Raw genomic sequence first — 56,637 nt, forward strand, 5'->3', positions numbered from 1 at the left:
TCGTGGTTGTCGGCGTCGCCGAGGACACCGCGGACGATGTGCGCGCCTATCTCGCCCAACGTCCGGTCGACTATCCGATCGTGCTGGCGGCCAGCGATGCACCCGGCGCGTCGCTTTCGATGGGCAATACCCGGCGGCTGCTGCCGTACAGCGTGCTGATCGGGACGGACGGACGCATTCTGAAGAGCAAGCTCGGGGCGCTCGGCGAAGACGAGCTGGACGATTGGCTGGGATCCGGCCCATAGCCCGCTTGCTTGCGTGTAGGAGCCCGCTTGCGGGCGAAAGCCAACGGAGCGGCGATGCCATGCGTGACATCCGCAGCCCGTAGATCGGGCTCGCGGAGGTGAGCATCCGTCTTCCTCGCCCTGTTGGCTTTCGCCCGCAAGCGGGCTCCTACAATAAGCTGCCACCTTCCACGCTTCCGGATATCCCATGACCAACGACACCGTCATCGCCGCCACCCGCCAATGGCTGGAACGTGCCGTGATCGGCCTGAACCTGTGCCCGTTCGCCAAGGCCGTGCACCAGAAGGGACAGGTCCGCTATGTCGTCAGCCAGGCGACCACACCCGAAGCACTGCTCGAAGATCTGCAGGCCGAACTGGAATATCTGCGCGATGCCGAGCCGAACGAGACCGACACGACCCTGCTCATCCACCCGCACGTACTTACGGACTTCCTCGATTACAACGAATTCCTTGAGGTCGCGGACGCTGCCGTGACGGATCTCGATCTGGAAGGCGAAATCCAGGTCGCCAGCTTCCACCCCGATTACCAGTTCGCCGATACCCTGCCCGACGACATCACCAACTTCAGCAATCGCTCGCCCTATCCGACCCTGCACCTGCTCCGCGAAGACAGCATCGACCGGGCGGTAGCCGCCTTCCCCGATGCGGCGTCGATCTTCGAGAAAAACATGGACACGCTGATAAAGCTGGGGAAGCCGGGCTGGGACGAGCTGATGTCGCGCTAAGGCGCCTCCGCGCCGCTTTGCGTGCAGGAGGTCGAGGGGTCTACTTACCATACGCCGCCGTCTGGAATTCGCCCATCTCCAGCGAACTGCGGCGAACTGCGCCGAACTGGACAACGGGATGGGCGAGGCGCACACTGCGCCGCGTTCCGGGTAACCCGGACCCTGGCCTGAGGTAACCGTGGCAAAGATCCTCGTCCTTCATGGACCGAACCTCAATCTTCTGGGCGTCCGCGAGCCGGACGTCTACGGTCGCGAGACCCTGTCCGACATCAACGCGTCGCTGTCCGCGCGCGCCCAGGCAGCCGGCCATGACCTGAGCTGGTTCCAGTCCAACGCCGAACACGAACTGATCGCCCGCATCCACCAGGCGCGGGACGAAGGGACGGCGATCGTCCTGATCAACCCGGCTGCCTTCACCCACACCAGCGTCGCCATCCGCGACGCGCTGGCCGGTGTGGCGATCCCGTTCATCGAGATCCACCTGTCCAACCCGCATGCACGCGAACCCTTCCGTCATAAGTCCTACCTGTCGGACCTCGCGATCGGCGTGATCTCCGGCTTCGGTGGCGACAGCTACCGGCTGGCGCTCGAAGCCGCACTGTCGCGCCTGGCCACACCGGCGACCGCCTGACTCCGCTTCATCAAGACACCCCTACCCACGGCGCGCCACGGCGTGCCTGACCACAGCCATAGAAGGTTTGTCCCATGGACCTGCGCAAGATCAAGAAGCTGATCGACCTGCTCGAGGAATCGAATCTCGCCGAGCTCGAAATCAAGGAAGGCGAGGAAGTCGTTCGCCTGTCCCGTGTACCCAAGGGCAACGTCGCCGTCGCGGCACCGCAGATGATCGCGGCACCCGTGGCCGCGCCCGTCGCCGCCCCGGTGGCTGTCGCGCCGGTCGCCGAAGTCGCCGCCAATGCACTGCCGGCCGGTCATGTCGTGAAAGCACCGATGGTCGGCACGTTCTACGCGTCGTCCACGCCGGGCGCGCCGGCATTCGCCGTCGTTGGCAAGCAGGTTCAGGCCGGCGAAACGATCGGCATCATCGAAGCGATGAAAATGTTCAACCAGATCGAAGCCGATGTCTCCGGCACCGTCGTTGCCGTCCTCGTCGAGAACGGTCAGCCGGTGGAATTCGACGAACCCATGTTCGTAATCGCCTAAGGCCGTGCCCATGCTCGAGAAGGTCGTCATCGCCAACCGCGGCGAAATCGCGCTGCGGGTCCTGCGCGCCTGCGCCGCGCTGGGCATCAAGACGGTCGCGGTGCACTCCACGGTAGACCGCAACCTCAAACACGTCGGCCTCGCCGACGAATCGGTATGCATCGGCCCGGGCCCCTCGGCCGAGAGCTACCTCAACATTCCCGCGATCATCGCGGCGGCGGAGATCACCGACGCCGGCGCCATCCATCCGGGATACGGTTTCCTGTCCGAGAACGCCAACTTCGCCGAACAGGTGGAGCAGTCCGGCTTCATCTTCATCGGCCCGACCGCCGACGTCATTCGCCTGATGGGCGATAAGGTCGAGGCGATCAAGGCGATGAAGGCGGCGGGCGTACCCTGCGTCCCCGGCTCCGGCGGCCCGCTGGGCGACAATACGGATGAAAACATCCGTATTGCCCGGGAAATCGGCTATCCCGTCATCATCAAGGCCGCGGGCGGCGGCGGCGGTCGCGGTATGCGCGTCGTGCGCACCGAGGCCCACCTCGCCAATGCCATCACCATGACCAAGCAGGAAGCCAAAGCGGCTTTCAGCAACGATCAGGTGTACATGGAGAAGTTCCTGGAAAATCCGCGTCACGTGGAAATCCAGGTACTGGCCGACGGTCAGGGCAACGCGATCCATCTGGGCGAACGCGACTGCTCCATGCAGCGCCGCCACCAGAAGGTCGTCGAAGAAGCGCCGGCACCGGGCATCACGCCCGAGCAGCGTGCCCAGATCGGCAAGGTCTGCGTCGACGCATGCCTGCGCATCGGCTATCGCGGCGCCGGTACGTTCGAGTTCCTGTACGAAAACGGGCATTTCTACTTCATCGAAATGAACACGCGTATCCAGGTCGAACATCCCGTGACCGAACTGGTCACCGGTATCGATCTCGTTCGCGAGCAGTTGCTGATCGCCGGTGGCGAGAAGCTCTCGATCCGCCAGGAGGACATCGTCCTCAACGGTCATGCGATCGAGTGCCGCATCAACGCCGAAGACCCCGATACGTTCATGCCGAGCCCCGGCACGGTGAAGCGTTTCGAGGCACCAGGCGGTCCGGGCGTGCGCGTCGACACGCATCTGTACGACGGCTATCGCATCCCGCCGAACTACGATTCGATGATCGGCAAGCTGATCGTGCACGGCCCCGACCGCGCCACCGCCATCGCGCGCATGCGCATGGCGCTGACCGAGACGGTAATCGAAGGCGTGAAGTGCAATATCCCGCTACAGCAGCGGATCATGGCCGACGTCGGCTTCCAGTTGGGTGGACAGAACATCCACTATCTGGAGAAGCGCATGGCCGAACAGAAGGAACAGGCTGCGCTGGGCGGTAGCTAAGACAAACCCCTGGCTTTCTGTGGGAGCGCGCCTGCGCGCGATTCCTGCGAAGCGCAACCTTCGTGAAACGAATAACGCCGCTGGCCCGAAAGGACCAGCGGCGTTATTCGTATTAGGTCAGGGAGCGGTGTCGTGCCTTCTTCGCTTCGCAGGAATCGCGCGCAAGCGCGCTCCTACAGAGAACGCCAGAATCGTTACAGACGCACGCCGCTGATTCTCACCCAGTCTTCCAGCGTCGCGACGTCCAGGTCGCCGAACCATTCGGCATAACGCGTCAGCAATTCCTCGTGCTGGCCCACCAGAATGCCCGACAGCGCGAACGGCGCGCCCGGCTTCACCGCCGCGGCGAAGGTCGGCGCCAGCTCGCCCAGCGGACCGGCAAGAATATTGGCGACCAGCACGTCGGCCAGATCCTTCGGCGCCTCGCCCGGCATATAGACATCCAGATGTCCCTCGACGCCATTGCGCTCGGCATTGTCGCGCGAGGCGATCACCGCCTGCGGATCGTTGTCGATGCCGATAGCGTGCGTGGCACCCAGCTTCAGTGCCGCGATGGCGAGAATGCCCGAGCCGCAGCCGAAGTCGAGTACCGTCTTGCCCACCAGATCCTGACCATCCAGCCATTGCAGGCACATATCCGTCGTCGGATGCGTCCCCGTGCCGAATGCAAGGCCGGGATCCAGACGCACCACGACGGCTTCGGCGTCGTCCGCCGGCGGATCGATGTTCGACGGGTAGACCCAGAGCCGGCGACCGAACGACATCGGCTTGAAGCGATCCATCCAGACTCGCTCCCAGTCCTGGTCCTCGACATCGCGGTATTCCAGTTGTGCGGGTTCGATCCAGGGCAACAGGTCGGCCAGCGCTTCGGTAAGGCCGCGGCGATCCGTCTCCGCCTCGAACAGGGCGTTCAGCACGATCGTGTTCCACAGCGGGAGCTCGCCGACGCCGGGCTCGAAAATCGCCTCTTCGTCCGGCGTCTCCGCATTGGCATCCTGCAATGTGACGGACAGCGCGCCGAGATCTTCGAGTGCGGATTCGACGCGCGGCTGCTCCGCGAGGCGGACGGTTAGGGAAAGTTCGAGCCAGGGCATGACGTGTCCGTTGCGTGGGGGCCGGTCGCGGGAGCGGGCCGGCCGATCGGGGGATTCTACCGGCCCTGTCCGCAAGGCGCAGCCGGACATCCCGCCACCTCGGGCTACAATCGGGGGATGTACACCCAGTGTCCCGAGTGTCTCACCGTATATAAGCTGGACGCGGCGCTTCTCGTGCCCGCGTGCGGCTGCGTCCGCTGCAGCCATTGCGATGGCGTTTTCAACGCGCTCGGCACGCTGGCGGAACAGCTCCCGCCCGAACCGTTCACCCATCTCCCGGTGCACGATCTCGACAAGGACCCGCCGCCACTGGACATCGCCGTCTTCCGGCCAAAGGCTGCGCCCGCCCCCGAGGAGCAGCCCGCTGCGGAAGACGGAATCGGTGCAAAGGAAGATGAAACACCCAGCGAGGACTTCTCGCACCTGGTATTCACTCCGCGTTTCGCAAAACGCCGCCGACGCTCATGGCATGCTTTCGCCTGGACCATGGTATGCGTCGTCCTGCTCGTCGGACTCGGTGGCCAGCTTGCCTGGGCCAAGCGCGACACACTCATTGCCGACCCCACATTCGGGCCATGGCTGCAATGGAGCTGCGACATGCTGGGCTGCGAGCTGCCGCTGGTCAGCGACACGCACCGCCTGCGATTGTTGGCGCGCGACGTGGAAGCGCATCCTTCGGTGCCCGACGGGCTGCTGATCACTGCCAGCGTGCGAAACGATGCCGCTTTCGCGCAACCCTATCCCACCGTAACGATCACACTCGCCGACGTCGACGGTAAACGGTTGGCGATGCGTCGCTTCCAGCCTGGAGACTACGTGGGCGATCCAGCGGCGCGTGCGCGCGGGCTGGCAGCCGGCGTGACCTCGGCGATGGTGTTCGAAGTGCAAGACCCGGGCCAGAAGGCGGTCGCTTTCGAGTTCGCTTTTGAATGAAGCTGCAATTTTTTTATTTCGCAAGCCTTAAATTCGACGACGGGGACGGGTACACTCGATCCCTTCGCGAGCCGAAAGACCGACGCGCCAGCGTCCGTGCCGCATCGCCGCGACCATACCGATAACCAGCCCCGGAGCGCCTCGTCGCTTCGTCGTGACGAAGGGGATTGCCTTGAACGCTGTCAGACTGCCTGCCAACGAGGCCGCGAACGAGACCTCGATGCAAAGTGCACTCAGCGAATGTGTCAGCCGTACGGTCCGTCGTTACCTGGCCGACATTGGCGATACCGAATGCTCCGAAGGTCTGCATGCCCTGGTCATCCGCGAAGTGGAAGGTCCGCTGCTGCGTGAAGTACTCGCGTTCCACGAAGGCAACCAGAGCCGCGCCGCCGCGGCACTGGGCATCAATCGCGCCACGCTGCGCAAGAAGCTCGCGGCCCACGGCCTGGTCTGAGCATCGTCCGGCGCCCGGCTCAGCCGTCCGGGCGGCTATAATGGCAAGCTTTCCTCCCCGGAAGCCGCCATGCCCTCGCCCGATCTCGTCCCCGTCCGCCGTGCGCTCGTCAGCGTTTCCGATAAGCAAGGCCTGATCGAACTGGGTCGTCGCCTTGCCGCCCATGGCATCGAAATCCTCTCGACCGGCGGCTCCGCGCGCGCCCTGCGCGATGCTGGCGTGAACGTTCGCGACGTCGGCGACCTTACCGGCTTCCCCGAGATCATGGACGGCCGCGTCAAGACGCTGCATCCGCTGGTACACGGCGGTCTTCTCGGACGTCGCGGCATCGACGACGCCGTCATGGCCGAGCACGGCATCCAGCCCATCGACCTGCTGGTCCTGAATCTCTATCCGTTCGAGCGCACCGTCGCCGACGGCAAAGCCTCGCTCGACGACGCCATCGAGAACATCGACATCGGCGGTCCGGCGATGCTGCGCGCCGCCGCCAAGAACTGGAACGACGTCGGCGTACTGACCGACCCCACCCAGTACGATGCCGCGCTTGGCGAAATCGAAACGAAGGGTGGGCTGTCGCGCGCCACGCGCTTCCGGCTTTCCGTCGCCGCGTTCAACCGCGTATCGAACTACGATGCGGCGATCAGCGACTATCTGTCGGGCCTCACGCTCAATGAGACACATACGGAAGTCGCCAGCCACGCGACCTTCCCCGGGCAGAGCAACGGCCGCTTCGTGAAGATGATGGATCTGCGCTACGGCGAAAACCCGCATCAGGCCGGCGCGTTCTACCGCGACCTGTATCCGGCGCCCGGTACGCTGGCCACATTCCGCCAGCTGCAGGGCAAAGAGCTGTCGTACAACAACATCGCCGATGCCGACGCGGCATGGGAATGCGTGCGCCAGTTCGATGTGCCCGCTTGCGTCATCGTCAAACACGCCAATCCCTGCGGTGTCGCCATCGCCGCCGATCCGCTGGCGGCTTACGAGCTCGCGTACGCGACGGACCCCACGTCCGCATTCGGCGGCATCATCGCGTTCAATCGTCCGCTCGACGCCGCCACCGCCAAAGTCATCCTGAAGCGCCAGTTCGTCGAAGTACTGATCGCGCCCAGCGTCGAGGCAGGCGCGGTCGAAGCCGCCGCCGCGAAAGCGAATGTCCGCGTCCTCGAAATTCCGCCGGGCGACGGTCGCAACTCGCACGACGTGAAGCGTGTCGGCTCGGGCCTGCTGATCCAGACCGCCGACGATCGCGAAGTCACGCGCGACGAACTGAAAGTCGTCAGCAAGCGCCAGCCCACGGCAACCGAACTCGACGACCTGCTGTTTGCCTGGCGCGTCGCGAAAATGGTCAAGTCCAACGCCATCGTCTATGCAAAGGACGGCCGCACTGTCGGCATCGGCGCCGGGCAGATGAGCCGCGTGGTAAGCGCGAAAATCGCCGGCCTCAAGGCCGAGGAAGCCGGGCTGGTCGTCCCGGGCAGCGCCATGGCCTCGGATGCATTCTTCCCGTTCCGCGACGGCATCGACGCCGCTGCGGCCGCGGGCATCCGCGCGGTCATCCAGCCGGGCGGTTCGATGCGCGACAACGAAGTCATCGCCGCCGCCGACGAAAACGACATGACCATGGTGTTCACAGGCATCCGCCACTTCCGCCACTGATGTTGCAGCGGCGCTGGTGTAGGAGCCCGCTTGCGGGCTCCTACACCTCGTGCTGGAGCACCGGCTCTACATGCGTCTCATGGCGCATCGCATAACGCCGCGCCAACACCGCGCAGGTCATCAGCTGGATCTGGTGGAACAGCATGATCGGAAGCACGATCGTGCCTAGCGGATGCCCCGCGAACAGCACATTCGCCATCGGCACGCCGGCGGCAAGACTCTTTTTCGAACCGCAGAAGACGATCGTGATCTCGTCCTCCTTCGCGAAACCCAGCGCGCGCGCGCCGTACCGGGTGATCGCCAGCGCGACCGCGAGCAGGACGATATTCACCGCCGCCAGCCCGGCCAGCACGGGCAACGGCATCTGGTGCCAGAGGCCCTGCAGAACCGCGGCACTAAAAGCGGTGTAGACGACCAGCAGGATCGATCCGCGATCGACGGTATTCACCAGATCGCGATGACGCGCCACCCACGCACCGATCCAGCGCTGCGCCACCTGTCCGGCGACGAATGGCAGCAGCAGCTGCATGACGATCTTCCCGACGGATTCCCATGACATCGGCGCACCGGCGCCATGACTGCTGATGACCAGCCCGACGAGCAACGGCGTGATGAAGATACCGAGCAGACTCGACGCCGACGCCGAGCAGATCGCCGCGGGCACGTTACCGCGCGCAATGGACGTGAACGCGATCGACGACTGCACGGTGGACGGCAGCGTGCACAGGAACAGCACGCCGAGGTAAAGCTCCGGCGTCACCAGCGGCGAGAGAATCGGTTTCAGCGCCAGCCCCAGCAGCGGAAACAGGGCAAAGGTGCTGGCCAGCACCGTGACATGCAGCCGCCAGTTCGTCATGCCGGCGACCACCGCCTCACGGGACAGCTTCGCGCCATGCAGGAAGAACAGCAGCCCGATAGCGACGTCGGTCGCGACGCCGAAAACCTGCGCCACGACACCCCGGCAGGGGAGGATACTGGCCAGCAACACCGTCGCGACCAGCGCGCAGGTGAAGCCATCGGGCAGGAGGCGGCGAAGAGACATGGCGGCGTGGCCAGAAGGGAAGGCGCCTATTGCAACGCGGAACCGTTGATAAGACAAATCGCTTTATCTGATCCGGTGATACATTTACCGAATGAACGTGACTCTCCGCCAGCTTCGTGCGTTCCTCGCGGTGGCGCGATACCGGCATTTCCGGCGTGCGGCCGAGGCCGTTCATCTCACCCAGCCCGCCATCAGCCGGCATATCGCGGACCTGGAAGCGGAACTCGAGGTCCGGCTGTTCGATCGCACCACACGCGAGGTGGTCCCCACCGAAACGGGGCGCTATCTCGAACACGCGCTTAGCCGCACGCTGGACGACCTGGATGCCGTGCTTGCCCATGCCCGGCAGCAGGGCGATCCGCTGCGGGGTCGCGTACGTATCGCTGCCGTGCCCACGCTGTCGGCCAGCATCATGCCGCGCTGCATTGCCCGTTGCGCGGCGGAACACGCCGAGATCGACATCCTGTTACGCGACCAGAGCCAGACCCAGGTCCTCGACGCGATCCGCGGCGGTGAAGTCGACTTCGGGCTGGCGATCGAGCCGTCGACAAACGAGGAATTCGATACGCAGACCATCCTGCGCGATCCGTTCTGGCTGGTATGTCCCGCCAGCCACGCATTCGCCGCACGCGCCAGCGTGTCCTGGAAGATGCTGCGGGGGCAGCCGCTGGTGTTGCTCGATCATGCGTCCGGCAGCCGGCGACTGATCGACCACGCACTCGCCGAAAAAGAGATCGACGCGAACGTCGCCATTGAAGTCGGCCACGCGCAGACCGCCTTTCGCATGGTGGCCGCCGGCCTCGGCATCACCGTCACGCCGGGCCTCTCACTGGATGCTCTGACCGACGACCTGGTCGCAAGGCGCATCACGCCCGTCGTTTCGCGCGAGGTCACCCTGGTCCGTCGTCGACATCGCTCGCTGAGCCCGTCCGCCGATACGGTGTGGCGCATGCTCGCGGATGTCGCACAGAACATCGTCACGCGAGATTGAAAGGCCGTCCTCCAGGATCGGCGAATCATCCGCCCGGAGTACCCCATGAGTTACGAGCTCTACTACTGGACCGGCCTGCAGGGTCGCGGGGAATTCGTCAGGCTGTGCCTGGAAGACGCGGGCGCGCCGTATATCGACGTCGCTCGCGAGAAAGGCGACGACGCGATGATGTCCTGGCTCAACGGCGACCATGAAGGCGCCCTCCCCTTTGCGCCGCCGTTCCTGAAGTCGGGACGGCTCGTCATCGCCCAGGTGGCGAATATCCTGCAGTACCTGGGACCGCGTCACGACCTGGTGCCCGCCAGCGAATCGAAGCGGCTCTACGCGCACCAGCTCGAACTGACAATCACCGATCTGGTCGCCGAAGTGCACGACACGCACCATCCCGTCGCGACCGGTCTGTATTACGAGGATCAGAAAGCCGAGGCAAAACGGCGCGCGAAGGATTTTCGCGAGAACCGCATCCCGAAATTCCTCGGATACTTCGAAACGGTCGTCGAACGCGGCGGCGGAAACTATCCGCTGCGCGAGCATTCGTATGTCGACCTGTCGCTGTTCCAGATACTCGCCGGGCTGGACTATGCGTTCCCGAAGGCGATGAAGAAACTCAGCCCGGAAATCCCGCTACTGCGGGGATTGGCGAAGCGCGTGGCAGCGAGGCCGAACGTGGCGGCATACCTGGCGTCGGAACGCCGCGTGCCGTTCAACGAAACAGGTATCTTCCGGCACTACCCCGAGCTGGACGGCTAACGACGCTGTCGGTGTGCCCGCTCCGGCTCTCTGTGGGAGCCGGAGCAGTAGAGCGAAATTACTGCCCCGCCGGCTTCGGCGCCGCGCCCCACTCGTAAACCTTGTAATAAACAGGGCTCACCGGGCCGTCTTTCGGGTCGTGGTACAGCTTGCCGTTCTGGTCGGCCATATAGGTCTGCGGCACGCCGTTCTTCGGCGTGACGACCACCATGAACAGCTTGCCGCCCGTACGATATTCCTCAACGCGATCTTCGCCCTGCTGGCGAACGGTGACCTGCGGCGGCGGCTGGCCGCGACGATCGTTGCTGCCACCGTTGTCGCGCATTTCGGGCAGCGCGGTCGACGACCGGGGGGCCGGCTGCGCGTCGGTAGTGGCCGGCGTCGTCTGGCCCGCTTCGGCGCTGTCATAGGGCACGGGACGCGGGATTTCCGCAGCGCCGGACCGGTCCTTCTCGCCGGCTTTCACGCCGGGGTCGTTCAGTGTCGGCGGCGGCAGACCGGGCTTGTACTCGGGCTTCTTCGTGGAATCCTGCGCCGCGGCGGGCAAGGTGGCGGCGAGAGCGAGCGCGGCGGCGAGAACGGGGGCGATGCGTTTCATAGGGATCTCCGTGCAGGCGTCGAGCATACCAGCGGCCCCACCTGTTGAGACGTGAACGAAGCCATCCTCCCGCCAACCCGTGCGAGAATCCGGCCATGCCCATGCTTACCCTGATCGACGGATCCTCGTATCTGTATCGCGCGTTCCACGCGCTGCCGCCGTTGACGAACCCGGAAGGCGAGCCGACCGGCGCGCTGTTCGGCATCGTCAACATGTTGCGCACCACGATGAAGGCCGGTTCGGACTACGTCGCGTTCGTCTGCGACGCGCCGGGACGGACGTTCCGCGACGATCTTTACCCCGAATACAAAGCCAACCGGCCGTCGATGCCCGACGATCTGCGCGCGCAGATCGAACCGATGATGAAGATCGTCGGCGCGCTCGGTTTTCCGATCCTGTGCGTTCCCGGGGTTGAAGCGGACGACGTCATCGGCACGCTGGCCGTACAGGCCGCCGCGAAGGGCATCGACGTGATCATTTCAACGGGCGATAAGGATTTCGCGCAGTTGGTCAACCAGCACATCGTGCTGATCAACACGATGACCAACACCACGATGGACATCGATGGCGTGGTCTCGAAATTCGGCGTGCGCCCGGAGCAGATCGTCGATTTCCTGAGCCTGATGGGCGACAGCGTCGACAACGTTCCCGGTGTCGAGAAATGCGGCCCGAAGACAGCGGCGAAATGGCTTGCCGAATACCCGGACCTGGACCAGCTGATCGCGCATGCCGACAAGATCGGCGGCAAGATCGGCGAAAACCTGCGTGCGGCCATTCCACGCCTGCCGCTATCGCGCGAGCTGGTCACGATTCGTACCGATGTCCCGCTCGATCAGGGACCGACCGATCTGACGATGCGCGATCGCGATGTCGACACACTGCGCGAGCTTTACGCGCGCTACGGTTTCAAGGCCGCCCTGAACGACCTGGACAGCGCCGCCACGCCCACGGCGGCATCACAGGCACCATCGCCCTCCGCTGCGGCGGCAGCGGCAAGACCGGCCGCGCCAGCCGAGGGATCGCTCGCCGGTGAGGGCGAGTATGAGCTGGTCATGACGATGGACCGCTTCACCGCATGGCTCGAAAAGCTGGAAACCGCGGACCTGATCGCGTTCGACACCGAAACGACCAGCATCGATGCGATGCAGGCGGAAATCGTCGGGCTTTCGCTCAGCGTCGAAGTAGGCAAAGCGGCTTACGTGCCGCTCCGGCACGACTATCCGGGCGCGCCGAAGCAGCTCGATCGCGACGAAGTACTCGCGATGCTGAAGCCCATCTTCGAAGATCCGAATCGTCCGAAAGTCGGCCAGCACGGCAAGTACGACATCAATATCCTGTCGCACTACGACATCGCGGTGCGCGGGCTGCGCCACGACTCCATGCTCGAATCCTACGTATACAACGCGACCGCGACGCGCCACGACATGGATTCGCTGGCGGCCCGTTACCTCGGCTACACCACGATCAAGTACGAACAGGTCGCCGGCAAGGGCGCAAAGCAGATTCCGTTTTCGCAGGTCGACTGCGACACCGCATGCCGCTACGCCGCCGAAGATGCCGACATCACCCTGCGCCTGCACCATGCGCTATGGCCGAAGCTGCAGGCCGAGCCGAAACTTCGCTCGGTATACGAAGACATCGAGATTCCGCTCGTTCCGGTACTCGCCGCCATGGAACGTCGCGGCGTACTCATCGATGCGGACGAACTGCGCAAGCAGAGCCAGCATCTCGGCAAGCGCATGGTCGAACTCCAGCAGAAGGCATATGCCAGCGCCGGGCATCCGTTCAACCTCGACTCGCCCAAGCAATTGCAGGCCGTGCTGTTCGACGAACTGAAACTGCCTGTAAAGGTGAAAACGCCGACCGGCCAGCCATCGACCAACGAGGAAGCGATGGAAGCCATCGCGGATGCGCACGAACTGCCGCGCATCCTGCTCGAGTATCGCGGCCTGGCGAAGCTACGTTCGACATATACCGACAAGCTCGCCGGCATCGTGAATCCGCGTACGGGTCGCGTGCATACCAGCTACCACCAGGGCGCGGTAGCGACCGGCCGCATCAGTTCCTCCGACCCGAACCTGCAGAACATTCCGGTACGTACCGAAGAAGGCCGCCGCATCCGTCAGGCGTTCGTCGCACCCGAGGGCTGGGTGGTGATGGCCGCCGACTATTCGCAGATCGAACTACGCATCATGGCGCACCTCTCCGGCGACGAAGGGCTGATGCGCGCCTTCCGCGAGGGTGGCGACGTGCATCGCGCCACGGCAGCGGAAGTGTTTGGCGTCGCGCCCGAAGAAGTCACCACCGACCAGCGGCGCGCGGCCAAAGCGATCAACTTCGGCCTGATGTACGGCATGAGCGCCTTCGGTCTCGCACGTCAGCTGGGCGTCGACCGCGGCGAAGCCTCCGATTACATGGGCCGCTACTTTTCCCGTTATCCGGGCGTACGCGCCTTCATGGACGCCACGCGCGACCAGGCCCATCGCGACGGCTACGTGGAAACCCTGTTCGGTCGGCGGCTCTATCTCGAGAACCTGACGTCGCGAAACCAGGCACACCGGGCCGGTGCCGAGCGCGCCGCCGTCAATGCGCCCATGCAGGGCACCGCTGCCGACATCATCAAGCGGGCGATGATCGCCGTCGCTTCGTGGATCGAACCCCGCGACGACGTCCGCATGCTGATGCAGGTGCACGATGAACTCGTCTTCGAGGTGCGTGCCGACGCCGTAGAGGAAGTACGTGCAGGCGTCCGGGAACGCATGTCGGGCGCCGCGGAGCTTCACGTTCCGCTGGTGGTGGACATCGGTGTGGGCAAGAACTGGGACGAAGCTCACTGACGGCTCGGGTCCAGACGTAAAGATTTCGTTGCGCCCGGAGGCCGCCGCTACGCGGTTTCGGCATCCGGGCCGCCTATCTGCTTGATTGTTCAGCCCATGAATGCCGGCTGATTTTTTTTGTGGGCGACTGTGCAACTTTTGACCACCATCGCTCTCTAATCCTTCGGATGTCGCAACGACGTCCCATCGGTTGGCTTCACCTCCCTGAAGCCGCCTCAGGACGACGAACCTCACCCCTGGGTTTCGTCGCCCGCAGCCCCGAAGGCTCCCCTGGCTTTCGGGGCTTTTTTTTGTTCTTCGCGCACTACGGGGGCGACCTCGTGCACCTGGGCGCTCTTTGGGCAAGGACAGCCGCCTCACGCTCGTGCGTTGCGGGGACCGCGACCGGCATGCGGTCATCACTGGCCATGCATCGACGCGCTGCTTTCCCCCACGTGACCGCAGCGTTCGGCAGAGCCGTCGGCCACCACCCTCGACGCGACTTGCGCAACCGAGCGCGGCGGGCGGATAAGGCCCGCAGGGGGCGGACCTGGACGGTCCGCCGTTTTTGCTGAGGCAGGGATGCCGAATCAAAAACCCCCGCCCGCAGCGCGGGCGCGACGGGGCGCAGTCATCAGACACAAGCCGCGCAGCGGCTCTCCCTTCCCGAGCGACGGTGAAGCCGGAGCGTCGAGGGTGGTGGCCGACGGCTCTCCCCGAAACGTCCGAGCGCGAAAGCGATGGCAAAGCCGAGCCCCCCTCCCAAAAGCGAGAAGAACTTCTTGCCCGGCGCCGCATTCCCACAAAGGCTTCACATATGTGACGCCATGCTCTCCGGCGGCAAATCATCAAGGAGCCCTCATGCGCATCGGACTCATCGTCATCGGTCTCATCATTCTCGCCGCCGGCATCTGGGTTGTTGTCGGCAACGGCAGCTACAGCGCCACGGATACCCTTGCCCAGATCGGCTCGGCGAAGATCACCGCCACGCATGACAAGGCCATACCGCAATGGGTCGGGATCGCGGGCATCGTGATCGGGGGTCTCGTGGCCGTCGGCGGCTTCGTCCGCAAGCGCTGAACCTTCCGACGCCGGCTTCGGCACGAAGCCGGCGTCGATGCCTCCGGTACAATCCCGGAGATGGATGTTTCCTATCTGCTCGACTCTCTCAACGATGCCCAGCGCGAAGCCGTCAGCGCGCCGCCGGGGCATTACCTCGTGCTCGCGGGTGCCGGCTCAGGCAAGACACGCGTCCTCACCAATCGCATCGGCTGGCTGACCCAGGTCGAACGCGCGCCGCCGTGGTCCATCCTTGCGGTGACCTTCACCAACAAGGCAGCCGGCGAAATGCGCGCGCGCGTGGACGGCCTGATTCCCGGCGGCACGCAGGGCCTGACCGTGGGCACCTTCCACGGCATCGCCCACCGCCTGTTACGCAGGCACTGGCGCGAGGCCGGTCTGGTCGAAGGTTTCCAGATCCTCGACTCCGACGACCAGCAACGGCTTATCAAGCGCGTGATCGCCGGCATGGGTCTGGACGAAGCCCGCTTTCCGCCGCGTCAGGCCAGTTGGCAGATCAACAACTGGAAAGACGAAGGCAGGCGCCCGGACGCGATCGAACATCGCGACCACCCGGTCACGCGTACCTTCGTCGAAATCTACAAAGCCTACGAAGAAGCCTGCCGTCGCGCCGGCCTGGTCGATTTCGCGGAGCTGTTGCTGCGCGCGCACGAGCTCTGGCTGAAAGATCCCCAGGTACTCGCCCACTATCGCGAACGCTGGCGCTACCTGCTGATCGACGAATTCCAGGACACCAACACGCTTCAGTACGCATGGATTCGCGTGCTCGCCGGCAGCACCGGCCAGGTCTTCGTGGTCGGCGACGACGATCAGGCGATCTACGGCTGGCGCGGCGCGAAGGTCGAGAACGTGCAGCAGTTCCTGCTCGATTTCCCCGGCGCGAAAACCATCCGTCTGGAGCAGAACTACCGTTCGACATCCACGATCCTGAAAGCCGCCAACCACGTCATCGCCCGCAACGGCGGCCGCCTGGGCAAGCAGCTGTGGACCGACGGCGAAGAAGGCGATCGAATCGCCCTGTACGCCGCGTACAACGAACAGGACGAAGCACGCTTCGTCATCGAGCGCATCCGCGAACACATCGCGGAGCACGGGCACGCGCGCGACTGCGCCATCCTGTATCGCTCGAATGCGCAATCGCGCAACTTTGAAGAACAGCTGATCCAGCGCGACCTGCCCTATCGCGTCTACGGTGGGCAACGCTTCTTCGACCGCGCCGAAATCAAGGACGCGCTGGCCTACCTGCGGCTGGCCGCCAACCGTCACGACGACGCGGCGTACGAACGCGCGGTCAATACGCCGCCGCGCGGCATCGGCGATCGCACGCTCGACGAATTGCGTCGCCGTGCGCGCACCGACAATACGTCGATGTGGGAAGCGTCGTTGGCGGAAATCGGGTTCGGCTCGCTGGCCGGCCGTGCAAAGAATGCGATCAAGGCATTCGTGGCGCTGATCGACGATCTGGCGCGTACGTTTGCCGGCCGCGCCAGGGGCGACGAGGAAGCGCCGACGGCGCTCAATCTGGCCGAGCAGATCGAGCACGCCATCGTGCACACGGGCCTGCGCGATTTCTACGAGAACGACCGCCGCGGCAACGGCGAGGCCCGCGCCGAAAACCTGGACGAACTGGTCAACGTTGCCAGCCGCTTCGAGATGACCCCTGACGACATCGACGCCGGCCTGACCGAACTGCCCGCTTTCCTCTCGCACGCCGCGCTGGAATCCGGCGAGGGACAGGGCGAGGCATGGGACGACTGCGTGCAGCTGATGACGCTGCATTCGGCCAAAGGCCTGGAATTCCCCATCGTCTTCCTCGTCGGCATGGAAGAGGGCCTGTTCCCGAGCCAGCGTTCGACGGAAGAAGACAACCGGCTGGAAGAAGAACGCCGGCTCGCCTACGTAGGCATCACGCGTGCGCGCCAGCGCCTGTTCCTGACCCATGCCGAATCCCGCCGCATGCACGGCACCGAAATGCTGGCCCGTCCGTCGCGCTTCCTCGGCGAAATTCCGCCGGAGCTGATCGACGAACTGCGTCCGCGCGTACAGGTCAGCCGCCCCGCTTATGGCGGTCGATTCGCGGAAGTCGCACCGATCGACGAAGCGTTGCCGGTAAAGCTCGGCCAGCGCGTCAGCCATCCGAAGTTCGGGGAAGGCACGGTCGTCAGCGCGGAAGGCAGCGGCACGCACATGCGCATCCAGGTGAACTTCGAAGACGCGGGCAGCAAGTGGCTCGTCTACGCTTACGCGAATCTCACGGTGATTTAAAGAGAGAGAAACCTCATGACCCAGAGCATTCGCAAGGACGAGCGCAGCACCAACGAACGCAGAAACCTCGACGAAGATCTATGCGTGCATATCTTCACGGCCTCCGCCGGCATGGTCGGCGTATGCCTGACGGTGATCGGCATCATCCGGGTCGTGATCAGCCTGCGGGGCACCGACACCATCGCCGATGACCTCCTCGCGGCGGACGCCATGTTCTACCTGACGTCCTGCTTCCTTTCCTACTGGTCGCTGCGGACCAAGCGGATTGCGCGCTCGCATCGGATCGAGCGCGCTGCGGATGCTATTTTTCTCGTCGCTCTGCTGGTGACCGTCGTGGCCGCCGCTGTCATTACCTGGGCCGTCTCCGTCGGGTAAACTCCGCCGGCGCAAGGCCCATGGGGTCGGGGGAACGCGACGGACAACGCAACTCGTGCCTCCGTTCCGCCGAAGAGTGTCCCGGTCAGACGCTACGGCACCGGTCAGTTCAGGCCGGTGGCCAGGAAAGAACACATACAAGGAGCGATGTACATGAAGTACCTGAAAGTTTCCGTCACCGCCTTTCTGCTTTCGATCGCCCTACTGCTCGCGGCATGCGGCGCCGGTACGCCGGAGCGCGCCGCGAAGGATTTCTACGGTTATATCGCCGATGGAAAGACCGACAAGGCCATCGACATGTTTTCCTATAGCGACGTGAAGGACACCGAGATGAGTGCCGCACGCGGCAAGGTCACGATGATCGTGGGCGAAATGCAGGCACGTATCGCCGGCGCGAAGGGACTGAAATCCGTCGACGTCGACAACGTCGAGAACCCGACTGACACCACCGCGAACGTCGCGGTGACGCTCAAGCTCGGCGACGGCACCCAGAAGAAAGACACGCTGCACCTCGTTCGCGAAGACGGCAGCTGGAAGGTCAAGCTGCGCTGATGCGTACGCGCCACGTCGTCTGCGCCGCGGCCATCATCGCCGTGGCGGCATCGATGGCGTGGCGGTATCTCATGCCGGTCCATGCGACCGGCATGATTGCCCTGCCCGACGACGTTGCGAGTCATCTCGAAGTGGGCGACCTCGTCTTCCGCCAGGGCAGCGAACCCGTCAGCGACGCTGTGCGCGCTATCGATACGGGTGAATACAGCCACGTGGGCATGCTGGTCGGTTCGGCCGGGCACTGGCGAGTCGTTCATGCCGTGCCCGCCGAGCGAACAGACCGCAATGACGGAGTCGTTGAGGATTCCCTGGACGAATTCCGGTCGCGCGAGCACGCGCGTCGCATCGTCATTTTGAGGATCGCGGCCACGCCGATGCAGCGCGAGGCGGCGGCGGAATGGACCGAGACCCGTCTGGGCACACCCTTCCGCATAGCGGGTGGAGGCACGTACTGCACGCAGCTGGTCTGGCAGGCATATCGCGAGAACGGCGTGGATCTGGATGTGCGGTTCCAGCACCTGAATCTTCCACTGCTCGAACCCGGCGACTATCTGTTGCCGTCGGCACTGTTGGCGTCGCCGCGTGTCAGTCGCGTTTACGAATCGCCTGAAGGTTAGAAGCGCCACAACACGGGGACGTTACGAAAGAGGTCCACGTCCATGTGGGGGGCTTCATTGCGGCGCGAGCGCTGCTCCTTGAAGGACTCCATTGTTGTCGGATCGCACCGTGCGGAGAAGACGAAAATTCTCAAAAATCGGCGTGAATTAATTTGAGCTGGATTGAGCAGGGAGCCGCGTCTTCGTTTCGTTGGTTTTCGCGCGGGCGCGCTTCCCCGGAGGGCACCTGCGCAGCCTGCTTGAATTTAACTTGGACTGGATTCATCGCTCCGTAGGTTTCGCGCGCAGGCGCGCTCCCACAGAGAGCCAACGCGCACCTGATCTCTGTGGGAGCGCGCCTGCGCGCGAAACCTACGGAGCGGAGCAGCGGCATCCCCCATCAGGGCGAAAGCCGCGGCACCCCATGCTGATCCCGCTCTTCGACCGCCGTCACCCGCGTATCGATACGCGCGGCGCGGTTTTCCGGCAGCGCCTCGGTCGCGTCGCCACGGGCCAGCGCCAGCGCATTGCGATAGCAACGCTGGGCGATTTCCGGATTGCCTTCGCCCACGTAGACATCGCCCAGCGCTTCCCACGCGGCGGCGCCGGGCTCGATCGCCAGGGCACGTTCCAGATACGGCTTGGCCTTGCCCCAAAGACGCACGCGCACGCACATGCGACCAAGCGCCGTGAGCAACGCGGGATCGTTCGGGTGCGTGTCGACCCAGGCCTCGGCACGGCGCAGGCGCGTCTCGATATCTTCCGCGCCAAGGCTGCCGTAAGTAGCGATCAGCACGGGAGACCACTCGCGACGAAGCGACGATTCCAGTTCGTCCATCGCCGCCATGGTCTGACCGAACCGTGCCGCCTGACGGGCATAAGCATCGATCGCGACGGGCAGGCGACGCTGCCCCTTCGGCAATTGCGCCCACAGACTGGCCAGAGTGGCACCGTCGGGTGCCGCGGCGATCTGGGCGACGATGACGCGACCTTCAAGTTCGGCGAAGGCACGGTTGCCAAGTTCACCGCTTTTTTGCAGGGGATCCAGCGCGCGGCTCGCACCGCGGGCGTCGCCCGTGGCCAGGGATGCTTCGACGAACTCGATCCATCCCGCCGGTGTCAGCGTGCCGTTGTCCGCTTCGGGCGCCAGCAGCGGCAGGGCTTCGGCCGCACGGCCGCTGCGACGAAGCAGGCGCGCGCGAAGAATGCGCGCGGCGCGAGGCGTTTCCTGCGCGGCCTGATCCAGTGTTTCCAGTGCACGCGCCGTTTCGCCATGCCTTTCGGCCGCCTCGGCGGCGGCGAGCAGCGCCGGCCCACGGATCGACGGATAACGCGCCGCACGATGCAGATCGCGTTCGGCCTCGCCATGACGGCCTTCGATCAGCAGCACGAGTCCGTCCGCCAGCCGGCGACGGCTGAGGCGGCGATGGCGACGGTTCATGGCGCCGAACGGCCAGCGAACCAGCCGTACGACGGCACCCACGACCGCCCATGCGAGCAGCAGGATAACCAGCGCCGCGACGACGGTGGTTTCGACCGTCCAACCGCGCAGGCGCAGGAGAACGTAACCGGGGTCCGCCGCGACCCAGTGCCAGCCGAACGCGGCGAGCGCCGCGATCAGGATCAGTCCCAGAATCCAGCGCCAGGGCTTCATGGCGTGACCTTCGCAGGTTCACCCGCGGTAGCCGCATGGGCGGGGGAAGACGGGGCGGCGGGCTTGACCGGCTTCAACGCATGGACGGCGCGCAGATTGCGCAGTTCCGCGAGCGCGCCACCCAGCTGCGGTGCCGGCCCAGTGGCCTGCGCCGTCACCAGCGCCGAGACACGGGCACGGGCGTCGCGGACGGCGGGCGACGCCGGATCGAACTGACTGGCCAGCGTGTCGTCGACACGCTTCAGCGCCGACGTACGCGCGACATCGTCGTACGCCAGAATCGCGGCTTCGGCATGGGCGATGTCGAGCATCGCCAGTTCGCGCGCGATCCGGCCATCGGCCGCCGCGAGCGGCGCAGCGTCATCGCGACGCACGCTGACCACCGACCCGAGGGCCTGGCCGGCGCGCTGCCAGAAACTCACCGGCGCGCCGGTCGGCCGCGCACTGTCCAGCGGCTTCAGCGCCAGCTCGGGCAACTGCGCGCGCAGTGCCGCCAGCGTTTCCAGATCGTGCTCCCGCGTGGCCGGGCGAATGGCCGCGAGCGCTTCGCGTTCGGCGCCCAGGCTCTGCCGCACGCCGGAGAAAGCCCCATCGTTCACACCCGCCAGCGTCTTGTCGGCCAGCTCATAGGCGGATAGCGCACCGGATGCATCGCCGAACAGCGCGAAACGCTCCTTGGCCATACGCAACAGGGATTCGGCTTCGTCGAGCAGCATGGCGTCGTGCCCGGACAGGCTCTGCTCGGACAGGTTGGCAACGGCGTCTTCGAGATTGCGCGTGCGCTCCGAAACACCAAGCACTTCCTCGCGCAGCGAACGGTTTACCGAGTCCGCATCGCCCATGCGCTGACGCAGGACGGCGCGTTCCTCACCCAGCGCGGTGACCGAAGACGACAAACTGCCGACCTGCGCTTTCAGCGCTTCGACGGTGCCGGTCTTTTCGACATCCCGCTGTTCCAGTTGCCAGACCCGGTAACCGGCATAACCCGCCGCGCCGAGGGCGACCAGGGCAAACAGGATGGCAACAGCCAGCGTGCCGCCGCCGCGACGGGGAGCGGGGGCCACGGATCGTTGCGGCGCGGGCGCCGGACGAGGTGCCGCGTCGGAGGCCGGCGTTGCCGGAACGGTGTCGGTCGAAGAGGAGTCGGTCGTCATCGGCTCATGCTATCAGGCAAGGTGGAAAGTCCATTCACACACGTTCAGGATGGGTGAAATCGAATCGGGCCGCGGCTTCGACCAGGTCGGCCGGCCGGGCGGAACGTGCCACGGCGATGCGTTCGAAGCCCGCCGCGGACGCGGCCTCGCGCATCCGTTCGCTGCTGACCACCGCAACGGCGGCCACGAGTTTGCGCCATGCGGAAGGCACCAGCGCGCGCTGCAGGTGGCCAAGCGCTTCGGCGCTGGAAAGCAGCACCATGGAGCGGCGCGTGAGTTTCAGCAGCGGGTCGATGTGCCGACCGTCCAGGCGCGGCGCGCCGCGATGGTAGACGTGCACTTCGTCGAGGTCCGCGCCACGTGCGGCCAGTTGCGCGCGAAGCAGCCCGCGGCCGCCTGGCGCACCGATCAGCGCCACCCGCCGGCCGGTCACATTGGCCAGCTCGGGCAAGGCGAGCACGCCTTCGCTGTCCTGCGACCGGTCCGAGCAGATGGCGTCCGGCAGACCGGCCAGCCGCAGCGCGTTGGCCGTGCCGAAGCCCACGGCGATCACCGTCGCCGTGGTCGTCAGGGGCGCGATGGCGGCGGCGAAACGCACGGCGGCGGGGCTGGTGAACACCACGATGTCACCGGTAAGGGCCCGGCCGAGCGCCGCCGCCACGGGAATCGAGTCCTCGATGGCCCGCAACGTGAGCCCCGGGACCGTCACCGGCACCCCGCCCAGGTGGCGGATGCGCCGCGCGAGCGGGCTTGCCGTGCCTGCGGGCCGGGTGACCACGACGGTGATGTTTTGCAGTGGGCGACCGGGTTTCACGGGGCTCTCCATGCGTCGGTGGAACGGGCATAAGTCTACCCCGGCTTGCCTGAGTCGCTGTCGCTCGGTCAGACTCGGCGGCTTATGAATGTACGCACAGCCGCAATCGCCGATCTTGAGAGCTTCATCCTTGACGGTATTCCCCTTGCCCGCGCCATGAATCTCTCCATCGAGTCCTTCGACGGCGATCGCCTGATCATGACGGCGCCGCTGGGGCCCAATATCAACGACAAGGGCTGCGCATTCGGCGGCAGCCTCGCCAGCGTGATGACGCTTGCCTGCTGGGCGCTCGTGGAAATGGCGCTGCGCAGGCGCGGCGACGACTGCGACGTGTTCGTCGGCGAATCGACCGTCCGCTACCTGGCGCCCGTCTGGGAAGACCTGCGTGCCGAGGCCTCGCTCGCCGTCGGCGCCAGTTGGGACGCGTTCTTCGCCATGCTGGACGCCCGCGGCAAGGCCCGGGCGGCTTTCCGCTGCTTCATACCTGGCGAGGCCAAACCCCGGGCCAGCCTGGACGCCGTCTTCGTCGCGAAGCGCCGTAAGGCATAACAGCGCGCAATCGGGCAGAATCCGCGCGACCACCGAGAGGATTCTCCATGTTCCGCTTTTCGCTTCTGCTCCTTGCCGCTGCGCTCGTTCTTCTGGCCGGTTGTACCTCCGCCAAGCGCAGCGACGGCCTCACGGCGACGCTGAACCGCTACGGGTCCACGGTCCGTTGGGGCGATTTCCAGACCGCCGAGCAGTTCGTCGACCCGAAGTACCGCGAAGAGCACCCCATGACCTCGCTGGAGGCATCCCGTTATGCGCAGCTTCGCGTCACGGCCTACGACGATGGCTCCGGCCCGACGCCCAGCGGCGAGAACGAAGCCACCCAGGTCGTACAGATCGGCCTGACCAATATCAACACCCAGGCCGAGCGCATGATCGTCGACAAGCAGATCTGGCATTACGACGCCGAAAAGAACCGCTGGTGGCTGATGTCGGGGCTACCGAACGTCAACCCGCAATAAGCCGTTATAATCGCGCGTTTACCTCTCAGGGCGCGTGCGTCCACGGACCGAAGCAATGAACGACGTACTGCACAAGCTGCCCGAATTCGTGGGCAACCACATGATGCTCGCCCTGCTCTTCGCGATCATTCTCGTGGCGCTCATCGCCGGCGAAGTGGGCCGCCTGTTCCGCAAGTGGAAGACGATCACGCCCGCGGGCCTCACGCAGTTGATCAACCGCGAGAACGCGCTGGTCATCGACCTGTCGAGCTATGCGGACTACGAGAAAGCCCATATTCCGAACTCGCGTCACGTAGCGCCCAGCCAGTTCGATCCGGAAACCAACAAGGATCTCTCGAAGGCGAAGGATCTTCCGGTCGTCGTCGTCGACAAGGACGGCCGCGGCGTGGCCAAGGCCGCCAATCGCCTGATCAAGGCCGGTTTCCAGAAGGTCTACGTACTCGACGGCGGTGTCTACGCGTGGCAAACCGCCCAGTTCCCAGTAGCCAAGGGCAAGAAATAACACCGCTTACCAGCCGTGAATCCCCGCCCGGCCCTGCAGGATGCAGTCCAGCACGTCGGGCGCGTAATCGAACGAGTCGAAGTACAGCCGCTCCTCGGGCAGGTTCGCGTCGAGGAATAGCCCCTTGCCCGCGGCGATCATCGCTGGCGGGCCGCTCATATAGACGTCGTACGATCCCAGGTCGGGATGGTCTTCGAGCAGCGCTTCGTGCACCAGGCCCTCGCGGATGCCGCTGCGTGCCGCCTCCGCCGCATCGGAAACCACGGGGATGAAACGCAGCGTCGCCGTCTCGGCGGCCCAGCGCTCCGCCAGTCCGCGCAGATAGATATCGGCCGCTGTACGCGCGCCCCAATAAATTTCGATCGGACGGCGGGTACCGAGCGCGATGAAGTGCTCGACGATGGCCTTGACCGGTGCGAAACCGGTCCCGCCCGCCATGAAAATCATCGGGCGCTCGGAATCCTCGCGCGGCACGAACGTCCCGAGCGGCGCCTCGATGGACAGGCGGTCGCCCACGCGCAGCGATTCGTAAACCCATGACGTGAAACCGCCACCCGCGACATGCCGGACGTGCAGTTCTATGGCGCCATCGGCGCGCGGGCATCCGGCGATGGAGAACGGACGGTGTTTGCCGTCTTCCAGCACGACGTCCAGATACTGCCCCGGAAGCCAGTTGAGACGCCCTCCGTCGGTCGGACGCAACCATACGCCCACGACATCGGGCGCCAGCGTGCTGCGCTCGATGACCTCGACCTCGACGCGGCGGCGGGGAATATCCTCGACCGAGGCGATTTCACGCGCCTCGATGACCAGGTCCCCACAGGGCACCGCCTGGCAGAGCAGCACCGCATGATGGCTTCGCGCCACGGCATTCAGGGCCACCGGCGGGTTGCGCGGATAGGCGCATTCGCCCTCGACCAGCGTGGCCTTGCAACTGCCGCAAACCCCGCCACGGCACGAGTACGGCAACGCGATACCGGCGCGTTGGGCGGCTTCGAGCACGGTTTCGTCGACGGCGGCGTCGAACCGGCGTCCGGACGATTTCAGGGTAACTGTGGGCACGTGCGCATTGTGGAGGCTGGGACAGTCCAACGACAATGATGGCGCTTCGTCCCCGGAACAAGGTCGTAGACTTGTCCGGATACATCTCCTGGAGTCCCGCATGTCGATCTGGAAACAGCCCGTGGAGCTTTCGCGCATCAATGCGTGGAGCGCCAACACGATGATGCAGACGCTCGACATCCGCTTTACCGAAGTGGGCGACGACTGGCTGCGCGGCACGATGCCCGTGGACAACCGCACGCGGCAGCCATTCGGCCTGCTGCATGGCGGCGCGTCGGTGGTGCTGGCGGAAACGCTCGGCAGCAGCGCGGCACTGCTGACACTGGACATCGAAAAAGAGCTGGCCGTCGGCCTGGATATCAATGCCAATCACATTCGCGGCGTGACGGCGGGCATCGTCACCGGCACCGCGCGTGCCGTGCACCTGGGTCGCAGCACGCAAGTGTGGGAAATCCGGATCGAGAACGAGGAAGGCGCACTAGTCTGTCTGTCCCGCCTAACGATGGCCGTGATCGCGGCGCGCGGCGGCGCACCGGCGAGCCTGCGCGCGTGACCCTCGAGGCACCCTACGCAACGCTCTCGCCCGATGTCGTACTTTCCGCTGTCGAAGCCGCGGGCCCGTGGACCGACGGCAGGCTGCTGACGCTCAACAGTTATGAGAACCGCGTCTTCCAGATCGGACTGGAAGACGGCGGTTTCATGGTGGCCAAGTTCTATCGCCCGGGTCGCTGGTCCGACGAGGCCATCGAGGAAGAACACACCTTCGCACGCGAACTGGCCGACGCCGAACTCCCCATGGTCGCGCCGCTGGCATTCGACGGACGCACGCTGCTGCGTCATGCGGGATTTCGATACGCCCTGTATCCGCGACGCGGCGGGCGGGCACCGTCGCTGGAATCGCCCGATCAGCTGACCTGGCTCGGCCGCCTGCTGGCGCGCATGCACGCCGTCGGCGCGCGCGGACGTTTCGCAGCGCGCGGCGTGCTGGACCGGAGCACGATGGTGACGACACCGGTCCGTGCGGCGCTGGCTTCGACGCTGTTGCCTGTGCATCTGCACGATGCTTACCGCCGGGCGGCCGAACGGGTGAGCCATGCGATCGACGCGCGCGTGGACGCCATTGGTCCGGTCGCACGTATCCGTCTGCACGGCGATTGCCATCCGGGCAACGTCCTCTGGACGGACGATGGCCCGCATTTCGTCGATCTGGACGATGCGCGCACCGGCCCGGCCGTGCAGGACCTGTGGATGCTGGCCGGCGACGAGCGCGCCATGGATGCCCTGCTCGAAGGCTATGGGCAGTTCCGCGATTTCGATCCGGCCGAACTCGCGCTGATTCCCGCGCTAAGGGCCATGCGTCAGGTTCACTATGCGGGCTGGATTGCCGAACGCTGGCATGATCCGGCTTTCCCCGCCGCGTTCCCGTTCGCCGCCGAAGGGCGCTGGTGGGAACAGCACATCGCCGACCTTCACGACCTGGCCGACGAACTCGGCTGATTCCCTTTTTCGCTTTCCGGAGTGTTCATGCGTTCGTTGCTCTTTCGCATCATCGGTGTCTTCGAAATCGCCGGCGGCCTGTTCGGACTGGTGGCCCTGCTTCATCGCGTCCTCGGCGCCGGCGGCCTCAATGCCATCGTGGCCGTCCTTGGCCTGCTCGCTTTCGCGTTCGTACTGGTCGCGGGCGTGCTGCTTATCGCCGGCGACGCGCTCGGCGAGCGGCTGTCGATATGGGCGCAGTTCCTGCAGACGCCCCTGCTCGCCACGCCGCTCGTCAGCTACGCCTTCAGCAGCGGCGCCTTCGCCAATCTCTTCCTGACCCTGCAGTCATCGCCGCGACTGGGTTTCGACTGGTCCATCGCCACGCACGGCTGGCTGCTGGCCTTCGGCGGCCCGTCGGTATCGCACATCGGCGTGAATCTGCTGGCGCTGGTGTCTTGGTTGATTTTGCGGTTTAGCCGTTAAAGCGGCGCGGTTCCTGCCGCCCTCACCGTCATTCCGGCGTGCGCCGGAATGACGGTGAGGGAAGGGGTGTGTTTCCGGCATCCGGGGCGCAAGTACGCCCCACCCGCTACAATTCCCCCCATGAACACCCCCGCCCCCCGCCCCACCATTCGCCTTAAAACCGACCGCGCCCCCGGCCATCCCTGGGTCTGGTCCGCGCAGATCGTAAAGCCCGACGACAAACTGCCGCCCGGCAGCGTCGTCGATATCGTGCATGCGAAGGGCGGTTTCGTCGGTCGTGGCTTCTGGAACGGCCATGCGCGCGTCGCGCTTCGCGTGCTGACCACGAATGTCGACGAGGCGGTCGACGAGGCATGGATCGCGGCGCGAATCGCACGTGCGGTCGACCTGCGCCGCACGGCGCTGCGCCTGGACGAACAAAGCGACGCCTGGCGTGTGGTGCACAGCGAAGGCGACGGCCTGTCGGGCCTGGTCGTCGACCGCTACGCCAATCACCTCGTCGTCGAGTATTTCGCCGCCGGCATGTGGCGCTTCCGCGACACCATCCACGCCGAACTGCTGCGCCACTTCCCGGGCAGCTCGCTCTACTGGTTCGCCGAACAGCACGTTCAGCGGCAGGAATCGTTCGACGTGCGCTCGGGCGAAGCGCCCGATGTCGTCGAAGTCCACGAACACGGTCTGCGCTTCCTCGCGGCACCCGGCCTCGGGCACAAAACCGGTTTCTTCGCCGACCAGCGCGATAACCGCCGCCGCTTCGCCGAACTGGCGCGCGGCCGGCGCGTGCTCGACCTGTGCTGCAATGCCGGCGGATTCGCCGTGCACGCCATGGCGGCCGGCGCTCGCGAAGCCATCGGTGTCGATGCCGATGCCGCCATCCTGGAAGTCGCGCGTGCCAACGCCACACTCAACGGCGTGGAAGCGACGTTCGAACAGGGCGATGTCTTCGAATGGCTGCGCGCGGCCATCGCGCGCGGCGAAACATACGATGCCATCGTGCTCGACCCGCCGAAGCTCACGCGCGACCGCAACCAGGTCGTCGCGGCGCTGAAGAAATATTTCGCCATGAACCGTACGGCGCTGGACGTCGTCGCCCCCGGCGGCATCCTGCTGACCTGCTCATGCACCGGCCTGGTCAGCGAAGGCGATTTCGTCGAAATGATCCGCCGCGTCTCGCTCAACGCCGGGCGCGAGATCCAGATCCTGCAAAGCGCCGGCGCGGGTGCCGATCATCCGGTCGCCAGCACGGTGCCGGAAGGTCGTTACCTCAAAGCAATCTTCTGCCGGGTCGACTGACGAACCGTTCACCGGGTCTTGATCGCCCGCTGGCACACACTGCGGGCATGACGAAGAAATCATCCGCCGACACTCTCGTCGACAGGCGGATGAACGTGCAGGGGCTGGAGTGATATGCGGCGATCGATGTGGCGGCTCGTGGTAGTCGGGATGCTCTGCGCGGCGGGCGCGGACGCCTATGCCGGACAGGTACCGGTCACGCCACCCTTTGCCCTTCCCGATGCGACGGCGCACAAGGGCGTGGTCGACGACAGCTGGGTCATAGCGCCGCGGCACCTGACGCACGCCACGCTGGCCGCGATAAAAAACTATGCCGACGAAGGCGACATCGCCGCCGGCGTCTCCCTGCGCTATCACATCGAAGGTGCCGACTGGATCGTCGCCGATGTCTTCGTTTATCCGGCGGGCCAGGGCGATACCGCACGGATGTTGAAGCAGGCGTCGGAAGACTTCCGCGAATCGATCGCATACGCCGAACGGCAATCGATCTACAAGAACATCTGGTGGGGCGAGGAAACGCCCTACACCGTCGTCCTGCACGATGGCGCAAAGCTGGCCGGCCTCTTCCTGCCGCTGGTGTTCGATGCCCAGGAAGACATGCTCACCTCGCGAACCTATCTGTTCTACCGGAAGCTTTATTTCCTGAAGGTGCGTCTCAGCACCACGGTGGAAGCGGTCGATTCGCTCGCGGAGATCGCGGATGGCTTCGTGCACGACATCGCCGACGGCCTGGATATCGTCAGCGCGGGCACCTGCGGTCGCCAGTTCGACCTGCAACTGTTGCCGGCAGGCCAGACCTTGCCCGCCGACATGCCCGACGGCGTGAGCCAGGATGGCTTCCGCGCCATGCTACGCACCCAGCCGGGCAAGACCGCCTACGGCACGCAGATGGCGAAGGCGCTGGCTCTTGCGGCGAAACGCCAGCGGGCATTGGGCTGCACGAACCTGGAATACCGCCCGCCGACCGACGACACCGAGCGCGCCGTACTGCACCTGGGTTTCGGCCCGGACGACTGGGGCGCCTCTGCCAGGCCCTGATCGCAGCGCCTGAGACCTCACCGGGTAAACTGTGCGCCAGCCACCCGGACTACCCCATGCCCCTTACCTCCATCCTGCTCGCCGCCATCCTCGTCATTGGCCTTGGTTGTCTCGGCCTGCTGATCGCGCTGCTATCGCGCGGCAGTGCCGACGCCGGCCTGGGCGAGCGGCTGGACGCCATGCGCGACGACAACCGGCGACTGGAAGCCGCGCTGCGCGACGAACAACGCGCCGGACGCGGCGAACTCGGCCAGACCTTCGGCCAGTTCCGCGGACATATGCAGGAACAACTGGGCGCCATGTCGCAGCAGCAACAGGAACGCATCGAAGGCTTCGGACGCCGGCTGGACCAGCTGACCGAACGGACGGACACCGGACTGCAATCCCTCCGCCAGGGACTGGCCGACGATTCGCGCAAGACCCGCGAGGAATCCGCGCTGACGCTGAAGCATTTCGGCGAGTCGCTGGACAACCGCTTCGCGGTGCTCGGCGCCGAGAACGAAAAGCGCCTTGGCGACATGCGCACCACGCTGGAAACCCGTCTGGCGGCCATCCAGCAGGACAACTCGGCCAAGCTGGAACAGATGCGTGCCACCGTCGACGAAAAGCTGCAGACGACACTGGAAACCCGCCTGGGCCAGTCTTTCCAGCTGGTATCCGAACGCCTGGAAGCCGTGCAGCGCGGCCTCGGCGAAATGCAGACGCTGGCGGCCGGCGTTGGCGACCTGAAGCGCGTCCTGACCAACGTCAAGACACGCGGCACCTTCGGCGAAGTACAGCTGGGCGCCTTGCTGGAACAGATCCTGGTCGCCGAGCAGTACGCCGCCAACGTGGCTACCGTCCCCGGCTCGTCCGAGCGCGTGGAATACGCCATCCGCCTGCCCGGCGCGGAAGAAGGCGAGCCGGTCTGGCTGCCTATCGACGCGAAGTATCCGATCGAGGACTACCAGCGCCTGCTCGACGCCCAGGATGCCGCGGACGCCGAAGGTGCGCTGATCGCGGGCAAGGCGCTGGAACTGCGCCTGCGCGAGGAAGCCAAGCGCATCCGGACCAAGTACGTCGCGCCGCCGCACACCACCGATTTCGCGATCCTGTTCCTGCCGACCGAAGGCCTGTACGCCGAGGCGATCCGCAGGCCGGGCCTGTCCGACCTGCTGCAACGCGAATATCGCGTCACCATTGCCGGTCCCACGACGCTGACGGCGCTGCTCAACAGCCTGCAGATGGGTTTCCAGACCCTGGCTATCCAGAAGCGCTCAAGCGAGGTCTGGAAGGTCCTGGCCGCGGTGAAGATGGAGTTCGGCAAGTTCGGTACGGTCCTGGAAAGGACCGGCAAACAACTGGACTCGGTGCGCAACAGCATTACCAGCGCGGGTGTCCGTACGCGCAAGATCGAAAAACACCTGCGCGGCGTGGAATCGCTGGCCACGGACGAGACCCAGGCCGCGCTGGAACTGCTGCCCGGCCTGGACGACGACACGGCGGTCGATAGCGATACCACCACCCCCGACAAGAGCCCCAGCGACGCTGGCTAGGCCAAAACTCCCGGTTCGCCGGGTACAATCGATGTTTATTTGCCTTGAGGAATGCCTCGATGAGCGACGACGCCAAGCCGGGCAGCGTGACCCGCGAGCAGGCCGAAGAAGCGGTTCGCACCCTGCTGGTATGGGCCGGCGAAGACCCCTCCCGCGAAGGTTTGCTGGATACCCCGAAGCGGGTCGTGAAGGCCTATAGCGACTGGTTCAACGGTTACGCCGTCGACCCGGCCGAATACCTGCGCCGCACCTTCGAGGAAGTGGCCGGTTACGACGAGATGGTCGTGCTGCGCGACATCGAATTCGAAAGCCATTGCGAACACCACATGGCACCGATCGTCGGTCGCGCGCACGTCGGCTATATCCCGACCGACCGCGTCGTGGGTATCAGCAAGCTCGCACGCGTGGTCGACGGATTCGCACGCCGTTTCCAGGTGCAGGAAAAACTGACGGCGCAGATCGCCCACTGCATCGACGAAACGCTGCGTCCCCGCGGTGTCGGCGTGGTCATCGACGCCAGCCACGAATGCATGACCACGCGTGGCGTGCACAAGCGTGGCGTGTCGATGGTCACCAGCCAGATGCTCGGCAGTTTCCGCGAAGATCCCCGGACGCGCGGTGAGTTCCTCCGCTTCGTCGGCGTCGACCGTCGCTGACCTTGGCCGAGACGACCGACTTACCGACCAACGACGAACGTCTGCAGGATCTCTTCCGCGACGGCATCGTCGCCGAGGACCTGCCCAGCGTCTTCCCGCTGCTGCGCGGCCGTTCGCTGCTGCGCGCATTCAGCGCGCTGTTCCACGGCGGCGAAGCGCAGGTGCTGTTGCGCCTGCTGGTGCTGCGCACCCTGGGTGGCCGCTCGCACGCACCGGAATGGACGCCGCAGGAAATCCGCGACAACCTCGCGTTCGTCGATCCCGTAAAACTCGACACCGTGGTCCAGCGCCTGAAGGACCACGAACTCCTCGTCTGGGACAGTGAAACGCTGCGCTATCGCATCGGGCCGCTTGGTCGCAAAGCGCTTGCGTCGCTGGCCACCATGCTGGAATTCGAACGCGATGACGACGATGGCCTCGGCTATCTCACCGCGCAGCTGGCCGCCGGTCAGGCGGTCGGACGTATTTCGGTCGACGAACTCGGGCATCTGCTATCGCGCCTGTCCGAACTGAAGGACGACTTCGATCGCGCCGTCCTGTCGGGTTCCGAGCATCGCATCCGCCGTGCGGCGGACCGTCTCGACTCGGTGTGGACGTGGGTCGAGAAAGGCACGGAAATCGTGGCGCGTATCGGCGAACTCGACGACATCGATCCCGCCGCGCACCGGCTTGCGCAGGCAGTCGGCCGCGCGCAGAGCGCACTGCTGCGGCAAGCCGGCACGTTCCAGCGCGAACTCAACAAGATCGACCAGCATCGCGTGCATCTGGGACGCACGGGCCTGTCGTCGTCGGATCTGGTCGGCTGGCTGCGCTCCCTCGATGTCGACGGATTGATCGCGCACGCGGACGAGCAGGTGTTGATGCCGCTGCCCGCGCCCTTCGTGCACGACCAGATCGCGCTCGACGTTGCCGAATTCGAACTGCTGGAACGCGAGCGCGTCGCGGCCGAAATCACCGCATTGCCCGACGCCGAAACCACACCGGACACCGCCGACCTGCCGATGGACGAGGACGATCTTCGCCATCTGGAATCCTGGCATACCCAGTTGGCCGCCATCGGCGAACCTACCACTCTCGAATCGACGTTGATCGGTGACGACTACGCGCTGAGCGCGTATCGCCTTTCGCTGCTCGGCCTGCTGGGCGATCCCGAATCGGCCGCACTGGAAGGCGGTACCGCGGATCTTGCACGCCTGCCGCTCGCGCTCGAAATCGAACCCACCTTCATCGATGTCGATCTTCCCCGGATCGCACTGGTCAGCGTCGGACGCCTCGTTCCGCGCGCGCCTAACGGAAACAAGACCGATGCATGACGAAACCGCCACCCTGGTCACGCGCCTTCTGGCGCAGCGCTGGCTGCCGCGAGAAGACGTACAGGCGCGCCGCGCCCTGCTCGACGACGGCTTCCGCGAAGAACTCGACCGGCGCCTCGCGTCGGTCGGACTGGAACTGCGCGAGCATCCTTACGCGGCCTATATCGGTCTCGCCGTCGCGCGCGGCAGCGAACGCGCCGTGTTCGGGGGCAGCGACAGCTGGATATCGAATACCCTGCAGCTGGACCGCGATGCGATCGCCCTGCTCGTCGTGATCTGGGCATTGATCGTGCTGCCCAAGCGGCAACGGCAGATCGAGCGGCAGAAGGCGGAAGCCGACGCCTCGCAGACGCAGATGTTCGCGGAAGGCAAACCGATTCCGCGCGAACCGGCCATGGCGCCGGTCATCGCCGAACGCACGCTGCTTGCCGACTTCGGCGAGAAACTCGGCGGCAAGATGCGCATCAACGTGAACCTCGGCATGCTCGCGCGCCTCGGCTTCGTCGTTCGCCGCAAGGGCGAAGTATCGGAAGGCCCGCTGCTCGACCTCGCCTTCGACTACGACCGCACCGCGCGGCGCATTCTCGACGGCGCGCTGGGCGACCTGCTGGCGAACACGACGCCGCGCGAGGCGGCGAACGACGATGCGGCTGACGAACTGGATGACCTGGACGATATGAACGAGCCCTCCGACGCGGAGACCAGCGATGTTTGATATCCGCAGTCTGGAAGTCGTCCACTGGGATTACTGGCAGCGCTTCAGTCTTCCGCTCGACACCAATATCGTGACCGTCGTCGGTCCCAATGGCTCCGGCAAGACGACCCTGCTCGATGCCCTGCGCACGCTGCTCACCATCGACTGTGCGGGCAACCGCGACTACAAGAGCTATCTGCGCCACAACGGCAAGCCGTTCGCCTGGCTGCGCGCACGCGTGGGCAATACGCCGGGTCCCAGCGGCGAGCGGCCTTTCTTCCCGCTGATGGATCGCGAGGTCACCCTCGCCTGCCGCATCCAGAAAAAGGGCGGCGAATGGCAACGGCAGTACGCCGTGCTGGGCGGCGACGTGAGCATCGACGAGATCGAAGCGCGCGGCGACTGGCTGGGCCTTCGCGAATACCGCGTGCGCCTGGAAGGCGCGGGACTGTCCCAGGCCATCCGTCGCGTGCTCACGCTCGAACAGGGCGCCACGGATAAGCTCTGCCAGATGCCACCGAAGGCGCTGCTCGACCTGGTCTTCGATGTCTTCGGCGATAAAGCCGTCCTCGAAGACTATCAGCGCGCGCGCAACGAGCAGTTCGAAGCCGACCGCGAACAGCACGACCTCGAACACCAGCTCTCGCTGATTGGCGTCAGCCTGCAGGAAGTCGACGGCCGCACGCGTTCGTTCCAGGAATGGAATGCGCTCAAACGCGAACGTGTGGATCTGGTGTCGGACGTTCTTCCACGCACCGAGTTCGCGGAACTGCATGCCGGCATCCGTGGCGCGCGCCCGCAACTGATCGGCCTGAAGCGCAAACGCGACGAACTGGAACGGCGCGATCGCGACATCGGGGCGAAACTCGGCGAGCTCGATCTCGCCGAACAGACACTGCGCGCGGAACAGAACACTGCCGATCAGGCACGCCAGGCAGCGAGGAAAAGTCTCGACGAGGCTCGCGCCGCGCTTACCGAAAACGATCTTCTGCTCCGGCAGGAAACACGCCTGCGCGAACAGGTCGCCGCCCAGGGTGGCGCCGATCACGAACACCTCGCCGACGTGCTCGTGGAAGCCCGCGCGAAACTGGCCATGTTGCAGACGGACGAGAATCGTCTGCGCACCGAACTGGCGACGCTGACGTCGCAGCTCGCGGCGTGGCGCAGCGGGCGTCGTTATACACCCGAATTCGAGCAATCGTTCCGCCGTGCGTTGGACGACGCCGGTATCCGGCACAGCATGCTCAGCGAGATCGTCGAAATCGTCGAGCCGCGCTGGCAGGCCGCCGTGGAGGCCGTACTCGCGGGCTACCGGCATGTCGTCCTGCTGGACGACCCCAGCGATCGCGAGAAAGCCTGGGCGCTTGGCGAAAGCCATCGTTACAAGCACTTCGTCGTTGCCGATCGCGCACCCGCCGCCAGCAACGTCACGCGCGGATCGCTGCTCGAAGTCGTCGACTTCTCCGCCGCCGCGCCCGAATGGCTGCTGCGCCAGCTCGATCGCATCCGTCGCGTGGACGATGTCGCGGATGGCGCGAAGGTCGCGCGCGATCAGGACTGGATTACGCCGCAAGGCTATTTCCGCGAGCGACGCGGCGGTCGCCATCTCGGCGTCGACGACGTGTATTTCGGCGCCGCGGCGCGCGAGCGTCAGCTCGACGATGGCGAAGCACGCCTGCAACACATCGAGAAACAACTGCGCGACTTCGCGGAGGCGCGCAAGGAATGGCAGCGCAAGGCGGGCGACGCCGAGGGCGTGCTTCGCGGCGCGAACGCCAGCGGCCAGCTTGCCGATCGCGCGGACGAATTCGCCGAGGCGCATGCGCAGCAGTCCGGTCTTCGCGAAGACATGCAGCGCTGCGCGGACAGCTATGCGGCCACCGAGGCGCATTACGAAGCCGTACGCGAACGGCGCGTCGACAACTCGCGCTCGCGCGACAACGAGTCGCGCGAGCATCGTCAGGTCCAGAACCAGCTAGCGGACAGCGTGCGCATGTACGCACATGGCCGAACCGAACAGATAGAACGTCTGAAAGCCATGCGCACCCGTCGCGGCCACGTGCGCATCGAACATCGCACGCGCGCCGCCATGGGCGCCCTGCGCGAACGCTACGAATCTCCCGCCGCCGTGCGCCGCGAAATCGAGCGCATCGAACGCCGTCTCGCCGAAGGGCACTGGGAAACCGATGCAAGCTGCGTCCCATTGCGCGACAAACTCGGCGCCGACCACGATGGTCTGAAACACGATCTGGAACGCCGTCGCGTCCATCTGGAACGCGCCTCGCGCATCACGACCGAAGCGCGCGGCGCCTATATCCAGGTGCTGCGCAATACCGTGCGTCGTTACGCGAAGAACCTCAAGGTACTGGCGGAGCTTGCCGGTATCGGCGTCGAGGTCGACCTGCCCGAGCTCAGCAACGATGATCTCGCGCTCGCCTCCGCCGCGCTCAACGTGCGTTTCGAGTTCGACAAAAAGGGCTGGATCGGCATGGACGACGGCGAGGCATCCGGTGGCCAGCAGGTCATGAAATCCCTGCTTCTGCTCGTTGCACTGATGCGCGACGAAGATCGTCCCGGCGGTTTCGTTTTCATCGACGAACCGTTCGCGCATCTGGACATCTTCAACATCGACAAGGTCGGCGCGTTCCTCAAATCGACCAGCGCGCAGTACATCCTGACCACGCCGGCCACGCATAACGTCAACGTGTTCCAGCCGTCCGACATCACGCTGGTCACCAGCAAACGTCGTCCGGGAGCGACCTGGGCGCAGCCCCTGGCGGTACTGCGCCGCCGGCCCGAACCGGCCGGAGAGCCGGCGTGAAGCGCCGGATCGTCACCTTCCTCGTGCTGGCCGCCACCGGATCGGCGGTCCTCGCGCAGGCCCTGCCCGGGACACCCGCTGAGTATCTCAAGCGCATGGACGCCAACGGCGACGGCAAGGTCAGCGAAGCGGAGTACGTCGATTACATGAGTGCCGGCTTCCGTCGTATGGATATCAACGACGATGGAGTGCTCGACGCGAACGACGGCCCCATGCGCCCCGGCGCCCGCCCGGTTCGCCTGGACGAGTTCCAGCGCAATCTGATCCATCAGTTCCACAAGCTGGATCGCAATCACGATGGATTCCTGAACGCGCGGGAGTTGACCCAGCCGCCGCAGGAGTGAGGGGCGTCGCTTTCTGGGGCTCTCTGGCTCTCTATGCCTGTGGCCCCCACAGAGAGCCGCAAAGCGCCGGATCCCCGGTCGCGCGCCTATTCCACCCATCGCTTGCCGCTCCAGCTTCTCGTAAGATGTGACCTATTTCGCAGAACAACGCGACGGTCGGGGACGTGCGTTTGGACAACCAGCTTTGGGAAGGCAAGTACCACGCGGCGCTCGAGCGCATGGACCGCGAGGTATCGCAGTGGCGGTCGGTCGAATCCTTGTTGCGCCAGCTGGTCGGCTGTCTCGGACAGGCTGCGCGAGGCGCGCACGACGAACTCGACCGGCATCTGGATGGCGTTCGCGATGCGATACACGGCCCCGCCGATCCCGCCATCCTCGAACCCCTCGTCTCCGGACTGACGGATGCCGTTGCCGGCCTGCAACGCCCCCGCGTCGCACACCACGAAACAGCCGATGCGCCTCCCCGCGTTGCCCGGACGGAAAACGGTTCGTCCGTTCAATCGGCGCTGAGCCGCCTGGTCGACCGTATTCTCGTCGTACCCCGGCTGACGGAACGCGCCGCCAACCTGCGTCGCGACGTAGCCAATGCGGACACCCTGGTGTCGCTCGCGTCCTGCGGCGAAAAGCTGGCCGACCTGATCAACGAACAGCGGCTCGCACTGCAGCGCGAAATCGATACTCTTCAATCCATCCTGCGCCATGTGACCGGACGTCTCGATGAGATGACGCGGCACATGTCGCGCGAACTGGCCGACCAGTCGACTGGCGAAGCGAACGGTCAGGCACTCGATGCTTCGGTCGCGAACGAAATGCGCCTGCTGGGCGATGCCGCGCTGGAAGTGGACGACATCACCGAGCTGCGCTTCCAGATCGGTACCCGGCTGGACGCCATCAACGATTGCTTCCGCGAGTTCCGCGAGCGCGAAGGTGCGCGGTTATCGGCCTATCGCGAACGTGCCGAAAGCATGCGCTTGCGCGTCGAGCAACTGGAAACCGAGCGCGCCGCGCTGCAGCGTTCGCTCGAACGCGAACACGAACTGGCGCAGACCGACACGATGATCGGCATGCCCAATCGCCTCGCCTACGAAAAACGCATCGAGGCCGCGCACGAAAGCTGGCTGGTCACGGGGCACCCGCTTTCCATCGCCGCGATCGATATCGATCATTTCAAGAGCATCAACGATACGTACGGCCATACGGCGGGCGATGCGGTGCTGCGGATCATCGGCCAGGCGCTGGTGAAACATGTGCGGCCCTGCGATTTCGTGGCGCGTTACGGCGGTGAAGAGTTCATTGTCGTTTTCGATGGCGCCGACGAAGCCGAAGCCCTGCAGGTAAGCGATCGCCTGCGCAGCAAGATCCAGCTTTTGTCCTTCCATGCCAGCCGGCAACACGTCCGTGTCACCGCGTCGATCGGCGTCGCCCGTTTCATGCCCGGCGATACTCCCCGGTCGGTGTTCGAGCGAGCCGATCTTGCGCTTTACACCGCCAAGAATGGCGGACGCAATCGTTGCGTGGTCGGCTGAAGCGGAAATGCCCTAGCACGCCCTGGCGCGTGGCCGTAGCAGATCGCGGTCGTGCGCCGGCGCTTCCTCGCGATGCGATGTCTTCTGGTGCCCCGGATACGACGTGCAGTCATCCACGAGGTCGCCCCTGTCGTGGACCGCATTCAGCGTCGTCGTCGGCATGACGGCCGATGTGCCCTGTACCTTGCGGTCGTCGATGTGGGCAATCGCCAGGGCCAGCCCGCAGAACCAGGCCATAAACAGAAGCACGAAGTAGCGCTGATTCATGGATCATTCCTCAACATGACAGGTCCACCCACGTGGTGTCGGTGGCTGTCCCATTTTCTTGAGCGCGACCATCGGCGCACCATGCGCCCATCGCCCGGTGCGGACGCTACGGATTCTGAAGGACATGTGGGCGCTCGCCGACACGGCCCCTGTTCTCAGGCAATGCCGAATAATGCACCCACGGCCGATGTGGCCGCCATCGCGGCGGCACCCCAGAAGCCGATGCGAGTGGCCCCGCGCAGCATGCTCGCACCGCCGAGCCGCGCGGACAGCGCGCCCAGCCCCAACAACGCCAGCAGCGAAACACCGACCACCCCGACCGCCAGATAGCCATCGGGCGCCAGCCAGGCGGCCAGCAGAGGCAGCAGCGCACCGGTCGCGAAACTGGTCGCCGAAGCGGCGGCCGCCTGCAACGGTCGCGCCGCGGTGGTATCGGACAGTCCCAGCTCGTCGCGGGCATGCGCCTGCAACGCGTCGTGCTTCATGAGCTGGTCGGCCACGGTATTGGCAAGGTCGCGGTCCAGGCCGCGCATGACATATATCTCGGTCAGCTCGCGGTGCTCGCCGGTCGGATCGTTCTCCAGTTCCCAGGATTCGAGAGCGAGTTCGGCTCGTTCGCTGTCCGCCTGCGAATAGACGGACACGTACTCGCCCGCTCCCATCGACATGGCGCCGGCCACCAGACCGGCAACGCCCGCGATCAGCACGTTGCTGGCACCCGATTCGGCGGCGGCCACGCCGATCATCAGGCTCGCCGTGGACAGGATGCCGTCGTTGGCACCGAGTACGGCCGCGCGAAGCCACGCGATGCGCCCCGTGCGATGCTTCTCCCGATGTCGCCTCATGCGTCGTCCTCCCTCGTATGTTCGTGGATAAACAGGGCCTGGATCCGAGCCATGGCCCAGCTCACCGAAAGAGCGCAGACCGTGCCCAGGGCCACCTCGCCTACGCGAATAAATGCGAACTGCCATGCCGGGCCGGTCGATGGCACCAGCAGGACGATCGTGGCGGTAATCGCACCGAGCCGCGCCGAAGCGCCGGCGTTGAGTATCCAGCAGGCGACGATCACGACGAATACCGCGACGACAAAGGACACGATCTGCCCGACGTCCAGCCATATCCCGAACAGACCCGCGACGGCGCCCAGCGCCGCGCCGATGCACTGGTCGCGCGAAGAGCCGCGGGTATCCGTGTAACTCAACTGGGTAACGGCGATGGCGGTAATCGCGGCCCAGAAGGCCTGCTGAGTATGCAGCAGCAGACCGATGCCATAGGCGATCAACGATGCGGTACTCGCCTGCGTCGCCATCAGCAGACCCTTGAGCACCCTGTGGCCGACAGGCATCGAACGAAACAGGTAATCCAGCGCCCGCTCGGCACGATCCAGACGCAGCAACCGATACGCGGCGGCGGTGCGCCGGGCGTCGCGTGCGGGCTCGTCGGCTTTCATCCTGCGGCGGTCCTCGATCGGTCGGCACCTGACGGCACCGGTTCCGCCCATGGTATCGCGCCAGTTCCCCGCAGGGCCGGGTGGCCGCACAATAGCGCCAGTTCAGCGCCCGGCTACGGCTGTGTCCTTACCCAACAAGCGAGTTATTCGATGTCCATCACGATGTACCACGCCACGGTGCCCGGTCTTGTCCGTGCGCTCAACGCCCTTTCGAGCGTCCTGAAGAAGGGCGAAGCCCATGCGACGGAACGCAACATCGCACCCGAAGTACTGCTGCATACGCGCATTACCCCGGACATGTTCCCGCTGATCCGTCAGGTGCAGATCGCCACCGATATGGCCAAGGGCGCCGTCGCCCGCCTGGCTGGCGTCGACCCGATCCGCCTCGACGACAACGAAACCACCTTCGCCGAACTGTATGCGCGCATCGACAAAGTCGTGAGCCTGCTGGAGAGCTTCACGCCCGAGCAGATCGACGGCAGCGAAGACCGCGACATCCTGCTGAAAATGCGCACGGGCGAAATGCATTTCAAAGGCCAGGACTACCTGCTCGGTTTCGTGCTGCCCAACGTGTACTTTCACTGCACCACGGCCTACGCGATCCTGCGCGGCGTCGGCGTCGTGCTGGGCAAGTCCGACTTCATCGGCAAGCCGTAAGTTACTGCACTCGCGGCGCGCCATGCGCCGCGAGTTGTTCCCGGGTCAGGACTTGAGCTTCCACCCCGTGCGGAAAATCCACCACACGATGGCAAGGCACAGCAGCATGAACCCGAAGGTCACCCCGACGCTGACGAACACGTTCACGTCCGCTTTGCCGTAGAAACTCCAGCGGAAACCGCTGACCAGGTATACGACCGGATTGAACAGCGTGATCTTCTGCCACACCGGCGGAAGCATGCTGATCGAATAGAAGCTTCCGCCCAGGAAGGTCAGCGGAGTGACCACCATCAGCGGCACCACCTGCAGCTTCTGGAAGTCGTCGGCCCACAGGCCGATGATGAAACCGAACAGGCTGAAGGTGATGGAGGTAAGTATCAGGAAACCCACCATCCAGACCGGGTGTTCGATGTGGTACGGCACGAAGGCGCGCGCCGTGATCAGGATCAGCAGACCGAGCGCGATCGATTTCGTGGCAGCCGCACCGACATAGCCGATGACGACTTCCACGTACGACACGGGCGCGGAAAGCAGTTCGTAGATCGTGCCGGCCCACTTCGGCATGTAGATACCGAACGACGCGTTGGAAATACTCTCGTTAAGCAGCGAAAGCATGATCAGGCCGGGGATGATGAAAGCACCGTAGCTCACGCCGCCGATATCGCCCATGCGCGAACCGATGGCCGCGCCGAAGACCACGAAGTAAAGCGATGTCGAAAGCACCGGCGAGGCGATGCTCTGCATCAGCGTGCGGAACGTGCGGGCCATCTCGAAACGATAAATGGCGCGAATCGCGTGGAAGTTCATGCGCGCGACCTCACCAGGCTGACGAAAATATCCTCGAGCGAACTCTCGCTCGAATGCAGATCCTTGAAATCGATACCCAGCTCGCTCAGTCGCCGCAACAGGCCGGCGATACCGGTCTCTTCGCTCTGCGTGTCGAACGTATAGACCAGCTGACGGCCTTCGTCCGACAGTTCCAGAGGCAGGTCGGCGAGGTGTTCGGGAAGTTGCTCCAGTGGGTTCTGCAATTGCAGGGTCAGCTGCTTCTTGCCGAGCTTGCGCATCAGTGTCGCCTTATCTTCGACGACGATAAGTTCGCCGCTGCTGATGACGCCGATGCGATCGGCCATCTCTTCAGCTTCTTCGATGTAATGCGTGGTGAGGATGATTGTCACGCCCGACTCGCGCAGCTTGCGCACCATGTCCCACATATCGTGACGCAGTTCGACGTCGACGCCCGCGGTGGGCTCGTCGAGGAAAAGCACGCGCGGTTCGTGTGCCAGCGCCTTGGCGATCAGTACGCGACGCTTCATGCCGCCGGAGAGCGTCATGATCTTCGAATCGCGCTTTTCCCATAGCGACAACTGGCGCAGTACGCGCTCGAGGTAGACGGGATTGGGTGCGCGTCCGTACAGACCGCGGCTGAACTTCACCGTTGCCCAGACGCTTTCGAACGCATCGGTGGACAGTTCCTGCGGCACCAGGCCGATCAGGGCGCGCGCGGCGCGGAAGTCGCGAACGATGTCGTGACCGTCGACCGTCACGGAACCTTCGCTCCCGTTGACGATGCCGCAGACGATGCTGATCAGCGTCGTCTTGCCGGCACCGTTCGGACCGAGCAGCGCGAAGATCTCTCCACGGCGAATATCCAGGTCCACGCGTTTCAGCGCCTGGAATCCCGACTTGTATATTTTGGAAAGGCCGCGCACGGAAACGACTGCGTCGGCGGTGGCAAGGCCGTCTGGCCGGGATTGCGTATCTGGCATGGGGACCGGTCCGTGGGATCGTGCGAAATCGCGATGGTAGTCCTCCTTCGACGGGCTTGTCGCGGGACTTGTCGTGGACCATTTCCGACCCCACCCTCTCGCAAACTTCCATAAAAGGACCGCGGCCATGACGATTTCGCTTTACGAAGCTTCCGTTCCCGTCTTCGTTCGTGGCCTGGGGGTGCTGGAGCATCTGCTGGACAAGGCCGATGCGCATGCGGGCGCGCATGGCACGCCGCACGATGCGCTGGTGCAGGCCCGCCTCGCACCGGACATGCTGACACTCGCCGGTCAGGTCCAGCGTGCCAGCGATACGTCGAAGTTCGCCGTCGAGCGCGTTTCCGGCGTGGCGTCGCCACGCTTTCCCGACGACGAAACGACGTTTCCGGAACTGCGCAAGCGCATCGCCTCGACGGCTGCGTGGCTGGAATCGGTGGATGCCGCCACCGTCGATGCCGCCGAATCGCGCCAGGTCGAATTCAAGCTCGGACCCGACGTGCGCCATTTCACACCGAAGGCATATCTGCTGACATTCGCGCTGCCCAACTTTTTCTTTCACATCGCGACAGCGCACGACATTCTGCGCAATCAGGGCGTGGCTGTCGGCAAACTCGATTATCTGGGACCGTACGCGTGAAGCGCTGCGCGTGGTGCGATACCGACGACATGATGCGCGCCTATCACGACGAGGAATGGGGCGTGCCGGAACGCGACAGCCGCGCGCTGTGGGAAAAACTCATTCTCGATGGATTCCAGGCGGGGCTCTCGTGGCGAACCATCCTTGCGCGACGCGATGGCTTCAGACGGGCATTCAAGGGATTCGACCCGAAGGTCATCGCGCGGTTCGGCGAAAAAGACGTGGCGCGGCTGGTGGTCGATGAAGGAATCATCCGGTCCCGCAGCAAGATCGAAGCGACCGTCGGCAACGCGAAGGCCTATCTGGCGATGCAGGCGGCCGGGGAGGATTTCTCCGATTTTTGCTGGGGATACGTGAAAGGCAAGCCGATTGTGACCAAGGGACCGCGTCCGACCCAGACCGAACTGTCGGTGACGCTGTCCAAGGCATTGAAAAAACGCGGGTTCAAATTCGTGGGCCCCGTGATCGTCTATGCGTGGATGCAGGCCGTCGGACTGGTAAACGACCACGACGCGAGCTGCTTCCGCCATAAGCAGGTAGGCCTGTTGTAGGAGCCCGCTTGCCCAGGTCTCCATTAACGCTTTTATTCCTCGCCCCGGCGTAGCGTGGCTGAACGGCCCATCCTGTGAACGAGGACATCATGGCTTCGAGTTCCGCCCAGCTTTTCATCCCTTACTGCGACGTCGCGCAGGGGCCATGGATTGTCCACCGCGCCTCGCTGCCCCTCGGTCGTTATTCCTCGCAAGTCCAGGCCATCGAGGCCGCGGAAGCGATGGCGCCCGCGCTGTCCTCCAATCTCGGCAGGCCCGTGAAGATCCACGTCCAGCAGGTCGACGGGACCTGGCTGGAGCACACGTACGTCGCGGCGGGCCTGGTGAACCAGGTGCGCGAACCGCTGCCGTCGGGACATCACGGCTTCCACCACTGAAACACTGCTGACACGACCGGGGTCTGGCGGCCGGTTTAGGCCACGGTTTCCGTTACCCTAGGGGGGTTGCCGTACCGACCCCCTTCCCATGCTCACCGATGACACCAAGACCGCGATCCGCGCCTCGTATGCGCGGCTGAAAGACGGCCTGACGGGTTTCCGTGGGCGCGCGTCTCAGCTGCGCATGATCGCGGAAGTCGCCAAAGCGCTTTCCGAAACCACCGGCGCCGCCGTGATCGAGGCCCCCACGGGCACCGGCAAGTCCATGGCGTACCTGATCGCGGGACTGGAAGTCGCGCGCGCGCAGAAGAAAAAGCTGCTCATCGCCACCGCCACCGTCGCGCTGCAGGAGCAGCTGGTGCAGCGCGACATTCCCCAGTACCTGACGCTTTGCGGCGTCGAAGCTAAGGTCGCCCTGGCCAAGGGCCGCCAACGGTACCTGTGCCCGCGCAATCTGCGCATGGCGCGTGCCGAACCGGCGGCGCAGACCGGGTTTTCCTTCGACGCGGATCTCGCGATCTGGGCAAAGCCCCCCGCGGCGCGCGACACCCAGGCCATCGAGAAGCTCAGCGAAGCCTTCGAATCCCGAGCCTGGAACGGCGATATCGATACCAGTCCCGAGCCGTTGTCGGACCTGGTCCGCGGCATGGTCACCACCAGTGCCGGCGGCTGCACCGGCCGGAAGTGCGGCTCGTTCGCGGTCTGCCCCTTCTTCGTGGCGCGCCGCGCCATCGGCGAGGCGGAAATCGTGGTCGCCAATCAGGATCTGGTGCTGGCCGATCTCACGATGCCGCGCGACGAAGACACCTTCGGCGGAGTGATCCTGCCCAAACCGGAAGAAACGCTCTACATCTTCGACGAGGCGCATCACGTTCCGGCGAAAGCCATCGATCGCGGAGCGGCCGACGTGCACCTCGCCACGGCGGTACGCCGCATCGGCCGCCTGCAGAATCAGGTGCACGGGGCGTATTCGCTCACCGACAAGGAAAACATCGGCAATCTCTCGCTGGAAGCCGGCGACGAGAAACTGCTTGAGCTTTCCGGTGCGCTCGAGGAAATCGAGCGCGACATACGCATGAGCTGGACGCCCTCGGGAAACGAACTGGAACCCGTCTTTCGCGCATCGCTCGGTCAGCTTCCCGACAACTGGAAGATGCTCGCGCAGGGCCTGCACCTGCTGACCCGCGACATTCAGCGCTGGCTGCGTACGGTGCGTCGCACCGTCGTGGAAATGGAAGCCGGCGGACCGACGCAGGAAGCGCTGTCGCGCGAACTCGGCGTCGCGCTGGAACGTCTCGAACGTCAGGTGCGCACGTGGTACGCATGGTCGACCGACGACCGCGAGAACGGACCGCCGCTCGCACGCTGGGTCACGTTGACGCCCGATCAGCAACTGGTCTGCCATGCATCGGCCGTGTCCGCCGGCGGCCTGCTGCGCAACGTCCTCTGGGACAACGCGGCGGCTGTCGTCATGACCTCGGCGACATTGAGCGCAGGCGGCAACTTCCGTGGCTTCGCCGACGCCGTCGGCCTGCCCAACGATGCCGTGACGCTTAGCCTGCCGTCGCCTTTCGACCTGGAAAAACAGGCCACGCTCGAAGTGCCGGCGATGCGTACGCTGCCCGACGACCGCGAAGGCCATGCGCGCGAAGTCGCCGAATGGCTGGCGGCGAATCTGGATTGGGAAGCCGGTAACCTCGTGCTGTTTACCTCGCGCGCGAAACTCGATCGCGTCTTGCAAGTGCTGCCTATCGAACACGTGCGGAAGGTACGCGCGCAAGGTTCGTTGTCAAAAGCCCAGTTGATCGCGGAGCATCGCGAAGACGTCGACGCGGGCAAGGGCAGCACGCTGTTCGGACTGGCATCGTTCGGCGAAGGCCTGGATCTGCCGGGCAAACTCTGCGAAACCGTGGTCGTCACGCAGCTACCCTTCGCGGTACCCACCGATCCTGTCGGCGCAACGTACGCCGAGTGGCTTGAATCGCGTGGCCGTAATCCATTCATCGAGGTCAGCGTGCCCGACGCGACACGTCTCCTTACGCAGTATTGCGGCCGTCTCATCCGTACGGAAACGGATACGGGCCGGATCGTCCTTCTGGATCGTCGCGTGATCGTCAAGCGTTATGGCGCCGGCATGCTGCGCGCGCTGCCGCCTTTCGCACGCGATATCGAGCGTGCCGCATGACGACGATCCGCGCCACCGATCTTATTGCCGTGCCATGGAAGAACGGCATGGGCGTGACGCGTGTCGTCGCCACCGAGCCGGCCGATGCCGGTATGGACGATTTTCTCTGGCGCGCCAGTGTGGCCGACGTCGACACCGCTTCGCCGTTCTCGGCCTTTCCCGGCGTCGACCGCACGATCGTGCTGCTTGAAGGTGCCGGCTTCGTCATGACGTTGAACGGCGAACGCACACACGCACTTACCACGCCATGCGATCCGTTCGCGTTCGAGGGGGAAGCCACGGTCGATATCGAACTGGCCGGCGATGCCACGCGCGATTTCAATCTGATGGTCCGACGCGGTCTGGCCAGCGGCAAAGTGGACGTGCTGCGTGCGTCGGCACGGCTCGGCGACGATGTCGCGCTCGTCTATCTGGCTGGCGGCGGCGCATCGATCGCAGGCACGACGTTGGCTGTGGGCGATGCGTATCGCCCGGATAGTGGCGATTGTCTCGAACTGAACGAGCACGCCGTCGCACTGGTCGTGCGTATCGATGCAGGTCGTGTCGAATGACTGCGGACAACCACGGAAAAACCTGCGTATGCGGCTCGGGCAAAACATATGGCGCATGCTGTGCGCTTTATCATGAAGGCGCCGCGGCACCTACGGCCGAAGCGTTGATGCGTTCGCGTTATAGCGCATACGTCTTCGCGCTCGAGGACTATCTGCGAGCGACATGGCATCCGGACACACGTCCCGCATCGCTGAATCTCGCCGCGCAGTCGCCGAGGCCCACGTGGTTGGGTCTCGACGTCAAGCGTCACGAGATATCCGGCGCGGACACCGCCGTCGTCGAGTTCGTCGCGCGCTTCCGCCACGGGGGCGGTCGCGCGGAACGACTCCACGAAACCAGCCGCTTCGTCCGCGAAGACGGACGCTGGTTTTACGTCGACGGCGATATTCAGAACGACCGTCTGTAGGAGCACTTTTTAGTGCTCCTACAAAAAAACAGCGGGATCAGACGATCGAACGGACCACGCCACCGTCGACGCGAACCGCGGCGCCCGTCGTCGCGGACGCCTGCTCCGACGCAAGATAGACGGACAGGCTGGCGACCTCATCCACCGTCGCGAGACGCTTGATCAGCGACGTCGGACGATGATCGGCAATAAAGTCCTTCTCGACCTGTTCCAGCGATATACCCTTCTCGGCGGCGATCTTGCCGAAGAACTCACCGACACCTTCGGATAGGGTCGGGCCCGGAAGAATCGCATTGACCGTAACGCCGGTGCCGGCAAGCGTTTCCGCCAGGCCACGCGATACGCCGAGCTGCGCCGTCTTGGTCACGCCGTAATGCACCATCTCGGCCGGAATCTGCACGCCCGACTCGCTGGAAATGAACTGGATACGTCCCCAGCCACGCTTCGCCATGCCCTGCGCATAGTGCCGCGACAGACGAACGCCCGAGAGTACGTTGACGTCGAAGAAGCGCTGCCATTCGTCGTCGTCGATATCGAAGAAGCCCTTAGGCTCGAAGATGCCAAGGTTGTTGACGAGGATGTCGGTATCGGCGACCTGGGCGATGAGCTTTTCAGCACCTTCACGCGTACCGAGGTCGCCAGCCACCCCCGTCAGTTTCGCGCCGGGAACCTGCGCAGCGATGGTAGCGATCGCCTCGTCCACACGAGCCTGTGTACGACCGGTCACGACGACATGCGCGCCCGCGGCCGCAAGGCCGGTGGCGATGGCCAGGCCGATACCGGCCGTGGAACCGGTAACGACAGCGTGGCGGGAGCTGAGATCGATATTCATTAGTAGTTTCGCAGGGATAGAAGGTGTCAGCCGATAGAATCGGGCCGACACCTCACCGAATCAATCGCGCCCGCTGCAAAAGACTCTATCCCAGCCGGCAAGGAACGGTCAGACCAGATGGCGCACGATGCCACCGTCCACACGGAATGCGGAGCCATTGATCGCCGATGCCGCATCGGAAGCGAGGTAGATAGCCATGCTTGCCACCTCATCGACCGAAGCCAGTCGTCCCAGCAGTGAGGTGGGTCTGTTCCGTGCGATGAAATCGCGTTCGACCTCCTCAGGCCTTTCGTCGCCACGCACGGCCATGCCAGCGAACATATCGGCCATGCCTTCGGTAAGGGTCGGCCCCGGAAGAATCGTGTTCACCGTGACGCCGGTTCGCGACAGCGTCTCCGCCAGACCGCGGGCAAGCGCCAGTTGGGCCGCCTTCGTCGCGCCGTAATGGACCATCTCCGGTGGAACCTGCACAGCGGAAATACTGGAAACGAAGACAACGCGCCCCCAACCGCGCGATGCCATCCGCGGCGCGTAGTGCCGCGAAAGTCGCGCACCGCTCAGCACATTTACCTCGAACAGGCGCTGCCAGTCTTCATCGTCGATCTCGAACAGCGGCTTCCGCTCGAAGATGCCGAGGTTGTTCACGAGGATGTCGGCTTCCGGTTCGTAGGCAACGAGCTCCTCGACCCCTTCGGTCGTACCCAGGTCGCCGGCGAAACCGCTCAGCAGGGCGTCCGGCGTCTCGCTCCGGATCGTTGTCATCGCGTCGTCGATGCGTTTGGCGCAACGTCCATTCAGGACAACACGCATGCCCTGTCTGGCGAGTCCGCGCGCAATGGCGAGGCCGATGCCTCCCGTGGAACCGGTGACGATGGCGCGGCGGATGGTGGGGGTAGTACTCATGTCGGTCTCCCTGACCTTGTTGGCGATGTCTCGCCGTGAAACCGAACCGTCAACGGTTCAGTGTGAAGCAGTATCCGTATCGATGCGTGTTTCGCCCAGCGGAACGCCATTGGGTCCGAAGCGACGTTCGACGATAGTAGCGCGGTTATCGTGGTCGATCATGATGATCGTGCTCGCGCGCGTGCCGTAGTTTTCGCCGACGATGAACGCGCTGGACAGAAAGCTTTCCCGTTCCACGCCGATGCCGGTGTCCGGAAGGAGGTCGTCGGGCCAGCGTTCGCGATCGGACAGCATCGCGAACAACGCATCGGTGTCGTCATTCCCGCCATCGGCGATCCATGTCGTCAGACGCCGCTTGAGCGCCTGGGTCTTGGGCCAGGGTGCATTGAAGTCGGCGTTCGAAAGGCCATGAATGCCGGGCAGCACCGCCTGCCCGCGTGTGCCCGGATGATTGCCGAGATAGAACGCGCTACGTTCGTCGAACGTAAGGAAATTGAAGGGCCGATACCGATCCGCGGTCGCGCCCAGCTCATGCGCGTGGTCTTCGGCGGAAATCGATGCGTCGAGATAATCGGCCGCCAGCAGTCCGCGCGATGCGCCGCTATGGTCCGCGGATGGGTCGCGCACGTTGGTGATAACGCACGCCCGGCCGTGCGGTGCGATGCCCATCCACGTGCCGCCAGCTTCCAGGTCGCGCCCCGCCATGATTCCGGGGGCTTCGTCCCATCGCGCCAGCGGCGCCGTCGGACGCACGTGGAATTCGTCGCGATTGCCGAGCAGCAGTAGCCGCCAGCGTGGATGCGCATGCCAGGCGAAGGCGATCAGGCACATGGAGGGTGACCACGGCTAAGCATGGGGGCATTGTCGGGGATGGAGCGGATTGAGGCTAGTGGTGCACCCTTGCTCGTCGTTCCTGCGCGGGCAGGAACCCAGCGCGATGCGACCGGCTGTCTCGACCGCACTCGTTCGCGCTTTACGCTACCGCTGCGATTGCAGCCTTCTTCCCAGCCAGCATCCGCGCTATAGACCCAGCCGCCTCACGCCCGTCATACACGGCACGCACAACCAGATCGGCGCCGCGTACGTTGTCACCACCGGCGAAGATATTCGGATGGCTCGTCTGCAGCGGAAGATTGCCATTCTCGCCGACACGAATTCGACCGCTCTCATCGCGATCGACACCGTACACATCGCACCAATCCGGTGGACTCGGCTGGAACCCGAAGGCCTGAATGACCACATCCGCACGCAGCTCACTTTCGCTGCCGGCTACGTTACGCGGACGCGGGCGACCGTCGCCATCGTCGACGAGCTGCGTCTCCACAACCTGCACGGCACGCACGCGCGTACCGTCGCCAATCAAGGCCAGAGGCTGGCGCTGGAACAGGAACCGCACACCCTCTTCACGGCTGTAACCCACTTCGCGCCTCGATCCGGGCATGCTGGCTTCGTCGCGACGGTATACACAGGTGACCGATGCGGCTCCGAGACGGATCGCCGTGCGGTTGCAATCCATACCGGTATCGCCGCCGCCGAGAACGACGACATGCTTGCCGGCCAAGTCGTACTCCGGCGCGGGTTCTCGTTCGTCCAGAAGACGCTCGGTATTGGCGATCAGGAAAGGCAGCGCATCGTGCACGCCGACCAGGTCGCGTCCTTCGAGGCGACCGTCGACATAGGTGTAGGCGCCCGTACCGACGAAGACCGCATCGTAATCGTTGAGCAGTTCCGCGAAATCGATATCGCGGCCGATCTCGACACCCAGATGAAAGCGCACGCCCATGCCTTCAAGCACCATGCGACGCGTACGCACCACGTTCTTGTCGAGCTTGAACGGCGGAATGCCGAAGGTCAGCAGACCGCCGATTTCATGCTGCCGATCGAACACGTGCGCGGCAATACCCGCACGACGCAACCTGTCGGCGCAGGAAAGTCCAGCCGGCCCCGCGCCCACGATGGCGACACGCGCACCGGTTTCGCGGACATGCGAAAGATCGGGCCGCCAGCCCTGCCGAATCGCCTCGTCGGTCACCCAACGCTCGACGCTACCGATGGTGACCGCGCCGAAATCGCCCTGCTCCAGCGTGCATGCGCCTTCGCACAAACGATCCTGCGGACATACGCGGCCGCAGATTTCCGGCAGCGGATTGGTTTCGTGCATCAAAGTGGCGGCTTCGAACAACCGCCCGTCCTGCACCAGCTTCAGCCAGTTCGGAATGTAGTTGTGTACCGGACAGGCATGTTCGCAGTACGGATTGCCGCAATCGATGCAGCGCTCCGATTGCGACGCCGCTTCGGTCGACGCAAAGTCGCCGGAGATTTCGCCATACCCGAGTACGCGTACCGCGACCGGCACGGTGCGCGGCGTCTGCCGCGGAATCTCGAGGAAACGGAAGTCCTTCGAACTCATGCCGCACTCCTCAGTTCTTCGGCCAGCGCATCGAGACTGGCGGCCTTCGGCTTCACCAGCCAGAAGCGCTGCAACAGACCGCGGAAATCGCCGAGCACATGACGACCCCACTTGCTGTGCGTGAGTTCGACATGGCGCGCGATGAGCTGGCGCAGATGCTGCATGTAATGCTCCATGCCTTCGGGCGAAATGCGCACGATGTCCACGAGTTCATGGTTGTAGCAATCGACGAAGTCGCGCTCCAGATCGAGCACATAGGCGAAACCGCCCGTCATGCCCGCGCCGAAGTTCAGACCCGTGCCGCCGAGTACGGCGACGATGCCGCCCGTCATGTATTCGCAGCAGTGATCGCCGGCGCCTTCGACGACCGCGAGTGCGCCGGAGTTGCGCACGGCGAAGCGTTCGCCCGCCTGACCCGCAGCGTAAAGCTCGCCGCCGGTCGCACCGTACAGACAGGTGTTGCCGATGATCGTGGCGTCCTGACTGGCGAACGGAGAATCGTCAGGCGGACGCACGACAATGCGACCGCCCGCCATGCCCTTGCCGACACCGTCGTTTGCTTCGCCGACCAGATCGATGTGGACACCGCCAGCATTCCACGCGCCGAGACTCTGCCCCGCCGCACCTTCCAGATGCAGCACGACGGGCTTGCCGGCCATACCGACATCGCCCCAACGACGCGCGACGTCACCCGACAGACGCGCACCGATGGCGCGGTCCGTATTGACGATGGGGTAACGGAACGTGCCGCCCACGCCATCGGCGACAATGAGGCGTGTATCCGCCGATATGCGATTGGCCAGTGTGGCCGGATCGCGCATCGGATTGCGTGCCAGCGCGCAGGCGAAGTCGACCTTCGAACCCAGCGCGTCCTCGGCGATCAGCGGCGAGAGATCGAGCTGATCCTGCACCGGCGTGACGCCATGACGTTGCTCCAGCCGGCCGCTCTGGCCGATGAGTTCGGCAAGCGAACGAACGCCCAGCCGCGCCATGTGCTGACGGACATCTTCCGCGACGAAGCGGAAGTAGTTCATCACCATATCGGGCAGGCCGAGGAAATGCTTCTGACGCAATACCGGATGCTGCGTAGCCACGCCCGTGGCGCAGTTGTTCAGATGACAGATGCGCAGGTATTTGCACCCGAGCGCGACCATCGGTCCCGTACCGAAACCGAAACTCTCCGCGCCGAGCATCGCCGCCTTGATGACGTCGAGGCCAGTCTTCAGGCCGCCATCGGTCTGCAGGCGCACGCGACCGCGCAGGTCGTTCAGGCGCAACGTTTGCTGCGTCTCGGCCAGACCCAGTTCCCACGGCGTACCGGCGTATTTGATCGACGTCAGCGGACTGGCGCCCGTACCGCCATCGTGCCCGGACACCGTGATCAGATCCGCGCCCGCCTTCACCACGCCCGCCGCCACCGTGCCGACGCCTGCATGCGAGACGAGCTTCACCGAAATCAGCGCCTGCGGATTCACTTCCTTCAGGTCGTGGATCAGCTGCGCGAGATCTTCGATGGAATAGATGTCGTGATGCGGCGGCGGCGAAATGAGGCCAATACCGGGCTTCGCATAACGCAGACGCGCGATGGTGGCGTCGACCTTGTGACCGGGAAGCTGACCGCCCTCGCCGGGCTTGGCGCCCTGCGCGATCTTGATCTGCAATACCTCGGCATTGACCAGATACGACGGCGTGACGCCGAAGCGGCCGGACGCGACCTGCTTGATCTTCGACGCGCGGTCGGTACCGTAACGCGCGGGATCTTCGCCACCTTCGCCGGAATTGCTGCGCGCACCGAGACGGTTCATCGCGATCGCGAGAGCCTCGTGGGCTTCCGGCGACAGCGCACCGAGCGACATGCCGGCCGAATCGAAGCGACGCAGGATATCTTCCACCGGCTCGACTTCGTCCAGCGGAATCGCCGTGCCTTCGCGCGGTACCAGGAGATCGCGCAACGCCGATGGCGGACGCGTATCGACGTACTGGGCATAGCGACGGTAATCCGCCCATTCGCCCGTGCGTACGGCCACCTGCAGACTCGCGATGACGTCCGGGTTGTACATGTGGAACTCGCCGCCATGCACGTACTTGTACAGGCCACCCGCGCGCAGCGACTGCGCCTCGTCCCACGCTTCCGCGGCAAGCAGGCGCTGTTCGTGCTCCAGATCGGCGAAGCCCGAACCGCCGATGCGCGACGGCGTGCCGGGGAAACAAAGTTCGACGACGTCGGGCGCAAGGCCCACGATTTCGAAGAGCTGCGCACCGCGATAACCCGCGACGGTCGAAATGCCCATCTTCGAAAGGATCTTCAGAAGACCTTTGCGAATACCGCGACGGTAGTTACGTCCGATTTCCCGCGGCGCGCCTTCGCCCTTGCGGATGTGGCCGCTGCGGCCCATGTCGAACAGGCTCTGGTAAGCGAGCCAGGGATAGATGGCCGTGGCGCCGAAGCCGAGCAGGCACGCGAAGTGATGCGGATCGCGCGGCGTGGCGGTCTCGACCATGATGTTGCATTGACATCGCAGGCCGGTATCCACCAGACGCGCATGCACCGCGCCCACCGCCAGCAGCGAATGGATCGGCAGCATGTCGCGACGAGGATAACGGTCGCTCAGGAATACGACGCGCACCCCCGAGCGCACTGCCGCCTCGGCGGCGTCGCAGATACGCACGAGCGCCGACTGCAAGGTTTCGTCGTCGCCGTACATCAGGTCGAAGCGCGGCGTGTCGGCGTAATCCGGATGCGCGAGGATCTGGCGAAGCTTGCGCTGGGAAAGCACCGGCGAATTGAGCAGGATCTGCTTCGCGTTCTCGGGACCGAGATCGAAGATGTTGCGTTCCTGACCGATCTGCGTCACCAGCGACATGACCAGTCGCTCGCGCAGCGGATCGATGGGCGGGTTGGTGACTTGCGCGAAGCCCTGGCGGAAACGGTCGAACAGCGGACGGATCTGACGCGACAGCACGGCCATCGGCGTGTCGTCGCCCATCGATCCGGTCGCCTCGGCTTCCGTTTCGGCCAGCACTTTCAGCACCGACTCGCATTCTTCGCGCGACAGTCCATAGAGCTTCTGGTAACGCTTCAGTTCGTCGGCAGGCAGCGGTTCGGCGGCGAGACTGGGATCGATGAGATCGGATTCCAGATAGGTCACGCCCGCACGCAACCAGTCGCGGAACGGTGCGCGGGCACGATTGATCGCATCGATGTCGGCATCGCGCAGCAGGCGGTGCTCGCGGAAATCGACGGCGATCATTTCGCCGGGTGCAAGACGCCCCTTCGCCACCACGCGCGCCGAAGGCACGTCCCACAGACCTGCTTCGGAGGCGACGATAAGATGATTGTCGTCCGACAACGCCCAGCGCGCGGGACGCAATCCGTTCCGGTCCAGCGTGCAGGCGGCATAACGGCCGTCGCACATCACCAGACCCGCTGGACCGTCCCAGGGTTCGCTGTGCAATGCGTAATATTCATAGAACGCCGAAAGATCTTCGTCGATATCCTCGCGCGCCGAATACGCCGGCGGCACGAGTACGCGCATCGCGGTGAGCAGGTCCATGCCGCCGACCAGCAGCACTTCCAGCGCGTTGTCGAGGCTTTCCGAATCCGAACCCTTCTGCCGCACCAGCGGACCGATATCGGACAGGTCGACCTTGGGCGATCGCATGACCGACTGACGCGCCTGCATCCAGCGGCGATTGGCGCGGATCGTATTGATTTCGCCGTTGTGCGCCAGCAGACGGAACGGCTGCGCCAGACGCCACTGCGGCGACGTATTGGTGGAGAAGCGCTGATGGAAAACGACGGCGTCGGCGATCAGGGCCGGATGAACGAGGTCCGAGTACACCTGACGCAGATGGCCCGGAGCCGCCATGGCCTTGTAACCGATGACCTGAGCGGACAGCGACACCACGTAGAAATGCACATCGTCGGCCAGCGCCACTTCGGCGCGGCGACGGGCGCGGAACAGGGCCGCTTCGAAAACGGCATCGTCCATATCGGCGCCGGCGTCCACGAATACCTGGCGCACGCGCGGCATCGCCGCGGCGGCCTGGGGTCCGCATGCTTCCGGGTCGACGGGAACGTCGCGCCACCCGGCGACCGTCAGACCCGCGGCGAGCAGGTGACGGCCGAATTCGTCGGCGGCACCGTCGTCGCCGGACGGATCGAGAAAGACCACGCCCGCCGCGAAACGATCGCTCACCGCGATACCCGAGTCGCTGGCCAGTGCCCGCAACCAATCGACGGGACGGCGGATAAGCACGCCGCAACCGTCGCCGCTGACGCCATCCGCATTGACGCCGCCGCGATGGGACAGTTTCGCGAGCGCCGAAAATGCCGTATCGACCAGTGCGGCGCTCGCATGGCCGTCTATCTGCGCAACGATGCCAAAGCCGCAGCTATCGTGTTCGAACGCCTCATCATAGAGTCGCGGAATGCCTTGCTTCACCATCCGCCTCCTCCTGGCATTAGGCTTTGCTGGGCGCCCGGAGCGCAACTTTCCTGCGCGGCGATAGTTCTGCCGCACACGAAGCACGATCGGGCATGCGCCCCACTTTACGCACATTTGCCGCGACGCGTCAAAACGTCTGGACGTCTAAATGGGATGGCAACGGCCGCACAACGGAATTCTTACAGCGCGAGCGCGCAGACCAGTCCCGACAAGCCCAGTCACGACGCCGGTCCACGGCGATACCAACGCCCTTCGCTCCCCTTGCAGGAGCCCGCTTGCGGGCGAAAGCCCACGGAGCGGGAGACGCGGGAGGCTTTCTCCGCGAGCCCGGACTCCCGGCTCACGGACGTCACCCACGGCATCTCCGCTCCGTGGGCTTTCGCCCGCAAGCGGGCTCCTACGAAAAACGCCGGGGCCAGCGGCCGGGTGCCCCGCGCCGCCCGGCGCTGGGTGATAATCCGGCCATGCATCCACGCACCTGCCTCTTCACCCTCCTCCTCGCCGCCCCGGTCGCCCTTCACGTCCTCCCCGCCACGGCGCAGGAGGCCAAGGCCCGAACCGAACAGGCCGAGACGAAACAGAAGCTGGACGACGTCCGCAAGAATCTGGACTCCCTGACCCGCGAACAGCGGGAAACGGCTAACACCCGCGACAGCGCCAACGCCGAGCTGGCCCGTCAGGCCGAACAGGTGTCGACGGCCGCCCGCGCGGTACGCACCACGGACGCCGAGCTGGCATCCAAACGCCAGGACCTGGAACAGCTGGGGCAGCAGCGCGATGGCCTTCAGGCCGGTCTCGCGAAGCAGAAGGGAGCCCTGGACGACCTCCTTCGCGCCACCTATACGCTGGGCCGGGGTTCGGACCTGCAATTGCTGCTGGGCGACGAGGATGTCGCCAAGATCTCCCGCGCCCTCGCCTACTCGCGCTACTTCCAGGAAAACCGGGTAGAACGCATCCGCTCCCTGCTGGCGGATCTTTCGAAGCTTCAGGAGGTCGAATCGGCGATCGTGGCCGAACAGGAAGCGCTGAAATCGACACTCGCCGAACGGGAAAAGCGTGCGCGCGACCTGGAAAGCCAGCGCGGCAAACAGCA

The 56,637-nt window shown here is 64.9% G+C and carries 56 protein-coding genes (2 of these 56 cut by a window edge); 39 read left to right on the forward strand and 17 right to left on the reverse strand.

Translation table 11 applies throughout. The annotated features are described in order from the left end of the window. The 5 genes from EC912_RS06125 to accC all read left to right on the forward strand — a co-directional run. A protein-coding gene (locus tag EC912_RS06125) for a TlpA family protein disulfide reductase (protein ID WP_132142259.1) crosses the window boundary here: on the forward strand, positions 1 to 245 show its 3' end. The gene continues 298 nt to the left of window position 1, outside the view; only the last 245 of its 543 coding nucleotides appear in the window; its start codon lies beyond the left edge, outside the window; the stop codon is at positions 243 to 245. A gap of 187 nt (positions 246 to 432) precedes the next feature. Beyond that, positions 433 to 972, forward strand: coding sequence for a DUF1415 domain-containing protein (locus EC912_RS06130; protein ID WP_132142260.1), 540 nt, complete (start codon positions 433 to 435; stop codon positions 970 to 972). A 178-nt stretch (positions 973 to 1,150) separates the two neighbouring features. After that, positions 1,151 to 1,603, forward strand: coding sequence for a type II 3-dehydroquinate dehydratase (gene aroQ / locus EC912_RS06135; protein WP_132142261.1), 453 nt, complete (start codon positions 1,151 to 1,153; stop codon positions 1,601 to 1,603). Positions 1,604 to 1,677: 74 nt separating this feature from the next. Beyond that, a complete protein-coding gene (gene accB, locus EC912_RS06140; protein WP_132142262.1) occupies positions 1,678 to 2,136 on the forward strand; it encodes an acetyl-CoA carboxylase biotin carboxyl carrier protein in 459 nt (152 codons plus the stop codon). A 10-nt stretch (positions 2,137 to 2,146) separates the two neighbouring features. After that, complete coding sequence (gene accC / locus EC912_RS06145) at positions 2,147 to 3,517, forward strand: acetyl-CoA carboxylase biotin carboxylase subunit (RefSeq protein ID WP_132142263.1); 1,371 nt, start codon at positions 2,147 to 2,149, stop codon at positions 3,515 to 3,517. 194 nt (positions 3,518 to 3,711) lie between these two features. Here accC and prmA read toward each other — a convergent pair whose 3' ends face one another. Next, entirely contained in the window at positions 3,712 to 4,611 is a 900-nt protein-coding gene (prmA, locus tag EC912_RS06150; RefSeq protein WP_132142264.1) for a 50S ribosomal protein L11 methyltransferase, read from the reverse strand. Positions 4,612 to 4,728: 117 nt separating this feature from the next. Between prmA and EC912_RS06155 the strand changes: the two genes are divergently transcribed. From EC912_RS06155 to purH, 3 genes are all read left to right on the forward strand, one after another. Next, a complete protein-coding gene (locus EC912_RS06155) occupies positions 4,729 to 5,544 on the forward strand; it encodes a zinc-ribbon and DUF3426 domain-containing protein (RefSeq protein ID WP_132142265.1) in 816 nt (271 codons plus the stop codon). Between the two features lie 172 nt (positions 5,545 to 5,716). After that, complete coding sequence (locus EC912_RS06160; RefSeq protein ID WP_428993083.1) at positions 5,717 to 5,998, forward strand: helix-turn-helix domain-containing protein; 282 nt, start codon at positions 5,717 to 5,719, stop codon at positions 5,996 to 5,998. 69 nt (positions 5,999 to 6,067) lie between these two features. Beyond that, complete coding sequence (purH, locus tag EC912_RS06165) at positions 6,068 to 7,657, forward strand: bifunctional phosphoribosylaminoimidazolecarboxamide formyltransferase/IMP cyclohydrolase (RefSeq protein ID WP_132142266.1); 1,590 nt, start codon at positions 6,068 to 6,070, stop codon at positions 7,655 to 7,657. Positions 7,658 to 7,697: 40 nt separating this feature from the next. Here the strand turns inward: purH and EC912_RS06170 are convergent, their stop codons facing one another. Next, positions 7,698 to 8,699: a bile acid:sodium symporter family protein gene (locus tag EC912_RS06170; RefSeq protein WP_132142267.1), complete on the reverse strand. Its 1,002-nt coding sequence runs from the start codon at positions 8,697 to 8,699 to the stop codon at positions 7,698 to 7,700. Between the two features lie 91 nt (positions 8,700 to 8,790). On the opposite strand from EC912_RS06170, the gene EC912_RS06175 reads away from it, so the two are divergent. Together EC912_RS06175 and EC912_RS06180 are read left to right on the forward strand one after the other, a co-directional pair. Continuing rightward, positions 8,791 to 9,690 (forward strand): LysR family transcriptional regulator, encoded by a 900-nt coding sequence (locus EC912_RS06175; protein WP_132142268.1) that lies wholly within the window; start codon positions 8,791 to 8,793, stop codon positions 9,688 to 9,690. A 45-nt stretch (positions 9,691 to 9,735) separates the two neighbouring features. Continuing rightward, positions 9,736 to 10,440, forward strand: coding sequence for a glutathione S-transferase (locus tag EC912_RS06180; RefSeq protein ID WP_132142269.1), 705 nt, complete (start codon positions 9,736 to 9,738; stop codon positions 10,438 to 10,440). A gap of 58 nt (positions 10,441 to 10,498) precedes the next feature. On the opposite strand, the gene EC912_RS19625 is transcribed toward EC912_RS06180, so the two are convergent. Beyond that, positions 10,499 to 11,038 (reverse strand): DUF2782 domain-containing protein, encoded by a 540-nt coding sequence (locus tag EC912_RS19625; RefSeq protein ID WP_243649168.1) that lies wholly within the window; start codon positions 11,036 to 11,038, stop codon positions 10,499 to 10,501. A gap of 95 nt (positions 11,039 to 11,133) precedes the next feature. Between EC912_RS19625 and polA the strand changes: the two genes are divergently transcribed. The 6 genes from polA (at position 11,134) to EC912_RS06215 (ending at position 18,743) form a co-directional block, all read left to right on the forward strand. Continuing rightward, a complete protein-coding gene (gene polA, locus EC912_RS06190) occupies positions 11,134 to 13,875 on the forward strand; it encodes a DNA polymerase I (RefSeq protein ID WP_132142270.1) in 2,742 nt (913 codons plus the stop codon). 840 nt (positions 13,876 to 14,715) lie between these two features. Then, positions 14,716 to 14,934 carry a hypothetical protein gene (locus EC912_RS06195; RefSeq protein ID WP_132142271.1) on the forward strand — a complete coding sequence of 73 codons (219 nt, stop codon included), beginning with the start codon at positions 14,716 to 14,718 and terminating at the stop codon, positions 14,932 to 14,934. Positions 14,935 to 14,994: 60 nt separating this feature from the next. Continuing rightward, positions 14,995 to 17,199 (forward strand): DNA helicase II, encoded by a 2,205-nt coding sequence (gene uvrD / locus EC912_RS06200; RefSeq protein WP_132142272.1) that lies wholly within the window; start codon positions 14,995 to 14,997, stop codon positions 17,197 to 17,199. A gap of 15 nt (positions 17,200 to 17,214) precedes the next feature. Further along, complete coding sequence (locus tag EC912_RS06205) at positions 17,215 to 17,574, forward strand: hypothetical protein (RefSeq protein ID WP_132142273.1); 360 nt, start codon at positions 17,215 to 17,217, stop codon at positions 17,572 to 17,574. Positions 17,575 to 17,727: 153 nt separating this feature from the next. Continuing rightward, positions 17,728 to 18,126: a DUF4878 domain-containing protein gene (locus EC912_RS06210; RefSeq protein ID WP_165973526.1), complete on the forward strand. Its 399-nt coding sequence runs from the start codon at positions 17,728 to 17,730 to the stop codon at positions 18,124 to 18,126. Beyond that, a complete protein-coding gene (locus EC912_RS06215) occupies positions 18,126 to 18,743 on the forward strand; it encodes a YiiX/YebB-like N1pC/P60 family cysteine hydrolase (protein ID WP_132142275.1) in 618 nt (205 codons plus the stop codon). Before EC912_RS06210 ends, EC912_RS06215 begins: the two co-directional genes overlap by 1 nt. Before the next feature lie 379 nt (positions 18,744 to 19,122). Here EC912_RS06215 and EC912_RS06220 read toward each other — a convergent pair whose 3' ends face one another. From EC912_RS06220 to EC912_RS06230, 3 genes are read right to left on the reverse strand one after another with little or no spacing between them, the layout of a single operon-like run. Next, positions 19,123 to 20,376 (reverse strand): heme biosynthesis HemY N-terminal domain-containing protein, encoded by a 1,254-nt coding sequence (locus EC912_RS06220; protein ID WP_132142276.1) that lies wholly within the window; start codon positions 20,374 to 20,376, stop codon positions 19,123 to 19,125. Continuing rightward, complete coding sequence (locus EC912_RS06225; protein ID WP_132142277.1) at positions 20,373 to 21,530, reverse strand: uroporphyrinogen-III C-methyltransferase; 1,158 nt, start codon at positions 21,528 to 21,530, stop codon at positions 20,373 to 20,375. The genes EC912_RS06220 and EC912_RS06225 overlap by 4 nt, the downstream gene beginning before the upstream one ends. A 34-nt stretch (positions 21,531 to 21,564) precedes the next feature. Further along, positions 21,565 to 22,344 carry a uroporphyrinogen-III synthase gene (locus EC912_RS06230; protein WP_243649169.1) on the reverse strand — a complete coding sequence of 260 codons (780 nt, stop codon included), beginning with the start codon at positions 22,342 to 22,344 and terminating at the stop codon, positions 21,565 to 21,567. An 84-nt stretch (positions 22,345 to 22,428) separates the two neighbouring features. Here EC912_RS06230 and EC912_RS06235 point away from each other — a divergent pair, with 84 nt between their 5' ends. Genes EC912_RS06235 through EC912_RS06245 form a run of 3 tightly spaced genes read left to right on the forward strand, consistent with a single transcriptional unit; the run spans position 22,429 to position 23,856 of the window. Then, positions 22,429 to 22,893: a YiiD C-terminal domain-containing protein gene (locus EC912_RS06235; protein ID WP_132142279.1), complete on the forward strand. Its 465-nt coding sequence runs from the start codon at positions 22,429 to 22,431 to the stop codon at positions 22,891 to 22,893. Positions 22,894 to 22,940: 47 nt separating this feature from the next. Then, complete coding sequence (locus EC912_RS06240) at positions 22,941 to 23,354, forward strand: hypothetical protein (protein WP_132142280.1); 414 nt, start codon at positions 22,941 to 22,943, stop codon at positions 23,352 to 23,354. A 55-nt stretch (positions 23,355 to 23,409) separates the two neighbouring features. Next, positions 23,410 to 23,856, forward strand: coding sequence for a rhodanese-like domain-containing protein (locus EC912_RS06245; protein ID WP_132142281.1), 447 nt, complete (start codon positions 23,410 to 23,412; stop codon positions 23,854 to 23,856). Positions 23,857 to 23,862: 6 nt separating this feature from the next. Here EC912_RS06245 and EC912_RS06250 read toward each other — a convergent pair whose 3' ends face one another. Then, positions 23,863 to 24,918 (reverse strand): 2Fe-2S iron-sulfur cluster-binding protein, encoded by a 1,056-nt coding sequence (locus EC912_RS06250; protein WP_243649170.1) that lies wholly within the window; start codon positions 24,916 to 24,918, stop codon positions 23,863 to 23,865. Positions 24,919 to 25,018: 100 nt separating this feature from the next. Here EC912_RS06250 and EC912_RS06255 point away from each other — a divergent pair, with 100 nt between their 5' ends. The 12 genes from EC912_RS06255 (at position 25,019) to EC912_RS06310 (ending at position 38,100) form a co-directional block, all read left to right on the forward strand. Beyond that, complete coding sequence (locus EC912_RS06255; protein WP_132142283.1) at positions 25,019 to 25,471, forward strand: hotdog fold thioesterase; 453 nt, start codon at positions 25,019 to 25,021, stop codon at positions 25,469 to 25,471. Then, positions 25,468 to 26,415, forward strand: a complete 948-nt coding sequence (locus EC912_RS06260) for a serine/threonine protein kinase (protein WP_132142284.1) — start codon at positions 25,468 to 25,470, stop codon at positions 26,413 to 26,415. The genes EC912_RS06255 and EC912_RS06260 overlap by 4 nt, the downstream gene beginning before the upstream one ends. Before the next feature lie 27 nt (positions 26,416 to 26,442). Next, positions 26,443 to 26,880, forward strand: coding sequence for a hypothetical protein (locus EC912_RS06265; protein ID WP_132142285.1), 438 nt, complete (start codon positions 26,443 to 26,445; stop codon positions 26,878 to 26,880). A 120-nt stretch (positions 26,881 to 27,000) separates the two neighbouring features. Further along, complete coding sequence (locus EC912_RS06270) at positions 27,001 to 28,173, forward strand: class I SAM-dependent rRNA methyltransferase (RefSeq protein ID WP_132142286.1); 1,173 nt, start codon at positions 27,001 to 27,003, stop codon at positions 28,171 to 28,173. Positions 28,174 to 28,287: 114 nt separating this feature from the next. Continuing rightward, on the forward strand, positions 28,288 to 29,211 hold the full coding sequence (locus EC912_RS06275; RefSeq protein ID WP_132142287.1) for a hypothetical protein: 924 nt from the start codon (positions 28,288 to 28,290) through the stop codon (positions 29,209 to 29,211). 56 nt (positions 29,212 to 29,267) lie between these two features. Further along, positions 29,268 to 30,746 (forward strand): DNA recombination protein RmuC, encoded by a 1,479-nt coding sequence (locus EC912_RS06280; RefSeq protein WP_132142288.1) that lies wholly within the window; start codon positions 29,268 to 29,270, stop codon positions 30,744 to 30,746. Positions 30,747 to 30,805: 59 nt separating this feature from the next. After that, the gene (gene folE, locus EC912_RS06285; RefSeq protein WP_132142289.1) at positions 30,806 to 31,402 is read left to right on the forward strand and encodes a GTP cyclohydrolase I FolE; all 597 of its coding nucleotides are present in this window, start codon (positions 30,806 to 30,808) and stop codon (positions 31,400 to 31,402) included. 2 nt (positions 31,403 to 31,404) lie between these two features. Continuing rightward, on the forward strand, positions 31,405 to 32,715 hold the full coding sequence (locus tag EC912_RS06290; protein ID WP_132142290.1) for a hypothetical protein: 1,311 nt from the start codon (positions 31,405 to 31,407) through the stop codon (positions 32,713 to 32,715). Then, positions 32,708 to 33,430, forward strand: coding sequence for a hypothetical protein (locus EC912_RS06295; protein WP_132142291.1), 723 nt, complete (start codon positions 32,708 to 32,710; stop codon positions 33,428 to 33,430). The genes EC912_RS06290 and EC912_RS06295 overlap by 8 nt, the downstream gene beginning before the upstream one ends. Beyond that, positions 33,423 to 36,230 carry an AAA family ATPase gene (locus EC912_RS06300; protein WP_132142292.1) on the forward strand — a complete coding sequence of 936 codons (2,808 nt, stop codon included), beginning with the start codon at positions 33,423 to 33,425 and terminating at the stop codon, positions 36,228 to 36,230. Before EC912_RS06295 ends, EC912_RS06300 begins: the two co-directional genes overlap by 8 nt. Further along, positions 36,227 to 36,574 carry a hypothetical protein gene (locus EC912_RS06305; RefSeq protein WP_243649171.1) on the forward strand — a complete coding sequence of 116 codons (348 nt, stop codon included), beginning with the start codon at positions 36,227 to 36,229 and terminating at the stop codon, positions 36,572 to 36,574. The genes EC912_RS06300 and EC912_RS06305 overlap by 4 nt, the downstream gene beginning before the upstream one ends. Positions 36,575 to 36,744: 170 nt before the next feature. Further along, complete coding sequence (locus EC912_RS06310; RefSeq protein ID WP_165973527.1) at positions 36,745 to 38,100, forward strand: GGDEF domain-containing protein; 1,356 nt, start codon at positions 36,745 to 36,747, stop codon at positions 38,098 to 38,100. Positions 38,101 to 38,112: 12 nt separating this feature from the next. Here EC912_RS06310 and EC912_RS06315 read toward each other — a convergent pair whose 3' ends face one another. From EC912_RS06315 to EC912_RS06325, 3 genes are all read right to left on the reverse strand, one after another. Further along, positions 38,113 to 38,367 carry a hypothetical protein gene (locus EC912_RS06315; RefSeq protein WP_132142294.1) on the reverse strand — a complete coding sequence of 85 codons (255 nt, stop codon included), beginning with the start codon at positions 38,365 to 38,367 and terminating at the stop codon, positions 38,113 to 38,115. 155 nt (positions 38,368 to 38,522) lie between these two features. Then, positions 38,523 to 39,212 carry a VIT1/CCC1 transporter family protein gene (locus tag EC912_RS06320; protein WP_132142295.1) on the reverse strand — a complete coding sequence of 230 codons (690 nt, stop codon included), beginning with the start codon at positions 39,210 to 39,212 and terminating at the stop codon, positions 38,523 to 38,525. After that, positions 39,209 to 39,817: an FUSC family protein gene (locus EC912_RS06325; RefSeq protein WP_132142296.1), complete on the reverse strand. Its 609-nt coding sequence runs from the start codon at positions 39,815 to 39,817 to the stop codon at positions 39,209 to 39,211. Before EC912_RS06325 ends, EC912_RS06320 begins: the two co-directional genes overlap by 4 nt. A gap of 150 nt (positions 39,818 to 39,967) precedes the next feature. Between EC912_RS06325 and EC912_RS06330 the strand changes: the two genes are divergently transcribed. Beyond that, positions 39,968 to 40,474 (forward strand): DUF1993 domain-containing protein, encoded by a 507-nt coding sequence (locus EC912_RS06330; protein ID WP_132142297.1) that lies wholly within the window; start codon positions 39,968 to 39,970, stop codon positions 40,472 to 40,474. 45 nt (positions 40,475 to 40,519) lie between these two features. Here the strand turns inward: EC912_RS06330 and EC912_RS06335 are convergent, their stop codons facing one another. Together EC912_RS06335 and EC912_RS06340 are read right to left on the reverse strand one after the other, a co-directional pair. Beyond that, the gene (locus EC912_RS06335) at positions 40,520 to 41,281 is read right to left on the reverse strand and encodes an ABC transporter permease (RefSeq protein ID WP_132142298.1); all 762 of its coding nucleotides are present in this window, start codon (positions 41,279 to 41,281) and stop codon (positions 40,520 to 40,522) included. Continuing rightward, a complete protein-coding gene (locus EC912_RS06340; RefSeq protein ID WP_132142299.1) occupies positions 41,278 to 42,243 on the reverse strand; it encodes an ABC transporter ATP-binding protein in 966 nt (321 codons plus the stop codon). The genes EC912_RS06335 and EC912_RS06340 overlap by 4 nt, the downstream gene beginning before the upstream one ends. Before the next feature lie 127 nt (positions 42,244 to 42,370). Here EC912_RS06340 and EC912_RS06345 point away from each other — a divergent pair, with 127 nt between their 5' ends. The 6 genes from EC912_RS06345 to EC912_RS06370 all read left to right on the forward strand — a co-directional run bounded on the left by EC912_RS06345 (position 42,371) and on the right by EC912_RS06370 (position 46,951). Next, positions 42,371 to 42,880 (forward strand): DUF1993 domain-containing protein, encoded by a 510-nt coding sequence (locus EC912_RS06345; protein ID WP_132142300.1) that lies wholly within the window; start codon positions 42,371 to 42,373, stop codon positions 42,878 to 42,880. Next, entirely contained in the window at positions 42,877 to 43,431 is a 555-nt protein-coding gene (locus tag EC912_RS06350) for a DNA-3-methyladenine glycosylase I (protein ID WP_243649172.1), read from the forward strand. The genes EC912_RS06345 and EC912_RS06350 overlap by 4 nt, the downstream gene beginning before the upstream one ends. 89 nt (positions 43,432 to 43,520) lie before the next feature. Continuing rightward, complete coding sequence (locus EC912_RS06355; RefSeq protein ID WP_132142301.1) at positions 43,521 to 43,808, forward strand: DUF2188 domain-containing protein; 288 nt, start codon at positions 43,521 to 43,523, stop codon at positions 43,806 to 43,808. Positions 43,809 to 43,896: 88 nt separating this feature from the next. After that, complete coding sequence (dinG, locus tag EC912_RS06360) at positions 43,897 to 45,993, forward strand: ATP-dependent DNA helicase DinG (RefSeq protein ID WP_132142302.1); 2,097 nt, start codon at positions 43,897 to 43,899, stop codon at positions 45,991 to 45,993. Then, positions 45,990 to 46,544: a HutD/Ves family protein gene (locus EC912_RS06365; protein ID WP_132142303.1), complete on the forward strand. Its 555-nt coding sequence runs from the start codon at positions 45,990 to 45,992 to the stop codon at positions 46,542 to 46,544. The genes dinG and EC912_RS06365 overlap by 4 nt, the downstream gene beginning before the upstream one ends. Beyond that, a complete protein-coding gene (locus tag EC912_RS06370) occupies positions 46,541 to 46,951 on the forward strand; it encodes a YchJ family protein (protein WP_132142304.1) in 411 nt (136 codons plus the stop codon). Before EC912_RS06365 ends, EC912_RS06370 begins: the two co-directional genes overlap by 4 nt. A gap of 37 nt (positions 46,952 to 46,988) precedes the next feature. On the opposite strand, the gene EC912_RS06375 is transcribed toward EC912_RS06370, so the two are convergent. The 5 genes from EC912_RS06375 to gltB form a co-directional block, all read right to left on the reverse strand. Then, positions 46,989 to 47,783, reverse strand: coding sequence for an SDR family NAD(P)-dependent oxidoreductase (locus EC912_RS06375; protein ID WP_132142305.1), 795 nt, complete (start codon positions 47,781 to 47,783; stop codon positions 46,989 to 46,991). A gap of 108 nt (positions 47,784 to 47,891) precedes the next feature. Next, positions 47,892 to 48,686, reverse strand: a complete 795-nt coding sequence (locus EC912_RS06380) for an SDR family NAD(P)-dependent oxidoreductase (RefSeq protein WP_132142306.1) — start codon at positions 48,684 to 48,686, stop codon at positions 47,892 to 47,894. A gap of 57 nt (positions 48,687 to 48,743) precedes the next feature. Next, the gene (locus EC912_RS06385; protein WP_132142307.1) at positions 48,744 to 49,517 is read right to left on the reverse strand and encodes an NRDE family protein; all 774 of its coding nucleotides are present in this window, start codon (positions 49,515 to 49,517) and stop codon (positions 48,744 to 48,746) included. A 142-nt stretch (positions 49,518 to 49,659) separates the two neighbouring features. Continuing rightward, positions 49,660 to 51,096: an FAD-dependent oxidoreductase gene (locus tag EC912_RS06390; protein WP_132142308.1), complete on the reverse strand. Its 1,437-nt coding sequence runs from the start codon at positions 51,094 to 51,096 to the stop codon at positions 49,660 to 49,662. After that, complete coding sequence (gene gltB, locus EC912_RS06395) at positions 51,093 to 55,544, reverse strand: glutamate synthase large subunit (RefSeq protein WP_132142309.1); 4,452 nt, start codon at positions 55,542 to 55,544, stop codon at positions 51,093 to 51,095. Before gltB ends, EC912_RS06390 begins: the two co-directional genes overlap by 4 nt. Positions 55,545 to 56,008: 464 nt before the next feature. On the opposite strand from gltB, the gene EC912_RS06400 reads away from it, so the two are divergent. Continuing rightward, positions 56,009 to 56,637 carry the 5' portion of a murein hydrolase activator EnvC family protein gene (locus EC912_RS06400; protein WP_132142310.1) on the forward strand. Its footprint extends 538 nt past the window's final position, so the window shows 629 of its 1,167 coding nt (coding positions 1-629); it begins with the start codon at positions 56,009 to 56,011; its stop codon lies off the right edge, out of view.

Origin of the sequence: Luteibacter rhizovicinus (genome assembly GCF_004342265.1) — a bacterium.
GTDB lineage: Bacteria > Pseudomonadota > Gammaproteobacteria > Xanthomonadales > Rhodanobacteraceae > Luteibacter > Luteibacter rhizovicinus_B.

Excerpts from the sequence above, each read along its gene's own strand:
- EC912_RS06130 (WP_132142260.1), top strand. The coding sequence starts at position 433 with ATGACCAACGACACCGTCATCGCCGCCACCCGCCAATGGCTGGAACGT.
- accB (WP_132142262.1), top strand. The coding sequence starts at position 1,678 with ATGGACCTGCGCAAGATCAAGAAGCTGATCGACCTGCTCGAGGAATCG.
- accC (WP_132142263.1), top strand. The coding sequence starts at position 2,147 with ATGCTCGAGAAGGTCGTCATCGCCAACCGCGGCGAAATCGCGCTGCGG.
- prmA (WP_132142264.1), bottom strand. The coding sequence starts at position 4,611 with ATGCCCTGGCTCGAACTTTCCCTAACCGTCCGCCTCGCGGAGCAGCCG.
- EC912_RS06155 (WP_132142265.1), top strand. The coding sequence starts at position 4,729 with ATGTACACCCAGTGTCCCGAGTGTCTCACCGTATATAAGCTGGACGCG.
- purH (WP_132142266.1), top strand. The coding sequence starts at position 6,068 with ATGCCCTCGCCCGATCTCGTCCCCGTCCGCCGTGCGCTCGTCAGCGTT.
- EC912_RS06170 (WP_132142267.1), bottom strand. The coding sequence starts at position 8,699 with ATGTCTCTTCGCCGCCTCCTGCCCGATGGCTTCACCTGCGCGCTGGTC.
- EC912_RS06175 (WP_132142268.1), top strand. The coding sequence starts at position 8,791 with ATGAACGTGACTCTCCGCCAGCTTCGTGCGTTCCTCGCGGTGGCGCGA.
- EC912_RS06180 (WP_132142269.1), top strand. The coding sequence starts at position 9,736 with ATGAGTTACGAGCTCTACTACTGGACCGGCCTGCAGGGTCGCGGGGAA.
- EC912_RS19625 (WP_243649168.1), bottom strand. The coding sequence starts at position 11,038 with ATGAAACGCATCGCCCCCGTTCTCGCCGCCGCGCTCGCTCTCGCCGCC.
- polA (WP_132142270.1), top strand. The coding sequence starts at position 11,134 with ATGCCCATGCTTACCCTGATCGACGGATCCTCGTATCTGTATCGCGCG.
- EC912_RS06195 (WP_132142271.1), top strand. The coding sequence starts at position 14,716 with ATGCGCATCGGACTCATCGTCATCGGTCTCATCATTCTCGCCGCCGGC.
- uvrD (WP_132142272.1), top strand. The coding sequence starts at position 14,995 with ATGGATGTTTCCTATCTGCTCGACTCTCTCAACGATGCCCAGCGCGAA.
- EC912_RS06205 (WP_132142273.1), top strand. The coding sequence starts at position 17,215 with ATGACCCAGAGCATTCGCAAGGACGAGCGCAGCACCAACGAACGCAGA.
- EC912_RS06210 (WP_165973526.1), top strand. The coding sequence starts at position 17,728 with ATGAAGTACCTGAAAGTTTCCGTCACCGCCTTTCTGCTTTCGATCGCC.
- EC912_RS06215 (WP_132142275.1), top strand. The coding sequence starts at position 18,126 with ATGCGTACGCGCCACGTCGTCTGCGCCGCGGCCATCATCGCCGTGGCG.
- EC912_RS06220 (WP_132142276.1), bottom strand. The coding sequence starts at position 20,376 with ATGAAGCCCTGGCGCTGGATTCTGGGACTGATCCTGATCGCGGCGCTC.
- EC912_RS06225 (WP_132142277.1), bottom strand. The coding sequence starts at position 21,530 with ATGACGACCGACTCCTCTTCGACCGACACCGTTCCGGCAACGCCGGCC.
- EC912_RS06235 (WP_132142279.1), top strand. The coding sequence starts at position 22,429 with ATGAATGTACGCACAGCCGCAATCGCCGATCTTGAGAGCTTCATCCTT.
- EC912_RS06240 (WP_132142280.1), top strand. The coding sequence starts at position 22,941 with ATGTTCCGCTTTTCGCTTCTGCTCCTTGCCGCTGCGCTCGTTCTTCTG.
- EC912_RS06245 (WP_132142281.1), top strand. The coding sequence starts at position 23,410 with ATGAACGACGTACTGCACAAGCTGCCCGAATTCGTGGGCAACCACATG.
- EC912_RS06255 (WP_132142283.1), top strand. The coding sequence starts at position 25,019 with ATGTCGATCTGGAAACAGCCCGTGGAGCTTTCGCGCATCAATGCGTGG.
- EC912_RS06265 (WP_132142285.1), top strand. The coding sequence starts at position 26,443 with ATGCGTTCGTTGCTCTTTCGCATCATCGGTGTCTTCGAAATCGCCGGC.
- EC912_RS06270 (WP_132142286.1), top strand. The coding sequence starts at position 27,001 with ATGAACACCCCCGCCCCCCGCCCCACCATTCGCCTTAAAACCGACCGC.
- EC912_RS06275 (WP_132142287.1), top strand. The coding sequence starts at position 28,288 with ATGCGGCGATCGATGTGGCGGCTCGTGGTAGTCGGGATGCTCTGCGCG.
- EC912_RS06280 (WP_132142288.1), top strand. The coding sequence starts at position 29,268 with ATGCCCCTTACCTCCATCCTGCTCGCCGCCATCCTCGTCATTGGCCTT.
- folE (WP_132142289.1), top strand. The coding sequence starts at position 30,806 with ATGAGCGACGACGCCAAGCCGGGCAGCGTGACCCGCGAGCAGGCCGAA.
- EC912_RS06295 (WP_132142291.1), top strand. The coding sequence starts at position 32,708 with ATGCATGACGAAACCGCCACCCTGGTCACGCGCCTTCTGGCGCAGCGC.
- EC912_RS06300 (WP_132142292.1), top strand. The coding sequence starts at position 33,423 with ATGTTTGATATCCGCAGTCTGGAAGTCGTCCACTGGGATTACTGGCAG.
- EC912_RS06315 (WP_132142294.1), bottom strand. The coding sequence starts at position 38,367 with ATGAATCAGCGCTACTTCGTGCTTCTGTTTATGGCCTGGTTCTGCGGG.
- EC912_RS06320 (WP_132142295.1), bottom strand. The coding sequence starts at position 39,212 with ATGAGGCGACATCGGGAGAAGCATCGCACGGGGCGCATCGCGTGGCTT.
- EC912_RS06325 (WP_132142296.1), bottom strand. The coding sequence starts at position 39,817 with ATGAAAGCCGACGAGCCCGCACGCGACGCCCGGCGCACCGCCGCCGCG.
- EC912_RS06330 (WP_132142297.1), top strand. The coding sequence starts at position 39,968 with ATGTCCATCACGATGTACCACGCCACGGTGCCCGGTCTTGTCCGTGCG.
- EC912_RS06335 (WP_132142298.1), bottom strand. The coding sequence starts at position 41,281 with ATGAACTTCCACGCGATTCGCGCCATTTATCGTTTCGAGATGGCCCGC.
- EC912_RS06340 (WP_132142299.1), bottom strand. The coding sequence starts at position 42,243 with ATGCCAGATACGCAATCCCGGCCAGACGGCCTTGCCACCGCCGACGCA.
- EC912_RS06345 (WP_132142300.1), top strand. The coding sequence starts at position 42,371 with ATGACGATTTCGCTTTACGAAGCTTCCGTTCCCGTCTTCGTTCGTGGC.
- EC912_RS06355 (WP_132142301.1), top strand. The coding sequence starts at position 43,521 with ATGGCTTCGAGTTCCGCCCAGCTTTTCATCCCTTACTGCGACGTCGCG.
- dinG (WP_132142302.1), top strand. The coding sequence starts at position 43,897 with ATGCTCACCGATGACACCAAGACCGCGATCCGCGCCTCGTATGCGCGG.
- EC912_RS06365 (WP_132142303.1), top strand. The coding sequence starts at position 45,990 with ATGACGACGATCCGCGCCACCGATCTTATTGCCGTGCCATGGAAGAAC.
- EC912_RS06370 (WP_132142304.1), top strand. The coding sequence starts at position 46,541 with ATGACTGCGGACAACCACGGAAAAACCTGCGTATGCGGCTCGGGCAAA.
- EC912_RS06375 (WP_132142305.1), bottom strand. The coding sequence starts at position 47,783 with ATGAATATCGATCTCAGCTCCCGCCACGCTGTCGTTACCGGTTCCACG.
- EC912_RS06380 (WP_132142306.1), bottom strand. The coding sequence starts at position 48,686 with ATGAGTACTACCCCCACCATCCGCCGCGCCATCGTCACCGGTTCCACG.
- EC912_RS06385 (WP_132142307.1), bottom strand. The coding sequence starts at position 49,517 with ATGTGCCTGATCGCCTTCGCCTGGCATGCGCATCCACGCTGGCGGCTA.
- EC912_RS06390 (WP_132142308.1), bottom strand. The coding sequence starts at position 51,096 with ATGAGTTCGAAGGACTTCCGTTTCCTCGAGATTCCGCGGCAGACGCCG.
- gltB (WP_132142309.1), bottom strand. The coding sequence starts at position 55,544 with ATGGTGAAGCAAGGCATTCCGCGACTCTATGATGAGGCGTTCGAACAC.